We start from the raw sequence: 57,671 nt of genomic DNA, 5'->3' as shown, positions 1-57,671 counted from the left end.
ACGCCCCCATGCGCATTCGTAACCGCTCCTTGTTTTGGCTGCGGGATTCCAGCCTGTCCCATCGCCCCTGCCCCTTGATAGATGGGGTCATGAACGGAACCGATTAACGGGTCGGCTATACCTCTTTCATCAAATCTTGCTGTTGTAGCATCTAATTCAATAAAAACCGATTCACGTTTAAATGGTGATTTATGATTCTTTTTCGCTTCCTCCAAGACAAGGCGGGCTGCGGCTGTTTTACCAATTCCTGGCGGCCCATAAATGATCACATGCTGCGGATTTGGTCCGCATAACGCCGCTTTCAATGATTTTATCCCATCCTCTTGGCCAACAATGTCCTGAAAACTTGTAGGCCGGACCTTTTCGGCTAATGGCTCTGTTAATGAAATGGATCTCATTTTGCGAAGCTGTTCCATTTCCTTTCGGGATTCCCGATCAATACTCACTTTTTGTGTACGCTGATTTCTAAGCAAATTCCAAAAATAGAGCCCAATGATGATTCCGAAAAATAGCTGTATAAATAAGGCAATCCCCGTCCAACTCATACTATTCCCTCCTGCAACTTATTACATAATAGATATTAATAAGTATTTCCTGCAGTGTGATGGAATAAACAAGAAAATAGAAGAAACTGAAACGGGGTGATGGCGAAAATTCAGATTCGCGAGTAAAAGGTGGAAATTCGCGGGTAAAGCCAGGAAATTCGCAAGTAATGTACGATAATTCGCGAGTAAGGCATGGAAATTCGCGAGTAAGATTCAATAATTCGCTCATTGGGCTCGGAAATTCGCCCATTGAACCCGGAAATTCGCTCATTGGCCCGAAGAATTCGCCCATTGGGCCCGGAAATTCGCTCATTGGCCCCAATATTTCGTAGATAGTACATGAAAATTACCTAATTGAGCGAAAAAACCACTGAAGAAAGCTAAAAAACACCAATAGAACATGAAAAGACCCAGCAATTGGCCGGGTCTCTAAAAAATTATGCGGATTTTTCTTCTGCAACAACGGTTCCATCTTCTAAAATTAGTTTTGGAACGCTATTTTCAATCACTGTATCTTTGGTAATCACACACTTTGTAATGTCAGAGCGAGAAGGAAGGTCAAACATGACATCAAGCATGATTCCTTCAATAATCGAACGCAGACCACGGGCACCCGTTTTTCGTTCAATCGCCTTCTTCGCAATTTCCACCAATGCACCTTCTTCAAATTGCAGCTCAACATCGTCGATTTCAAGCATTTTTTGATATTGTTTCACTAGTGCATTTTTTGGCTTAGTTAAAATTTCAATCAATGCTGCTTCATCTAACTGTTCAAGACTTGCGATAACCGGAAGACGGCCGATAAATTCTGGGATTAGTCCAAAGCGGAGCAAGTCCTCAGGCAATACCTTTGAAAGAAGTTCTTTTTGGGCAATGTCTACTTGCTTCACATCTGAACCAAAGCCAATTACTTTTTGGCCTAAACGGCGCTTGATAATTGGTTCAATTCCGTCAAACGCACCACCGCAAATAAATAAAATATTTGTGGTATCGATTTGAATGAATTCCTGATGCGGGTGCTTACGTCCGCCTTGAGGTGGAACACTTGCAACCGTACCTTCAAGAATTTTTAATAATGCCTGCTGAACGCCCTCACCGGAAACATCCCTTGTAATCGAAGGATTTTCAGATTTACGCGCAATCTTATCAATTTCATCGATATATATAATCCCTTTTTCTGCTTTTTCAACATCATAATCGGCAGATTGAATTAATTTTAATAAAATGTTTTCGACGTCTTCCCCAACATAACCAGCCTCGGTAAGAGAAGTTGCATCGGCGATTGCAAACGGTACATTCAAAATACGTGCCAATGTTTGCGCCAATAGTGTTTTACCGCTTCCTGTTGGTCCAATCATACAGATATTACTCTTTGAAAGCTCAACGTCATCAATTTTGCTATTGGAATTGATCCGCTTGTAGTGGTTATATACAGCTACAGATAACGATTTTTTTGCCTGATCCTGGCCGATGACGTACTCATCAAGAATTTCACAAATTTCCTTTGGCTTTGGTACGTCTTTAAATTCTACTTCTTCTTCAGTCCCAAGTTCTTCCTCAACGATTTCCGTGCAAAGCTCGATACATTCATCACATATATAAACTCCCGGCCCGGCCACTAACTTTCGAACTTGATCCTGTGTTTTGCCACAGAAGGAACACTTTAATTGTCCTTTTTCATCATTAAATTTAAACAAATCCTTTCACCCCTCAATACATGTTAATACCCTATTTAAAGCTGCGAATTACACAAATAATATCCGATATTTTTCTAACAATTCAATAGTATGTATTTTGCATTGTAACATAATAAGCTTATGGACTGGAAATAAAAAGCTTTACGCAATTATGTTTTTCATTTTTCTTCTTTTATTTGTGCAATTCATTTTAAAAACTGTATGTACTCATTAATCTTAACCATTATGATAAAAATAAAACTCTAAGCTGTTTGGAAATTATTTATTTTTAATTCGGCGTGACTTTCTGAATTTCCTGCTCATTTTTTGAAAAGGGTTCCCTTTTCTTATTATAATATGTAATTGAAAAAATGTATAAAACAAGGCACGATTTAATCGCGCCTTGTCTTAATTTATGAATTACTTCTTATTTTCAACAAGAAAATCTACTGCTTTTTTAAGTTTAAGGTCTGCTTTAATGCCTTCAAGTCCGCCTAGCGCTTGTTTAATGCTATCAACGGTCATGTTGTACATTCCAGCCATGTTTTCAAGCTCAGCGTTTACTTCTTCTTCAGTAACGTCAAGGTTCTCTGCTTTAGCAATCGCTTCTAATGTTAAGTTAACACGTACACGGTTTACAGCTTCTTCCTTCATTTGTTCACGAAGTGCTTTTTCGTCTTGTCCGGAGAATTGGAAGTAAAGCTCCATGTTCATCCCTTGCATTTGCAGACGTTGTTCAAATTCTTGAAGCATGCGGTTTAATTCATTTTCGATCATAACTTCGGGAATTTCAACCTCAGCATTTTCAGCCGCTTTTTCAACGACAGTATCACGAAGGTGATGCTCTGCTTCATGCTTCTTGCTGTCTTCTAAACGAGTTTTGATTTTTTCTTTTAATGCATCTAATGTTTCAACTTCATCGTCCACATCTTTTGCAAACTCGTCATCTAATTCAGGAAGTTCTTTTCCTTTAATTTCATGAACAGTTACTTTGAATGTTGCTGGCTTACCAGCAAGCTCTGCAGCGTGGTATTCTTCAGGGAAGGTTACTTCCACGTCTTTTGATTCGCCAGCTTTAACACCTACAAGCTGCTCTTCAAAACCAGGGATGAATGATCCAGTACCTAATTCAAGTGAGTGGTTTTCAGCTTGGCCGCCTTCAAAAGCTTCGCCATCAACGAATCCTTCAAAGTCAAGAACAACAGTATCACCGTTTTCAGCAGGGCTTTCTTCTTTAACAACTAGCTCCGCTTGGCGCTCTTGAAGCGTTTTTAATTCGTTAGCAACGTCTTCTTCAGTAACGTTTGTATCCAACGCCTCTACTTCTAAGCCTTTATATTCGCCTAATGTCACTTCAGGCTTAACTGTAACCGTTGCTTTGAAGATAAGCTCTTTACCCTTTTCCATTTGTTCAACGTCGATGTCAGGACGATCAACAGGTTCGATTCCTGTTTCATCAATGGCACTTCCGTATGCTTCAGGAAGAAGAATATCTAATGCATCTTGATAAAGTGATTCTACACCAAAGCGTTTTTCAAACATTCCACGAGGCATTTTACCTTTACGGAAGCCTGGTACGCTTACTTGTTTAACAACCTTTTGGAATGCCGCGTCAAGACCTTCGCTTACTTTTTCCGCACTTACTTCAACTGTAAGAACACCGCGGTTTCCTTCTAACTTTTCCCATTTCGTTGTCATACCTTTTTCCCTCCAACAATCTATTCTCATATCATTCGTAACGAATTTGAGTCGGAATATGTCTTGTCCATCAAGCCATTTTTCCAGTTTTTTAAATGTAAAATGTATTTTTTACACAATGCAACCCCTACATTATAACATAGGTTTGTTTTCTTTCAACAGCGAAGCCTATATATTGGGCGAAGAATTTTTTTCAATTTCCTCTATTTTAACGATTGCCTGTCCAATTTCTTTTTCCGAAATAGAATAGTCCCTTGCAATCTTCCCTATCTCTGGATCTAAGCCATGGTATTCCTCCGCAAGTAGATGAAAGGCTCCCGCCCATGCTGCGGGGCTTTCTGGTTCAAATTCGAACGGATAGCATAGGAAAAAAATCCGGTCAACCATTCCAATCGTATTTTCAAAAAGAACAGGGTTATTATTTTCCAATTGATTCTCTAATAAATTCTTTATCGCTATCATTCTTGGCTGCACTCTGACTTCCGGAAGCTGTGTTGGAATGACTTTTCCTTCCATCGCGAATTTCCTCACTACTAATTCCCGGTCGATTTCCTGCTCTTTTAAAAGAGTTAACAGGATTGTTTTTAAAAAGGGATGACCTTCCTCCGCTTTTAAATAGTCGGCTATTTCTGCTGCATAAGGTCGGATGTTTTTCTCTGCCAAATTGGAAGCTACCTGCATTTGCTCGTTTAGATTTTTAATAGAAAAAAGGTTGAGCCCTTGGGCAGTGGTTTCTTCCTCATGGGCGTTGTCGTTTATGTCCAGTTGAGACTGGCGGTTCTCCGCCATGCGCCGGCTGAATTGAAGGATGGTTAGAAAATGATCATGTTTATCCTCTGGAATCTCTTTTTCTTCAAATAGGGCTTCGATCGTCGCTACGATTTCCTGATATTCATGAAGTTGAATGAGTACCGTTAAATAGAGGTCGACCATTTGAAAATATTCACCGATTCCTTTTAGAAGCATTTCATTCGCTAGCTGTTTTGCTTTTTTAAAAGAACCTGCTTCAAAATAGGCAAGCACTAGGCCGATTAAAATATCATCATTCTCGGAGTCAAGCTCCTTCGCTTCTTCCAAAAGGTTGATGGCTTCATTGAATTTTTTCTTTTCAAGGCTCTCAAGGCCTTTGTTTGTTAATCTTTTTTCAAGCCCGGGAAAAAAGATCACATTATCTATTCTTTTTGCTTGCTCCCGTTTTTTCATAAAATCCGTCCCTTTGGCATGTCGTTGGAAAATAGTGTAGCATAAATAAAAGACAAAAAAAACTCACCAATCGTGGTGAGTTTAAATTTTGGTATGTATTTTAGATGGTACAAGAAAATAACGTCCCAGGAGAGATTCGAACTCCCGACCCACGCCTTAGCTTACCACTATGACTTTCGTCACCAAACAAATGCTGTTTGTGGTCTGGACTATATCTTCACCATTTCAGGTGCGACACGTGTAGTCTCTACGGAACCTCACGATAATCATTAACGATTATTTTTCAAAATCCTTACCACCGACCATGGTCAGTCATTCAGGGTTTCTCTTCCTTGTAAAAGGCGTAAGTTTCCTCGGTATTACCATCAGCATGATCTGTTAAGGCTTCACCGATATAGTGTCGTCCACTTTATAGGTTCTTGTTTCCCTATAAAGGCTCCTATTTTCTTGAAGGGCGTTGCTCTATCCAGCTGAGCTACTGGGACATATTTATTTTTTAAGACAAGATTTATTATATTACCCTAATATCAAAAAGTCAACAGGTAATTAAAAAGTTTTTTTAAAAGAAAAAGGGGCGGGGGCCCCATCATTTTGGCAATACAAACTCACACGCTAAGTCCACCATTTCCCGCCCATTCGCTTCAAACACGGACATCTTAATTTTATCGTCGATTAAATCCAGAATGACATAAGTCTTTTCAGGGCGCTCTCGTGGAAGACGAATGCTGCCTGGATTTAAAAATAAGGTACCTTCAATCACTTCCGCACCTAAGATGTGCGAGTGGCCAAAGCAGACAATATCAGCATTGACTTCCTGTGCCTTATATTTTAAATTCATTAAAGTAGATTTGACAGAATACCGATGCCCGTGAGTAATGAAGAATTTCCGCCCCGAAATTTCAGAAATAGTCTCCAATGGAAACCTGCCCCCGAAATCACAGTTGCCCATTACTGTTAAATAGCCGGACATCGCTTTATCGTCAGGCATCAATTGTGAGTCGCCGCAATGAATCATCAAATCAACCTCTTGCAAATGCCGCTCCCTTAGAACTTCAAGCTCTCTCGTCATTCCATGGCTATCACTCACAATCAAAACCTTGCTCATGACTGCTCTGCTCTTTCTAAAATAGAATCAAGGACCACATCTAGCTTCTTTAATGCATTCGCACGGTGGCTGATTTTATTTTTCTCATCCGCAGATAATTCAGCCATTGCCAGACCCATCGAAGGCACATAAAAAACCGGATCATAGCCGAACCCATTTGTCCCGCGGCGCGCTTCAAGAATGCGACCTTCTACGGTGCCTGACACTGTTAGTGTTTTTTTGCCAGGGATGGCAACAGCTAGGGCGCAGTAAAATCTTGCGGTCCTCTCTTCATCCGAAACGTCCTTTAATTCAGACAAGACTTTATCGGTATTGTTCTGGTCATTTTTTGGTTCTCCAGCATAGCGTGCCGAATAAATTCCCGGCCGTTCTTCAAGAGAGTCCACCATTAAACCGGAATCATCGCCAATCACCATTTTATTGAGTGCCTGGGAAACAGCTTCTGCCTTCAGGATCGCATTTTCTTCAAAGGTCTTACCGGTTTCTTCGACATCAGGAATTTCAGGAAAATCAAGCAATGTTCGAACTTCGATACCTCTTGGCGCAAAAATATGCTCAAATTCTCTCGCCTTACCAGGATTTTTAGTAGCAATAATAACTTCTTTCATATCAATCGCCTCTTATTTTATAAATCTATTTTGAAAATATAATGCTTGCACAAACTTAATTCTTTTTTTGCATGGAAAGGGTTCTTTCCGCAGGTCAAAGTCGCCTATCCGCAAGTTAGAACCGCTTATCTGCCAGTTGGGTGCGTCTATCCGCAAATAAAGCCGCTTATCCGCAAGTTGGAAGCACCCATCCACAAGTAAAAGCCGCTTATCCGCAAGTCAAGCCACTCCACCCGGCAGTTAGTTCAAACCCATTACCAAAAAGGGTCTATTTCTTTCTTCTAGCTTCAATTTTTTTCGTTATTTCTTCACCGAGTGCCTCTTTTTGTTGTTCAAATAGGTTCATAAGCCCTTCTTGGGCAGCACCTAGCAGCCCTTGAAGCTGTTCATAAGAAAAGGTCGATTCCTCACCTGTCCCCTGCAGTTCAACAAATTCGCCATTTCCCGTCATGACCACATTCATATCGACTTGGGCCTTAGAATCTTCGGCGTAGTTTAAATCAAGAACGGTTTGGTTATTTTGTAGAATGCCGACACTGGTTGCCGCTAAATAATCAGTAATCGGAAACTTGGAAAGAGACTTTTTCTCCGCCAAATTATTTAAGGCTATCGTCATGGCAACAAATGCACCTGTAATTGAGGCTGTTCGTGTTCCGCCATCCGCTTGGATAACATCACAATCTATCCAAACCGTTTTTTCGCCAATTGCACTCAGATCGACAATCGCTCGAAGGGCACGGCCAATTAAACGTTGAATTTCCATGGTTCGTCCGGAAACCTTCCCTTTTGACGATTCGCGAATGTTTCTCGTATCTGTGGCACGTGGCAGCATCGAATATTCGGCCGTAATCCAGCCTTTGCCTTCTCCTCTCATAAAGTGAGGAACCCTATCCTCAATACTCGCCGAACAAATCACCTTTGTATTCCCTACTGAAATAAGGACAGAACCTTCCGGATGCATTAAATAATTTGTTTCAATATGTATGGGCCTTAGTTGCAACGGCTCTCTTCCATCAACACGCACTTTTTACTTCCTCCTTCAGAGTAAGGCTAACCCTTACTATTTTTTAATTATAGCAAATAAAGAAGAGGCGGCCATCTTAGCCAACCTCTTTCATTGTCACTATATAGTATAACAAAAAACTTTTTTTAAAAACTACCTGTGTTGACTTTTTCTGGACGAGTAACCGGTTCAGATAATTTTTTCCCTTTATCATTTTTCAATTCTGCTTTCCCATTAACCTGTATTGCGACTTTTTCTACTCCTTGCTGCTCGGTTAAGGAAAGAACGAGCGCATCTAATAAAGACTGAGAAATTTCCTTTTCTTCAAAGCTTCCAAAAATATTCTCATTAAAGTTCAAGGTAACCTTTCCATCCTCATATTTAGGCGCCTCAAGCAGCTTTACATCAGACATAAACTGAGACACAAGGGATTGATCATTAGGTCCCTTGATCAATTCGTTAACGACTGCCGCATAATTATCCTTTTCGCTGTTGTTTACCCTCCTTGTTACCGGCACATAGTAGTAGGCGCCTTCTTCACCGCCAATATAATAAACGGTCATTGGTTTCGTATTGGTAATATCGACTACATCCTTGGTATCAAAATTGATGCCTGAGGCTCTTGAAAGATTTTCGCTAATAGGGGTTCCATTAACAGGCATTTCCGTAAGCGGATGACCATTCATTTTCAGCTTCACTGATTTCACATTATTGAATTGCGTCAGCGTCCAGGTAACCGATTGAAGAATTTTCATCTCATCCTTAGGCTCGTAATTCTTAAATTCTTTTGAAAAATTAACCGTTGCGACGCCTTCTTTAACGTCGACCGTAAGATCTGTATCCTCAGGCAGGACGGCTTTAAAATCATTTGGGAGCATCTCATCAACTGGGCCATTCGCCACTAGATATTCAAGCGCCTGTTTAGCAACCGAAGTGGTTTTTGGAAGCGCCAGTGTTTGCGGGACCACATAGCCGTTTTTATCAACCAGATAAAGTTCTGTCTTAACAGTATTTTCCGCCTGTGCCTTTTCTTTAGCCGTTGTTTCCTTACTTACATCTTTATCAACAACAGTCATACTTTTTGGCGGATCAATTTTCTTCTTTGTTTCTGCCCCAAACAATCCGCAGCCAGAAAGCAGCACTGTTGAACTAAGCACAGTCACACCTAGGATTTTTCCTTTATTTTTAGACATCATAATTCCCCCCTAAGACAGTTTGTACTATCATGTATACGAGCCCCACAGAAAATTAGACCGCCCCAAGGCAGAAAAATAGGACAAAATTTTAAAAAAGGGTGTCACCAAAAAGGTGTCAGGCACCGCCCGTGGACAAATGTCCACGAGTGGTGCCTGACACCTTAGTTTTGGCAAACAAAAAAAGCAAGGAAATTTATTTGCGAGTTTCCTTGCTATAGTTTAATCTTCTTCACATCATTAATCGGAATCCCCAGCCACTGTGAAGCAATTTTTGAAAAGATTCTCCGTGAACCTGTGGTGTAAAATTCATGCTCCGGCTCTTCTTCGCATGTGTCGAGGTGCCCGTTATACTGGAGGATTGCACTTATTTCTCGCGCAGTCTCATCACCGGAACTAATCACACTGACAGACTCACCCATGACTTTTTTTATAAGCGGTTCGAGTAATGGATAATGAGTGCAGCCCAAAATAAGCGTATCTAAATTTTGATTCAGCATCGGTTTTAAGGACTCATCCACAACTCTTTCCGCAACCGTTCCATCATATTCGTTACTCTCGACAAGAGGGACAAACTTGGGACAGGCCTGACTTTTTACAAAAAGCCGGCTATGCAGTGATTTCAAAGCCTTTTCGTAGGCCCCGCTTTTGACTGTTCCATCTGTGCCGATAATTCCAACCCGATAGTTTTTCGTTCGCTTGATCGCAGCACGTGCTCCTGGATTAATAACCCCAAGGACAGGGATGGGCAATTCCTTGCGGATCTCGTCAAGAGCGGCCGCCGTTGCCGTGTTACAGGCAATGACAAGCATTTTTATATTTTTTTCTAATAAAAAAGTGGTCAATTCCCAAGTAAATCGCTTTACTTCCTTCATCGTTCTTGGTCCATATGGGCAACGGGCGGTATCCCCCAAATAGATAATCTTCTCATTCGGCAGCTGCCTCATTATCTCTTTGGCAACCGTTAATCCACCAACACCGGAATCTATAACACCTATTGGTTGTTTCAATCATCTCGCCTCTTCTTTAACGCATTTCCTGATGCAGCTTCATTAAGTTGGTTTGAAGTAATTGAATTTCTTCCGTTGAAAAATTAGTCAACACTTCCTCCAGATATACCTGGCGCTTTTTAATCACTTCATCAATGATTCGCTCACCCTCTTCAAGCAAGTGAATTCTCACCACCCGACGATCATTCGGGTTTTTAACCCGCTCAACAAGTAAATTTTTCTCCATCCGGTCGACAAGATCCGTTGTCGTGCTGCATGCCAAATACATCTTATTGGAAAGCTCGCCGATGGTCATGTCACCATCTTCAAAAAGCCATTGCAATGCCACGAATTGTGGCGGAGTAATCTTATAATTATTGAGCATTTCTCTTCCCTTTTGCTTGATAATCCCAGATATATAGCGTAAATCTTTTTCGATATTAGCAAAAAAGTCCCCAGTTACTTTTTGTGGATTTTCGAGTTCCATCACATACACTCCTAATTAAAAGCTTCTCCTCAAGACTATATCTAAAGTAGGATTGGTTCAAGTTGAATGTCTTAAAGCTTGTATATATTTTCTACCTTTTCCGCAAAAATTTCAAGCCGGAAATTATCGAACCCGAATACTACTGAATTTTGTCCATTCAGCCCTCCCAATCTATTGTAGGAGTTGTCTGCCGAAAAGGAATTTCAAGGTGGGAAAATAAATGATGAGTATCTTAAAGTTGAACGGATAAGCTATTCAAGGTAGTGTAATATATGGTATTAGTTTATTTTTCAAAAATAAATCAAGGGTGAGTAGATAATGGAAATAACAATAAGCACTAAAGCATTAAAGTGGTTTAAAGATGAGGTTGAGCTAAAAAAAGGAGATAGTGTAAAATTTTATCCGCAAATTTATGGAAGCAGTCCCGTGCAAGAGAACTTTTCACTCAGTTTTACTGTCGATAATGAGCCAATTGATATGTCTGTTAAAACCGAAGCAGACGGATTATTCTTTTTTATTGAAGGAACAGATTTATGGTTTTTTAACGGGCATAATTTACATGTCGATTACGATGAAAAAAAGGACGAGTTGGATTTTAGTTATACTAAATCTTAGATATAGTAAACACAAAAACTCGTCAATAGTTCTGAAGTGCCCCCGAAAAGTTAGACAGATTATTTAATTAAGCAGCTATTAGGGTTTGAGTTCGGTATTGCACCGGACTCAAACCTTTTAATTTTGTTTTAATTCGTTTGTTATTGTAATAATCGATATATAATGCTAATTCTTGTTTAAATTGTTCAACACTTTCAAACTCTTGAGTATACAAAAATTCCGACTTTAAGATACCAAAAAAGTTCTCCATTACTGCATTATCGTAACAGTTTCCTTTACGTGACATACTTTGTGTGATCTTATGTTCTTTTAATAAATGTTTATACTGGGGCATTCTGTAGTGCCAACCTTGATCAGAGTGAATAAGAAGCTTGTCTTCATCTGTTAGTCTTTCAAATGCTTGATCCAGCATCGTTCTAACAAGAGAATATCTTGGTCTTGAGTCAATCGTGTAGGTGATAATTTCTCCGTTAAATAAATCTAACATTGGAGACAAATAGAGCTTTTCACCAAATAATTTAAACTCTGTTATATCGGTTACCCACTTCTCATTAGGGGTTTCTGCTTCAAAATTCCGATCCAAAATATTCGGTGCTGTCTTCCCAACTTCCCCTTTATACGAGCGATATTTTTTCATACGAACAATGCATTTTAAGCCTAATTCTTTCATTATTCGCTGCACTTTTTTATGATTTACTTTGTAACCTTGATTCTTTAGTTCAGACTTAATTCGTCGGTATCCATAACGCCCTTTATGTTCATGATAAATAGCCTGAATCAACGATTTTAATTCGGCATCTTTATCTGGACGACCCAATGTTTTTTCCCAATAGTAGTACGTACTACGTGGAATTTCGGCAAGTTTGAGTAACCCTTTAAATGGAAACACACCCCTTAGTTCAAAAACTACTTGAGCTTTGTCTTGCTTTGTAATTTTTCCTTGCTTTGAACTAAGGCATTCAACTTTTTTAAATAGGCAATCTCCATTCGTAAATCCTTTATTTCCTCTTGGAGAGCTTCCATTGATCCTTCTACAGCTGTTGTTTTTTTTATTTCCTTCTTCATATTTGGACGCCCCTTTTGTTTTGATTCAAGGGCGTCTATTCCTTGTGTTTCAAATTGTATTCTCCATTTTCGAATTAAGGCAGGAGAAGAAATTTTGAATATTGCCGCTGTTTCATTCGGAGACGTCCCGTGATTATTCATATAATTAAGTACGTCTAGTTTAAACTGTGCGGAGTAACTTGTATAGGATATTTTAAACGCTTCTTCACCATGATGTTCGTACTGCATTGTCCATGTTCTCACTATATTTTCAGACGTACCTATGGACACCCCAATCGAAGCATAAGTCCCTCTTCCTTCTAAATATTGTTGAACCGCAGCTAATTTATCCTCTAAAGTAAATTTGACCATAGAAAAACTGCACCCCTTATTGTCAGATTGAGTGTCTAACAATTGGGGTGCAGCTCATTCTGACGAGTTTTTGTTGTATTCAAAGGTAAATAATTATTAATAGAAACCTCATCCAAAATTGCTGCCATCACGTCGTTGGCAAAATCATCTCAATAATGGTCCCCTTCTGGTCACTCCAAAAATGAATACTTCCATTATGGTTTTCAATGATTTGTTTGGAAATCATGATTCCCAGGCCAGTTCCGCTTTCTTTCGTTGTAAAAAATGGCTCGCCAATCCGTTTCAAAATATGCTGCGGCATACCGCTTCCTGTGTCTTTTATTAGCATCTTTACCTTACTAATACTATGCTTTTTAACCTCAATCGTAATGAACCCGCCTTTTGGCATTGCTTCAATCGCGTTCTTTAAGAAATTAATTAACACTTGTTTCAGTTGATTTTTATCACATTTTACAATCAAATTTTTATATTCGTTCACAATGTCAATCTGAACATTATTCATACTCGCCTCGGTACCAATTAACGTTTTCACATCTTCGATTAGGGTTTTTAAATCCTCCTTTTCAAATTTGAAATCCTGTGGTTTAGCGAGGACTAATAACTCGCTTAGGATGAGTTCAATTCTATCCATTTCCGCTTGGATAATATCAAAGTATAACTTATTGTCTAATTGTGTCTCCATTAACTGCAGGAACCCTTTAATCACTGTTAATGGATTTCGTACCTCATGGGCAATTCCGGCCGCCAGTTGACCTGCAATATGTAATTTCTCTGCGTTAAGTAAGAGTTCTAGTGTCTTTTCTCTTGTTGTTATGTCTCTAAAAATAATATACCTTGCTGGCATATTTTGATAAATGGTCGGAATGCCTTTCACTTCCGCCGCAAAAATAGTACCATCCAACCGAATCAGTTTGTACTCATAAAAGTCTGTTGCTTCCCCGCTTGTAGCAATGTTCATTCTTTTTTGGGCAGCCTCATAAAAATCAGGATGGACGATATCTAAGATTTTCTTAAATAAAATATCCTCTTTCTTTGTTGCTCCTAATAATCTTACACCTGTTTCATTAATAAATAGAATTTCCTTTCCTCTGGCGATGATTACCGCATCAGGTGAGTATTCAACTAAATTCCGATAGGTTTCTTCCCGTTTTTTTGCCTCTTCTTCCATTCTTCTTACTTCTTCATGTCTTCTTTTTAAATGAGTAATATCTTTAACAACTGCAGAAACCCCCACGATTTGATTATTTACGCTGATGGGGATAAACATGACATCTAGATCGAGAATTCGACCCGTTTTGTTCGTCATTTTACAATCAAAATTTTGAAATTGACCTAATAAGGCTTTTTGAAAAAAATGAAAAGCTTTAGCTGATTTTTCATTAGGAAAGAGCATTTGGAGGTTCAGTTGTCTAGACTCCTCTGCAATATACTCCGATAAATCCTCGAAGGCTGGATTTACTTCAACCAAACAACCGTCTAAATCCAATACAAAAATAGCATCTTGGTTGCCAGTAAACAATGTGGGATTCCCGTATATGCTTTCATCTAAATACCTTTTAAGTAGGATCCTCTTTTCAATTTTCATTGCATCTGCAGGACTGTTCATCTCTCTCTATCAGTTCCTTTCCCTTAATAATAGATAAATAAATAGCCAAGATGAGGAATGAGCTCATCTTGGCTTATGTCTAGCTCAATAATTATTGTCCAGTTCACTTCCGCCGCTATGCTATTGTTGATAAGATAAGTACGATGACACTTTTATCTCGAGTAAAATTCCAATCCACAAAAATGTCATTAATCTTCGTTTGTAGAATGGCTTCAAAATTCCCGTTGTTATGTAATAACCGCTTCTCAAGATTTCGTTTCGCTAGCCTTAATGATTCAGAGTTCCCTAAACGGATTAATTCTTTTTCAATTGGAACAAGAATCCCATTTCGGATAACAACCAATGTTCTTCCATTTAATAGGTAGGAAAGGATTTCTTCAGGCTCCTTTTCTGCCTGAAAACTAATTGTATTAATTTCTTGGTGAAGGGATTCTTGTCCATGATAAATATACTGTTTATCATTTTTTTCTTCGCCTTTAGACGGTGTCGACCCTTGGCAAACAAATATCCCACTTTTATTATCTAATCCCCAGTCATAATAAAATTCATGAACTTCCATGCCGGTCAAAATCTTTATATATGCTTTAAACTCAGGGATTAATGTCTGCATTAACAAATCCCTCGTTGTTACAACAATTTCTTCCTGCTGCTGCCCTAATAACACACTTTCAGACGGCGAAATAAAATTTCGTAAATAAACAGTCATGATTGAATGATTATAGGAAACGTAGACTGATTCGGGACCTTTTCCAAAGTTGTCACGAAGAGTTCTCCCAATATAACCCGCCAGTTCTATTTGCACTTGTTTGTTTTCCAAGAAAAGCATCCTTTTTAAGATAAAAGCATTATTTCTTTTATCCTAATTTTATTTTAAATGTCCCTACCTAAATTATCAATCTATTTCCACCTTTTTATGCACGATTGGCTTCAAAACATGAACCATACGGCTTGAATCTGATTAGAGAAGAAGACCGACATCAATTGGACCTTCTACGAGACTACCTTTTCTATTTATTCCACTTTAACCTTTATATTATCAAAAGCGTTGTAACCATAACCCTTTCTGTTCCACAATGGTTCTAACGGTTGAACATTCCCTTCGGAATCAGTTGCTTTTGATGTTATGATGTATTCACCTTTTTTTAGTGCCTCCCATTTATACTTCCAAGGAGTCCATGCATATTTTTCGATTGTAGAAGTTAGTTGACACGTATCCCAAGTGTGACCACCATCTAGGCTAATTTCTACTTTTGTGATAGATCCTTTTCCTGTCCATGAAATCCCATTAATTTCATAAATCCCTGTATGCAGTAATTGCATATTTAATGGATATTGAATAGTTGAGTTAACATTGATAGTCGTGACTGGAAACTTTCCATTATCGTTTTCTTTGTTTGGATAATAAACATAATCAACAGCTTGATAGGGTCCTTTAAAGGCATGGTCGATCACAGTCATCTTTTTAATCCATTTTACTGAAGCCATTGCATACCAACTAGGAACAATTAATCTTAACGGAAAACCATGTTTGAATGGAATGGGATGATTATTATACTCATAAGCTATCATTGTATCTGGGTCAAGGGCTTTTTCAATGGATAAACTTCTTGAAAAATTAAAGAGTTGGTCAGAATCAGGTCTTTTTCCATAATCATACCCTTCAAAAACAATTTCCTTAGCCGTTTCAATTAATCCAGTGTACTGCAAAAGGGTCCTTAAAGAAACGCCTTTCCAAATTCCCTGACTGATTGCTCCTTTTCCCCATTGCTCTCCATATACTTTTGGTTTAAATAACTTACGCTTATCACCAGAACATTCCAAGACGACTTTTATCGTTTTTGATGGTAATGAGTAAATTTCCTGTAGAGAAAAGGTTTTAGGGGTAGGCACTAACCCTTCAATTGGGAGAAAATAAAAGGATGAAGCAAAGTTTGGATAAGAAAAATGATTTCTTCTATAAAATAATTTTCCACTGGCAATATCACCGTGTAAAAAATGTATAGGCGATTCTTGATTTTCAGGGACTAATGTCTTTGTAATTAGGTAGGGTTTCACTTCAGGTTGATGAGAATTATTCACTTAAATACCTCCATAAAAAATTGTGGAGCTATTCAATGCATATGTTATTATTGGGTTTAACATTCAAAATTCTAGTTCTATTTTTAAAAAGTTGTTGTGGGGACAAAACAGAGGGATCAGCACCTATTGAAATGCACTGATGGTTGAAAATTGCTTTTTACTTTTCCTATAAAACATGAACCGGCCTCCCAGGAGGGAAACCGGCCATACTTAAAGTTCTAGCTCTCCCATTCGAAGGAGCTCTACAACTGCTTGTGAACGCCCTTTTACACCAAGCTTTTGCATGGCATTTGAAATGTGATTGCGAACCGTTTTTTCGCTTATAAATAATTCACCAGCGATTTCTTTCGTTGTTTTATCTTGTACGAGTAACTCGAATACTTCTCTTTCTCGTTTGGTGAGTAACGGCTTGTGATTATAATCATTCTCCTTCAAGTATTGTAACCCTCCTTGCCTTCGCCAGTTATGAACACGGGTGGGTATATATTTAGTCAACATATCTTATGTGAATAATACAAATGTAGTGACTATATTTACTTGAAGGAGATTGATTTTATTAAAATTTTGGCTGTGTAAAACTTACCTATTGATTAGAGCTCCAGTTTCTTCGTTTTCCGCTCCAATCAACACAGATACAAAATCAACACTGCCTATTCCCATAGGTAAAATTCTTAAGCTTTTCTTTTTCTGAATAGAAGGATACTTGCTCCAATCAATAGTAAAAGTCCTCCACCCAATAGATAGTTATACATAATTGTTGCTGTGGAAGGAAGATTGTTTCCTGAATGGCTCCCATTATTATCTCCTGGCTTGTTTCCAGAGTTATTTCCAGGGTTTTCATTATGATTGTCACCTGGTTTATCACCCGGTTTTCCGCCATTGTCATCTCCTGGATTGTCTCCCGGCTTCTCGCCATTGTCATCTCCTGGATTGTCTCCCGGATTACCGCCAGTATCATCTCCTGGATTGTCCCCTGGTTTTCCGCCATTATCATCTCCCGGATTGTCTCCCGGATTACCGCCAGTATCATCCTTATCGCCAAGTGTTAAAACAATAGTACTGAGTGCTGGAACCATCATTTTATCACCATTTATGACTTCAAGAGCATTCGTCCCAGCTTTAACTCCGTTGACGATTACCTTCCATTTACCGTTTTCAGGCAAGGTTATTCCAACGGGAGTTCGATTAGCATTGTAAGCAACCGCAATTTTTTCAGCAGAATCGCCATTAGCATTTTTATCCATATAGTAAGCAACAGCATTTGCTGGAGCATCGATGAATTTAAGATGTTCCTTGATATCTGCTGCCGTTGTCATCCGGAATGCTGAGTGAGTTTTGCGAACCTGCACTAATCCCTTAAAGTATTCCACTTCCGCATCAAATTGGCTTCTCCGGGTCCAATCTAATTGATTGACCGTATCTGGAGCATTGTAGCTGTTTTCATTCCCGCCTTTTGTTCTCATAAATTCTTGTCCGGCGTGGATAAAAGAAATGCCTTGTGAAGTCAAAACAATCGATGATGCTAGTTTGTGCATTTGTTTTAACACATCATCACTGTCATCTGGATTTGTCTTCTTCAATTTATCCCATAATGTTAAATTATCATGTGCTTCAACATATGTGATCGTTTTATTCGGTTCATCAGCGAATGTTTTGATGGTGTCGCTATAGTCGATTCCGCCGACAATACCTTTTTTAATCCGCTCCTCCATCCCTGTTTTTCCATTAACAAAGCCTTTATCCTGTTCATCGAATACACTGCCCTTTAAGCCGTCACGAATGTCATCGTTAAAATGAGCGATTCCATCCATTTTTGTGGCATTCTTTTGGTTTGCCTTTAGTGCAGGGTCAAGCGGCGTATTAAGATCCCATCCCTCTCCAAGAACAATGATGGATGGATCAATTTTGTTTAACTCTTCACGAACTTGTTTCATCGTTTCAATATCGTGGATTCCCATTAGATCGAAACGGAAGCCATCAATATGATATTCTTTCGCCCAATACTTGACAGAATCAACAATGAATTTGCGCATCATTTTATGCTCAGATGCAGTATCATTTCCAACACCCGTACCATTCGCTAGTGATCCATCTTCGTTATAGCGGAAGTAATAGCCTGGCACAAGCTTTTGGAAATTGGACTCGGTTGCATTAAACATATGATTATACACAACGTCCATAATTACCCGAAGGTCATTGTTGTGCAACGCTTGGACCATTGTCTTCATTTCATTGATTCGAACTGTTGGTGCATATGGATCTGTTGAATAAGATCCATCAGGAGCATTATAGTTCTTCGGATCATATCCCCAGTTAAACTGCGGCGAATCCAGCTTTGTCTCATCGACCGTATTATAATCATACATTGGTAAAATCTGAACATGCGTAACACCTAAGTCTTTCATATGACTTAACCCGGTATTGACATCTTTAGGCCCTTTTGTACCCGTTTGTGCAACACCAAGGAATTTACCCTTATACTGATTACTTACACCACTGTCTGGCGAAATGGTTAGATCACGGATATGAGTTTCATAAATGATCGCATCCTCTGGATTTTTCAAGGCTGGCTTCGAATTCGTCCAATTTTGCGGATTGGTCTCTGTTAAATCTACGACTGCACCTTTATCCCCGTTAACGGAAACTGCATGTGCATATGGATCGACCGCCTCATTCCAGGAATCGCCAACTTTCACTTTATACGTATAAAGTAAACCTTTTTGGTCATCTGTTAGTTCAGCCGTCCAGGTTCCTTTTTCGGATCGTTTCATCGGAATTTCTGTACCTGTTGCTGAATCCCATTTTTCGTAGACTACTAGTTTTGCGTCGCTGGCAGTTGGGGCCCATAAACGGAAGCTCGTTTTTTCTTTAGAATAGCTATTACCGAGGTCATTACTCTCATAATAAAATTGTTCTTCAAAGGACTTGCTTCCAATGACTTTGCCCATTTGGACGGTTGCTTCACCAAATCCGTCTTTGCTAATTTTATATACCTTGGTTAAATCCAAGTCTTCCTTTGTCGTGATCTTTACTTTGTTCGTTAAGCCGTTTGTTACTGTTCCAATTGGCTCAATTTTAGCAATCTCGGCCCCTGTTAAGGTGATACCGGCATTTTCGGAATCACTAAGTGCAAATGGAAAGTTCGTTTCAAAGGTGATTTGGTTTAGTTCATCAATCGCCGCTTTCACAATCTTGGGATTGCGGTCAACTTTTGCCGGGTTATCAAAAATACGAGCTTGTCCCTGCGCAAGCCATACCTCTGCCTTCCCATCCTTAGTGAATTTGGTAATAAATCGATTTTCATCGATATCCTTGGCGGACCAATCTTTTTTACGCACAAGGAAACCGACTTTCGTTGCTCCATTTAAATTAGTTAATTTAATTGTTCCTTTTTTTCCATACGATGTATCAGTGGATAATGGCAAGGCCTGACCTTCTGACTTATCCGTCCAAACCCAGATATCCCAATCATCATAGTTCAAATCGTAACGATAATAGTTAAACGTAACCTCCAAATCATCGTATGTTGGTAAATCAACCGCTTCCCCATCTGGCGGGCTGGTATAGACTTTTTCATCCCCAGCTTTAATCCAAACTTCATCCGTTCCATTCCAAATATTATCAATGAGACGGTCGCCGCCATCCTTCTCCCAGCTGTCTGTTCTAACAATAAAACCAATGCGGTTAAAATCGCCATCAAGTTCTACCTCAGCCACTTTTCCGAACTTGTCTTCTCCAGTAAATGGATAAACTTTACCTTCTTTGCCTTCTCCCCAAACCCAAAGGTTCCAATCCTTCATGTCACCAGTCTTTGGTTGGTAATGGATTTTTACCTTAGTCGTTACTTTTTGCTGTGCCACACGGACGTCAATCTTTCTTTCGTCAAGTGCGTGGAAAACAAAGATATATTTATCCGTGTTATCTGGTATAAATGATAAATTTGGATCTGCCATCCATTGTCCATCTTTTACATATTTAAAATCGACTTTTACCCCTTTTGTTAAGGTAATCGGATCGCTTTTCCACACCTTTTCAGCTGCATCATATGTCAGCTTCTGGTCTGCCCCATCCCATGCAAGCGGTTCAGACCCTCTAATGACAACATCATTGTATAGTTTATTGCGGTCAAGCGGGCTATCGCTATATTTCAGTGAACCCTCAACCTTGAATACCCTGAATGACTTTCCATTACTTGTAAACTTTAAATCTCCATTACTATCATTTTTTAAATTGTCTGTACCTAGCTGATCGTTTAAGGTTACATCGTTAATTTCTAGTTGATTATATAGTTGATTAACATCAACTTCTTGATCATTTTCCCCTTTGTTTACTACAACAAGATACTGACCTTTTTCATCTGCTCTTTCATAAACAAACACATTTTGATTGGCAAGTAATGACTTAAATGACCCAGTCCGGAACGCTGAAACATCATTACGCAGTTTAATCATATTCTTATAATGGTTTGTCAGCGCTGTATTTTGATCAGCTGCAGCCCATGGCATCATTTCCCGATAATAGCGATCCTTCCAATCAGTAACCGAATTCGGGTCTTTGCTCATTGACAGTCCAACTTCATCACCGTAGTAGATGATTGGCGATCCAGGAAGAGTGAATTGTGTTGCAACCGCCAGTTCCATTTTCTTGACATCGCCGCCTGCTTCGTAAATAAAGCGTGGTTTATCATGGCTATCAAGGAACGATGAAACAACGTATTCTGAAGGATATGTTGCAGCATTTGCCTTCACAGTATTGCTTAAATCAACCATTGATTGATCTTTGGCAAAGCTATTTACAAGAGCATCGTTCATGCCAAAATCCAATGCCCCGTCAAGGTCGCCGGCGTAAGAATTGATCTTTTCGCGGCTATCCCAAATCTCGCCAAAAATATAGGCATTCGGTTTCAGTTCTTTTACCTTATGACGGAAATCCACCCAATAACTATAGCTTGGACCTTTTGCATAATCCAAACGGAAGCCATCAAAATCAAGATCCTTTAACCAAAAAGGAACAACATCATTAATAACATAGTTTCTTACTTCCGGGTTATCGTTATTTAACTCCGGTAGTTCGGAAATACCTGAAAACGAATGATATTTATCGGGCCATTCTGTAAAGGTATACCAATTATAATAAGGACTTCCTTCACCCTTTGCCTTAGCATCTTCGAAAAATGGATGCGTTGATGAAGTGTGATTTGCGACAAAATCATAGACGACCTTCATTCCCTTGGAATGTGCCTTGTCAACCAATTTCTTCATTGTCTCTTTATTGCCGAATCGTTGATCAATTTCTTTAAAATCGGCGGGATGATACCCGTGTGAATATGGCCCCTTGAAAACAGGAGAAATCCAAATGGTATTCACACCCAGACCCTTAATATAATCCAATTTATTGATAACACCCTGGAGATCCCCGCCCATCCAGCCTTTTAATTTTTCATCATAAGGCAGGTTTGCAGATGCGGGGTCATCATTAGAGGTATCTCCGTTGCTGAAACGATCAACAAATACTTGATAAATGACGGCGTCTTTCGCCCACTCCGGTGATTTAAATTGATCAACATAATAGCCGAAGGGAGTGGCTTCTTCAGGTTGTAAGCTGTTTGAATCTGCATATTGGGAGCCAATTCCCTTGGAATCCCATACATCTGCAATATAATGGACAGCTGTTCCGTTTGATTGCTTGGGAATAGCGCCGTTAAAAACAGTTGTAGTCAGTCCATTTTCTTGTTTCTCCGAGGCAACGTCCAACTTTACTACTGTGCCAACTGTTGCAGTTCCTCGACTTCCACTCGGAAATAATCCATCTTTTGTATAATAGATGGCACCTGCATCCACAGACCCGTAATGTTTTACGGTAACAGTAACTGTGACATCATCACTGCTAGTTGGCTTTGACGGGGAATACGCGTAATTATTATTAACATCCTTTGCGACAGGCACTTCATTCCAACCAGAAACCACGTCTTCATAGACTTTTCCATCCTTGGTAAGAGACGCCTCTCGCTTTGTGGAAATTTTCTCTGTAAGCTTTTTGTCGCCTAATGAATATAGATACTGGATCTTATCGCCTTCGTTTCCGGCAAGTGTAACAGACCAAGTCCCATCTGAATTCTTTGTTAATGGGGTAATAGAATAATTAAACCCATTTAACGTCGACCCAACCGTAGGTGTTGCCCAAGAGGGGGTAGCAGCAGGCAATGTAACCTTAAGTGTTAATTTCCCAGTAAACTTGGATAAATCTAATTGAACATCGACTGTCCTTTCTTGATTAGGATGGAAAACGAAGATATAGTCCCCGTTTTGCGATGGTGTAATGGTAAGATTTTCTCCCTCCATCCATTGATCATTCATCACAAATTTATATTCTACTTTTTTACCGCCCTGCAGTGGAATCGGTTTACTTTTCCACACCCCGGCAGCAGCATCGTACGTTAGCGGATGATTATCTGAGCTCCAATCAAGTGATTCAGCATCACCGCGCAGCACGACTTTGTCGTAGGTCTTGTCCGCTGCTTTTACCCCGCGCGCAAACGGTACCATGACAGTACTTAGAAGAAGTACAATCGCTAGCAACATTGTTGAAATGCGTTTCATATAAAAACCTCCCTCTACAAAATAATTCGTGAAAACGTTTGCACAAACCTATAAAAAAATGAAAACAGTGCAACCGCTTTCACTATTGACAATATTAGACTATCATTTCTATATATAATTTTCAATTCATTCTTTCGAATTATTCATTCTATTTATATTCCCTATAAATATAGTTAGGATTTAGAATTCTATCTTTTCATTGCTAACAAGAAGATTTCTCATCTCCTTTGCCCAGGGAACACCCCTGCCAGTCCGTTTTGAAATTTGCACCATTGTCCCTCTGCCAACAAATCCGGAGGACCCGTCTTCTTTTTTTGCCATATAATGAATGTCTACCGAGGAATTCCCAACTGACTCGGCCTTAACGTAAAGTTTAAGCTGTTCATCAAAATAGATTTGCTGCAAAAAGTCACATTGGAGATCGGCAACAACAGGAATGGTTTCACTTTCCGGAAGAAGCCATTCTTGCATAAAACCAATTGATTTAAAATATTCAATTCTTGCTTCTTCAAAATAAATAAACGGAACCGTGTTATTTAGGTGGCCGAACATATCCGTCTCTGAAAACCGGACCCTGACCGGAAGAAAAAATTCAAATTCCTTTTCCCATTTATGAAAATCATCGATGTAATTCGCTTTTCCCATTTAGACAATCCCCTTTGTAAAAATGAATCACTATTCATTTTGGTTATATCCTTATTATAGGTTCTTTTTTCAAAAATAGAAATCAAAAAGTTCCTAGTGAATTAGGAACTTTTAGGCTTTGCATAAATGATATATCGTTTTGGTGCATTCCCAACAAAACGAAACGGGTAGCAAGTGGTTAGGATTAGTTCTTCCTTCTCATGCTGCAAGGTAATAATGCTCGTATCATCAGACTTGACGATTTTTGTATTCGTTATTTCATACGTAAAGTTTCCAAAAGGCATTTGCATCTTTAGTAAATCGCCTATCTTCAGCTCACCTAATCTGCGAAAGACCGTGTCACGATGACCGGATAAAACAATTTGCGCTTGATCGTTTGGAAAATAAGACCCCTTATAATGACCAACACCCTTTTCAAGATCATCCGGGTCTGTACCTTCGACAATCGCTAATTCTGCCTTAATTTTCGGAATGGCTAACAAACCGACTATATCTCCCATTTTAGGTGAAGGGCTGTTTTCGCCCTTTTTTGGAGGAGCATCAACCGGCTGGTGTGCAATGATTTCCTTTGCTTTTTCAAGCGATGCGTTCGTTTGAAATTTCACATTTACATATTGCCAGACGCCTACCCCCAATAGAATTAGGCCTGCAAAAATTATTAACAGCGGAAACTTTGATTTCACTTTTGCGTACCTTCCTTTTTCAGCAAACCTATTATTAAATCCAATTATAGCAAACAGTTGGATTGAGAAGTATTTTTTTACTATAAAAAAAACCTTCTTTCCTTTGTAGAAAAGAAGGTTTTGTAAAGTGATTAATCGTTGTCACTGCCAAAGAAGTTTCTGAACGATTGTAATGTGGCATCACGGTTAATAGCTGCAATTGATGTAGTAATCGGAATCCCTTTCGGACATGATTGCACACAGTTTTGGGAATTACCACAACCTGATAGGCCGCCATCCTCCATAAATGCATTTAAGCGTTCTGATTTATTCATCTCACCAGTTGGATGGGCATTAAATAAACGAACTTGGTTAAATACCGCAGGGCCCATAAAGTTGGATTTGCTGTTTACATTCGGACAAGCCTCAAGACAGACACCGCAAGTCATACATTTTGAAAGCTCATATGCCCATTGACGTTTTTTCTCAGGCATCCGCGGCCCTGGACCTAAATCATACGTACCGTCAATTGGAATCCATGCTTTTACTTTTTTCAACGAATCAAACATTCTGCTTCGGTCAACCTGGAGGTCACGAACAACAGGGAATGTTTTCATTGGTGCTAAACGAATCGGCTGCTCAAGCTGGTCAACAAGGGCCGAACAAGATTGACGCGGTTTGCCGTTGATTACCATTGAACAGGCACCACAAACTTCTTCAAGACAGTTCATTTCCCAAGTAATCGGGGTTGTCCCTTTTCCCTTTGCATCAACAGGGTTTCTCCGGATTTCCATTAAAGCAGAAATAACGTTCATGTTCGGACGGTACGGAAGCTCAAATTCCTCCTCATAAGGAGCGGAGTCTGGGGTATCCTGACGAGTAATAATAAATTTTACCATTTTATTTTCAGACATTCTTACCTACTCCCCTTTAACTTTTTGCATAATTGCGTTCTCTTGGCTTAAGCAATGATGTATCAACATCTGCATAATGGAAAGCCGGAGCAGATTTAGAATCAACAAATTGCGCCATCGTGGTTTTTAAGAATTCCTCATCATTACGTTTAGGGAATTCTGGTTTATAATGAGCTCCGCGGCTCTCGTTACGATTGTAAGCACCGATCGTAATTACACGAGCCAATTGAAGCATGTTCTGTAATTGTCTTGTAAACGTTGCTCCTTGGTTGCTCCACTTTGATGTATCATTTATGTTGATGTTTTGGTACCGTTCTAATAATTCCTGAATCTTCGCATCTGTTTTTAATAGCCTGTCATTGTGTCGAACAACTGTTACATTATCCGTCATCCATTCCCCAAGCTCTTTATGAAGAACATAGGCATTTTCAGTACCATTCATAGACATGATTGAATTCCATTTATCTTCCTGCTCTTTTACATGACGATCGAAAACAGAAGAAGATACTGAATCAGAACTCTTTTCAAGTCCATTAATGTATTTAACAACGTTCGGTCCAACGACCATTCCGCCGTAAATAGCCGAAAGCAAGGAATTAGCACCCAAACGGTTCGCGCCATGCTGCGAATAATCACATTCTCCAGCAGCGAACAATCCTGGGATACTTGTCATTTGGTCAAAGTCAACCCATAGTCCACCCATTGAATAATGAACAGCAGGGAAGATTTTCATTGGAAGTTTACGTGGATCGTCTCCAGTGAATTTCTCATAGATTTCGATAATTCCGCCCAATTTTACATCCAATTCATGTGGATCCTTATGTGAAAGATCAAGGTAGACCATGTTTTCGCCATTGATGCCAAGTTTTTGATTGACACAAACATCGAAAATTTCACGTGTAGCAATATCACGTGGGACAAGGTTTCCATAGGCAGGATATTTTTCTTCAAGGAAGTACCATGGTTTTCCATCTTTATATGTCCAAATACGGCCGCCTTCACCACGTGCTGATTCGCTCATTAAACGAAGCTTATCATCACCAGGGATGGCTGTTGGATGGATTTGAATCATTTCACCGTTCGCATAGGTAGCACCTTGTTGATAAACAATCGATGCAGCAGAACCTGTATTAATAACAGAGTTCGTTGTTTTTCCAAAAATAATCCCTGGGCCGCCTGTTGCCATAATGACAGCATCGGCAGTGAACGACTTAATTTCCATTGATTTTAAGTTTTGAGCTACAATCCCTCGGCAGACACCATCATCGTCAACAACGGAGCCTAAGAATTCCCAACCTTCATATTTCGTTACTAAACCTGCTACTTCTTCACGACGAACTTGTTCATCTAATGCATAAAGCAGCTGCTGGCCTGTTGTTGCACCTGCAAAAGCAGTCCGGTGAAACTGAGTACCTCCGAAACGGCGGAAATCCAAAAGTCCTTCAGGAGTACGACTAAACATAACGCCCATCCGGTCCATTAAGTGAATAATACCCGGTGCGGCATCACACATCGCCTTGACTGGCGGCTGGTTTGCTAAGAAGTCGCCGCCGTAAACGGTGTCGTCAAAGTGAATCCATGTGGAATCGCCTTCACCTTTTGTATTTACCGCTCCATTGATACCGCCTTGGGCACAAACAGAGTGAGAACGTTTAACCGGAACTAACGAAAATAACTCAACCGGTGTTCCTGTTTCCGCGACCTTAATGGTAGCCATTAAGCCGGCTAAGCCGCCGCCGACTATAATTACTTTACCTTTACTCATTCGTGACACACTCCTTCAATCCAAAATCCAATATTTTTCCGAACAATAAGTTACTTTTTTTAAACAAAAGCTAGTAATGTCGATACTCCAACATAGGAAAGAGCCAAGAAAATCACGAGTGTCACGTATGTAGAAATAACTTGTGAACGTGGCGATACAGTGATGCCCCAAGTTACTAAGAATGACCACAATCCATTTGCAAAGTGGAAGATAGCTGAAATAATACCCACTGTATAGAACGCAAACATGAATGGTGAAGAGAGAATATCATGCATCATTTGAAAATTAACTTCCGTTCCAAGCGCTGCGGCAACACGTGTTTCCCAAACATGCCAAGTAATGAAAATGAGCGTAAGGACGCCTGTAATACGTTGAAGTAAAAACATCCAGTTTCTAAAAAACCCAAATCTGCTCGCATTGTTTTTAGCTGTAAACGCAATATACAGCCCATAAATGGCATGAAATAAAATTGGTAAAAAGATAATTACAGTTTCTAAGACATACCGAAAAGGAAGATTCCCCATGAAATTTGCAGCCTTGTTAAAGGACTCCACGCCTACTGTTGCATAGTGGTTAACGATCAGGTGTTGTATTACAAATATCCCGATTGGAATCACACCAAGCAACGAATGAATTCTCCGATAAACAAACTCTCGATTACCCGCCATTGATTTACCCCCCATGAAATTTTAAAAATGATGTTAAGTTGCTTCCCCTTATATTACGCATTAAAGATAATGAACCTAGCATCACTGTGACAATAATGTGACATGTCCATTTTACTCCCAACATCATAGAGCGTCAAGAAACCGGATACATAAATCTCTGATAAAAGTAAAATTTTTTAAATATATTGATATTATAAAAGATTGGTAATTACAGCCTAAACAGAACTAGATTTACTTATAAAGCAACCTAAACCCTAACAATTTTTTACCAAGATATAACGGTTGTAATTTTTTCCACACTGGGAAAAATATATTATAATTAAAAATAAGTTACGATATTGCAAAATAGCAAAATTCCCTCGATAAGTTCAATTGACTTTTTCCCACAGAAAACTGTACTGAAACTTAACAACAATTGTATAATATAGAATGATAGAAAGAGGGGAAGCTTGTGAAAGAAAGTACAGTCATTTCTGATGACATAAATGCCGTTGAACCAAGAACCATATCCATATTCGGGTACGAGTTAATTAGGGAAATCCTTTTGCCGGAAATTTTAGGAAAAGATACTCCGGAAATTCTCTATTGGGCAGGAAAACGCCTTGCTCGAAAATTCCCATTAGCTGATTATGAACAATTAACCGAGTTTTTTGCTAACGCTTCTTGGGGACAGCTTGAAATAAAAAAAGAAAATAAAAGTGAAATAGAATTTGAACTAACGAGTCCACTCATTATTTCGCGAGTGAAATCAAAAGCTGAATACTTTTTTCAGTTGGAAGCAGGCTTCCTTGCCCAACAAATCGAGCTGCAAAAGAATGCCATTACCGAAACCTTTGAACACCCCGTAAAAAAATCAAACAAAGTCATGTTCACCGTCAAATGGGATTCAAAAGATCTAATTGGATGAAAATGGTGTCAGGAACCTTTGGTGCCTGACACCATTTTTTTAGTTGTTTGCCAGTTCGAATGCTTCGTGTAGGGCTTCTACTGCTTTTAACATATTTTTTTCTTCGACCACGGCGGATACTTTGATTTCAGACGTGCTGACCATTTTGATTTGGATTTGGTTTTCTGCGAGCACAGCAAACATTTTTGCTGCTACTCCGGGATTGGAAATCATGCCTGAGCCAACAATCGATACCTTTGCTAATTTGTTTTCTGCATCGATCTGGTCGTAACCAAGCTCTGTTTTATTGTCTTCCAACACCTTTAATGTCTCTAACAATTCAAGGGTTTGAATGGAAAAGGACAGATTGGCCGTTCCACCCTCTGTTGTACTTTGAATAATAATATCAACGTTGATTTGATTTTGTGCGAGCGTTGTAAAAATGGTTGCTAAACTTGTCAATGAATTCGCAAGTCCTAATACGGTTACTTTTGTAATTTCATCTTCAAACGCGACACCGCGGACAACTAGATTTTGTTCCATTGCTGCTTCCTCCTCAATAACTGTACCTTCTATTTTCTCTATGCTTGACCGAACCTCAACCCGGACCTGATAGTTTTTGGCAAATTCTACTGCTCTAGGATGGAGGACACCCGCACCTAAATTGGCTAGTTCGAGCATCTCATCATACGAGACAGATAATAATTTACGGGCGCTTTTCACATATCTTGGGTCCGTTGTAAATACCCCGGTTACATCAGTATAAATATCACATTTATCCGCATCTAGTGCCGCAGCCAAGGCTACGGCTGTCGTATCGGAGCCACCGCGTCCGAGTGTGGTAATTTCGCCGTCTTCCGTTACTCCCTGGAAGCCCGCAACAATGACAACCTTTCCAGCTGTGAGCTGACGCTCGATTGCAGTCGTATTAATATTTGAAATGCGTGCATTTCCATGGATAGGTTCTGTCGTGATTCCCGCCTGCCAGCCTGTAAAGGATACAGCCTCAAGCCCTTGTTGATTAATCGCCATTGACAACAGCGCAATGGTTACCTGCTCTCCCGTCGTAAGCAGCATATCCATTTCCCGCTTATTTGGCTGTGCGGAAATTTCTTTTGCTAGATTTACAAGTGTATCAGTTGATTTCCCCATCGCAGAAACAACAACGACCACATTATTTCCGCGCTCCGTTTCCTCTTTGACACAGACTGCCACATTTCTTATTTTTTCTACGCTGCCGACAGAGGTACCACCAAATTTTTGTACAATAAGTCCCATGATTGTCTTCCCTTCTTTCGAACGAATGCCCATATTTTCCCCAAAATACAAAAAAAGCAATGAGAAGGGCATCTCATTGCTTTTAGAACACGAAGAAATAAATTCCTGTACAAACAATGTAAGATAGCTCTCCAAGACATGTAGTCTTGACAATCCAGCATTTTTTCAATACAGGACCAGCAAAGAAAGAAATGAGACTTTCTTTACTTCGGCGAACGTTCCCTTTCATGATTCTTCATTGAAGCCCATCCTTCTCTGAACCACTACTTTTGAAGCTCGCACCTCTACCTTCACTTTAGTACTCTAAAGTGATAGTATTTATAATTTTCACTAATTATAGCATAGTCGTTTTTTTCTAACAACAACTACGAACGAAGTTTTTTTATTAATTCTTCGGCGACATTTGCAGGAATGCCAAGAACGGTGAATTCTTCTATCCTTGCTTCTTTCATTTTTTTAACCGAGCCGAACTGTTTTAACAATAATTTCTTCCGTTTCTCGCCAATGCCGGGAATATCATCGAGCATCGATTGAAAGGCACTTTTCCCGCGCAGTTGGCGATGAAATGTAATCGCAAAGCGGTGGACCTCATCCTGAATTCTTTGCAGTAAATAAAACTCTTGGCTGTTTCGTGCGAGCGGAACAATTTCCAACGGATTGCCGTAAAGAAGCTGGGATGTCCGGTGTTTTTCATCCTTCACAAGTCCAGACAGTGGTATATCCAGTCCAAGTTCATTTTCCAACACATCTCTAACTGCTTCTACATGCCCTTTTCCACCGTCAATGATAATCAAATCCGGAAGTGGAAGGTCTTCCTTCAATGCTCTTCCGTATCTTCTTCTTGTCACTTCCCGCATCGATTCATAATCGTCTGGGCCTTTTACCGTTTTTATTTTATATTTGCGATATTCCCGATTGTTTGCCTTCCCGTCTATAAAAACAACCATCGCCGAGACCGGGTCGGTTCCTTGAATGTTGGAGTTATCGAAGGATTCAATCCGATGCGGTGTATAGATCCCTAGTAATTCACCAAGGTTCTCTACGGCCTTAATCGTTCTTTCCTCATCCTTTTCAATCAAAGCAAACTTTTCATTCAAGGCTATTTTTGCATTTTTTATTGCCATTTTAACAATATCCTTTTTTTGCCCCCGCTGCGGTTGGAGCACTTTTACTTCAAGAAGCTGTTCGGCCATCGTCAGATCCACTTCATCTTGAATGAGAATTTCCTTTGGCTTAAAGTGATTGGCTTTGGAATAGAATTGTCCGAGAAATGTTAAGATTTCCTCCTCCGGCTCATTGTAGATTGGAAAGGTAGAAACATCTCTCTCAATCAACTTTCCTTGGCGTACAAAAAAGACCTGAACACACATCCAGCCTTTATCAACTGCATAACCAAACACATCCCTGTCGGTAAAATCGGTCATTGTAATTTTTTGTTTTTCCATGATTGTTTCCATATGGAAGATTTTATCGCGGAATTCTTTCGCTCTTTCAAAATCTAATTCTTCAGCTGCGGCTGTCATTTTTTCCGTCAGCTCTTTTTTTATTTCCTTATGCCCACCGTTTAAAAAGCGAGAAATATCATCGGTTACTTTTTTATATTCCTCTTCACTAACTTCTTTCACGCAAGGACCGATGCATTGTCCCAAATGATAATAAAAACAGGGCCGTCCGGGGGAAAAATTTTTGCATTTTCTTAACGGAAACATTCGGTCAAGTAATTTCTTGGTTTCTTTCGCGGAACCAACATTTGGGTATGGTCCAAAATACTTCCCTTTATCCTTCTTTACTTTTCTTGTAATAATCAGCTGGGGATGTCTCTCCGCCGTAATTTTTATAAACGGGTAGCTTTTGTCATCCTTAAGCATAATATTGTATTTGGGATCGTATTTTTTAATTAGGTTTAATTCCAGCAGGAGTGCTTCAATATTTGACGAGGTAACAATATATTCAAAGTCCTCTATCTCATTAACTAGTCTTAAGGTCTTGCCATCATGTGATCCGGTAAAATAAGAACGAACTCGGTTCTTTAAGACCTTCGCTTTCCCCACATAAATAATCGTTCCCTGACGGTCTTTCATTAAGTAGCAGCCAGGCTGATCCGGCAGCAATGTCAGTTTTTGCTTGATATTTTCATTCATTCCTGCCACCCCACTCCGTTTTTTACTATTTGTCTTTTTAGATTTTAAATCAAACTGTCGCTAAAAGATAGTAATGATTGATGGAAGACTATAAATAAAAAACCTTAGCCAGAGTGCTCAGGCTAAGGTCTTTTCGCTCTTATCAGCTTATACGTGCTTTTCTAGTACACTTGCTAATGCTTCTTTTGGTTGGAAGCCGACAACTTTATCAACGACTTCGCCATTTTTCATTACCAACAATGTCGGAATACTCATGACTCCAAATTTAGCAGCCGTTTCTTGGTTATCGTCGACATCAAGTTTGGTAATTTTTACTTTATCGCCCATTTCTGAATCAAGTTCTTCAAGAACTGGAGCTATCATTTTACAAGGTCCGCACCATGGTGCCCAAAAATCGACGAGTACAAGGCCTGAACCTGTTTCAGCCGCAAAGTTTTGATCTGTTACGTGTGATATAGCCATTTTAAATTGCCCTCCTAATAAATACTAAATCCTACCGAAAGTATAACATCGTTTATCATATCATGCTAATAATATGTCTCGACTGTAATTTTCCCTTTTTCATTTTTAGTATTCTTTAATTAGCAATAAAAAGCGAGCAGATTTCGTCCGCCCGCTTTTGCTTTCCTTACTATGAGTGTACTTTCAGCTTTTTAAACTCTTCTGTTAATAATGGTACAACTTCGAACAAGTCGCCAACGATTCCGTAATCGGCTACCTTGAAGATATTTGCTTCGGGATCTTTGTTAATGGCTACGATAACTTTCGAGTTGGACATACCAGCTAAATGCTGAATCGCTCCTGAAATACCGCAGGCAATGTAAAGGTCAGGTGTAACGACCTTTCCTGTTTGGCCAATTTGTAAGGAGTAATCGCAATAGTCGGCATCACAGGCTCCACGTGACGCTCCAACCGCTCCGCCTAGCACTTGTGCTAATTCTTTTAATGGTGCAAAACCTTCTTCACTCTTCACACCGCGACCGCCTGAGATAACCACTTTTGCTTCACTAAGGTCAACACCTTCGGTAGCTTTTCTTACTACCTCTTTAATGACAGCGCGGAGGTCTTTGATTTCAACAGATAGAGAAGAAACCTCGCCAGTTTTACTCTCTTCCTTCGCCAATGGAGTAATATTATTTGGCCTAACCGTTGCAAAAATCAATCCGTCGGTAACAATTTTCTTTTCAAATGCTTTACCTGAATAAATTGGTCTTGTAAAGACAATATTTCCGCCAGCGACTTCGACTGCGGTAGCATCAGAAATAAGTCCTGATGAAAGCCTTCCCGCAATTCTTGGCGAAAGATCTTTTCCAAGTGAAGTATGTCCTAAAACCAATCCCGCTGGTTTTTCTTGGTCAATCACCGCTAAAAGTGCTTGAGCAAAACCATCAGATGTATATTGAGTTAATTTTTCATCTTCAACCACAACCACACGGTCTGCACCGTAATGTACCAATTCCGCCCCTAAAGCGCTTACAGCTTTGCCAACTAAAACACCAACGACTTCGCCGCCCTCAGCAATTGTTTTCGCTGCAGCAATCGCCTCGAAAGAAACATTACGCAATGATCCGTCCCGTGCTTCTCCTAATACCAATACTTTTCTTGACATTCCGTATACCCCCTGCAAACAATTTTTATGAGTTTTGATTAAATTACTTTTGCTTCCGTGTGAAGAAGGTGAACAAGTTCCTTAACCTGATCGTTTAAATCACCGGTTAAAACTCTTCCCGCTTCTTTTTTAGGCGGTAAATAAATTTCAATTGTTTTTGTTTTTGCTTCGACGTCGTCTTCTTCAAGATCAAGGTCATCTAATTCCAATTCATCTAGCGGCTTCTTCTTCGCTTTCATAATTCCCGGTAAAGATGGATAGCGCGGCTCATTTAGCCCTTGCTGTGCCGTAACTAACAGCGGCAAGCTTGTTGCAATTACTTCAGAATCCCCTTCAACGTCACGGGTAACGGTTACATTTGTTCCGTCAATTTCCAGCTTTGTAATCGTTGTTACGTAAGGAATGTTCAGAAGTTCCGCGACACGCGGTCCAACTTGTCCTGTCGCACCGTCAATCGCGACATTACCGCCTAGGATTAAATCAGCCTCTTTATTCTTTAAATATTCGGCAAGGATTTTTGCAGTTGTAAATTGGTCGCCGTTTTCAACATCGTCTTCAGTATTAATAAGGACGGCTTTATCAGCTCCCATTGCCAGTGCTGTACGCAATTGCTTTTCCGTTTCTTCGTTACCAACAGAAATAACGGTTACCTCACCGCCATTGGCATCGCGGACTTGAAGCGCTTCTTCGATCGCATATTCGTCATAAGGGTTGATGATAAATTCGGCACCATCCTCATTGATTTTTCCGCCATTAAGCACAATTTTTTCTTCTGTATCAAAGGTTCTTTTCATTAATACATAAATGTTCATGGTCAGGGTTCCCTCCTAGGAATTCAAACATTTGTTTAGTTCGAAAGATTGAGAAAATTTTTTTGGAAAAATTTTTATAAAACTTCTTTGGCAGAAATCCTGCCATTAAAAGTTATTCACCTTTAAAATGTGGTTCTCTTTTTTCTAAAAAAGCTTGGATGCCTTCTTTGCCATCGCTGGAAACAAATACTTCTCCAAATAACTTGGATTCTCTTTTGGAGCCTTCATAGAACTCTTCAGTTTTGGCATAGTTTAATAATTCAACCGCAGCTTTAAGCGAGCCAGGGCTTTTCTTGGCAATTTTCCCGGCAAGTTTATATGCCTGCCCCAAAACATCAGCTTCTGGATAGGCATGATTTGCCAAGCCATATTGGACGGCATCTAACCCTGTAATTGGCTCAGAAGTGAACAACATCTCAGCGGCACGTGCTGGGCCCACATATTTGGGCAGACGCTGCGTGCCCGCGAATCCCGGAATCAAACCAAGCTGCAGCTCAGGAAGGCCAAGTTTCGCTGTTTCACTGACAAGACGGATGTGACAAGCCATCGCGAGTTCAAGACCACCGCCAAGTGCGGCACCATGAATCGAAGCAATAATCGGTTTTGGAAACTTTTCCATCCGATCAAATAAATCTTGTCCAAACTTACCAAGGTTTACAAAATCTTCCGAGGAAGTAACCGTTGTGAATTCTTTAATGTCCGCACCTGCCGAGAAAAAACGCCCTTCACCATGAATGACAATGACTCTAATCTCACGGTTTGGTTCGATTTCATCAAGAACTGTCGATAATTCCCTTAAAAGTGCTGATGAAAGGGCATTTGCCGGAGGGCGCCCAATTGTAATTGTAGCAATATTTTCCTCATAAGACCATTTTAAATATTCCAAGTTTTATTCCCCCTTAAACCTCTACCGGCTTCCGCAGCCATTGATTAAAAGACGATGGACTGGGGTAGCTAGTGCAAGCAGATCATACTTTTCCTCGTTCATTACCCATGATGTCGCGGTTTCATCAATCGTACCGAAAATCATTTGCCGGGTCAGGCGAACATCGAGCTCGCTTGAAAATTCTCCTGTTTCTTTGCCTTCAATAAGAACCTTATCAATCACCTGCAGATACCCTTTTAGAACATCATTAATTCTCAATCGCAGTTCTTTATTCGATTGGCGCAATTCCAGCTGTGTCACGATTGCAAGGTGATGATCCTCGTTCAGCATACTAAAATGGGCTTCAATCATCATTAATAACTTCTCCGCCGCCGTGCCTTTTCCTGCTATCATTTTATCTATTTTTTCAACGAAACTCCCCATTTTTTCTTCAAAGAGAGAGATGAGTATGTCTTCTTTGTTTTTAAAATAAAGATAGATGGTGCCATCAGCCACTCCTGCCTGCTTGGCAATTTTTGAAACCTGTGCCTGGTGGTAGCCATTTTCAGCGATAGCAATCACTGCGGCATCAATAATTTGCATATATTTTGGCTTACTTTTATTCAAGTCAATCCCCCCTTTGAAGGAAAACGCTCCTTCTATTTGAAGGATGATAACCTTTTATCGAAATGAATGAATAATCATTCATGTTTTAATGATAATGAACATCAGACTTTCTGTCAAGAAATACTGTAGGGGTTTTTTCATATTTCCAACATAAGGACAGGCATAATCTTTCAAAAAAAAAACGATAGTTGGATTCTCTCTCTTAGGCGTGTTTTTTACTTTCTTCTTCTATTTTTCTCTTTTCTTCTTCCACAAGCTTTCTTCTTAATATTTTTCCAACAGCTGTTTTCGGTAATTCTTCTTTAAATTCATAGATTCTTGGCACTTTATAGGCGGCAAGATATTTCCTGGCAAATTGATTCATTTCTTCTATTGTCACGGTTGAACCTTTTTTAAGGACCATGTATGCCTTTACGGTTTCCCCGCGATAGGGATCAGGAATCCCCGCAGCTACCGCTTCCAAGACATCGGGATGTTCATATAATACTTCCTCTATCTCTCTTGGATAAATATTGTAGCCTCCGGCAATAATCATATCTTTTTTGCGGTCGACTACATAAAAATAGCCCTGCTCATCCATATAGCCAAGATCACCAGTACACAGCCAGCCGTCATCCAAGGCTTCCTTCGTATCCTCTGGACGATTCCAGTAGCCTTTCATGATTTGCGGTCCCTTAATAAGGATTTCACCAATTTCCTTTACAGGCACTGGTTCTCCCGTCTCCATGGAAACGACCTTTACCTCGGTATCGGGATATGGAACGCCAATACTTCCCTTTACCCTTTCTACATCCCACAGGAAGTTCGAATGGGTGACCGGGGATGCTTCAGACAATCCATAGCCTTCAACAAGCTTTCCACCTGTAACTTCCTCAAAATCTTCCTGTACTTCAAGTGGAAGTGGAGCCGATCCGCTAATACAGGCCTCAATGGAGGAGAGATCGTATTTTTTCAAATCAGGGTGGTTCAAGATGCCAATATAAATGGTTGGTGCGCCCGGAAATAAAGTCGGGCGTTGTTTTTGGATCGTCTTAAGGGTGGTCAATGCATCGAATTTTGGCAATAAAATCATTTTACAAGCCATTTTTATCGATAAAATCATACATACCGTCATCCCATAGACATGGAAAAATGGCACAATCCCCAAAATCGATTCTTTCCCGGGTTTACATTTATAAAGCCATTTCTCGCACATTGTGGTGTTGGAAATTAAATTTGTATGGGTTAACATGACGCCCTTCGGCGATCCTGTCGTCCCGCCAGTATATTGAAGCAAGGCAATGTCTTCCTTCGAATCGAAATTGTACGTTATTAATTTCTGGAGACTTTTCTTTATCGTTTCAGAAAATAAATGCGAGCTTCCCTCATGCTTTACTTTGACGACAATTCCATATTGCTTTTTCTGCATGAATGGATAGACTAAATTTTTGGGAAATGGTAAGTAGTCCTTGATAGCGGTTACAATTACATGTTGTAAATTTGTTTGAGGCATCACTTTAGAAACACGTGGATAAAGAATGTCAAGCGTGATAATGGCCTTTGCGCCGGAATCCTTCATTTGGTACTCAAGCTCTCGTTCGGTATACAATGGATTGGTTTGAACGACAATTCCGCCGGCCATCAGTATGCCAAAATAACTAATTACCGCCTGAGGAGTATTTGGAAGCATTATGGCTACCCGGTCATCTTTTTCAATGCCAAGGGTTCCCTGCAAATAGCAAGCAAAATTGAAGGCTTCTTCGTAAAGTTTTTTATAGGTGATTTCTTTCCCCAAAAAATGAATGGCAATCTTGTTTGGAAACTTTTTTGCTGAATCCACTAAGTAAGTCTGTACAGGCTCTGAGGAGTATACTAGTGTGGCAGGAATTTCATTTGGATAAAGTTCGAGCCACGGTTTTGCATCATACATAAAATCCCCCTTTTCTTTTGTGGATAATTTCAAAGATTCTAACTTCCCTTCCTATTATAGTACAGTATTTCATAATAAACAATTGATGAAACGGCAAAAAAGCACCGCTGAAGTAATTACAGCGATGCTCTTCTGTTTATGCAATAAACAACATATAGATCAAACCGATTAGCAAAAACAAACCGCATAATCCGAGAAGTATCTTAGCTAAAGTCTCCACTGTTTATTCTCCCCTTACTAAATTCCTGCACCAATCACGTAGGATAATCCAATCGAAATCACCATTGAAATCAAACCAACAGCACGGTTATCATTTTGGATTTCATCGTCAATTTTGAATTTAGGCGTTAAAAATTCAAATATAAAATAGCCAATTAATAACAGCATAAAACCATATATCCCCCAGCCAACCATTGTAAGCACAGAATCATGCTGTTTAATCGTATGACGGAAGATATTGGCGACCCCAAATATTTTTCCGCCAGTAGCCATCGCCACTGCTAAATTTCCTTTTTTAATTTCTTCCCAATTTTTATATTTTGTCACCATTTCAAAAATGGCTAAAAAGACAACCATACATAAAATCACTACACTATAATTAGCCGCAATTTGAATATATTCGTTCTCCCAAAACTGGTCCATTGCCTATTCTCCCCGGACATTATTTAAATTCAACGATAGTAACGCCTGATCCGCCCTCCCCGGCTTCACCAAAGCGAATTTTCTTAACGGAACGATGGTTTCTTAGATATTCCTGCACACCTTGCCTTAAGGCACCAGTACCCTTCCCATGGATAATTGACACACGTGGATAACTGGATAGAAGGGCATCATCAATATACTTCTCTACTTTTAAAAGTGCCGCATCATACCTTTCCCCGCGCAGATCCAGCTCCAGTTTAACGATTGAATCCCGTCCTGTTACAATCGACATCGGCTTCGTTTCTGTCTGTTTCGGAGTACTCATATATTCCAAATCCTTTTCTTTCACTTTCATCTTCATAATGCCAATTTGAACCTGCCACTCATTGGAAGAAACCTTTTCGACGAGCGTCCCTTTTTGGTCGAAGGTAAGGACCTTGACCTCATCACCAGGCATAAAGGTTGGTTTTTTATTTTTCTTATTCACTAGGTTTACTGATTTTTGAATTTCTGGTGCCGCTTCTTCTAAGCGCCGCTTTGCATCAATTAATTCATGCTCTTTTATTTCGGCATGCTTTTCGGTTCTCATTTTGCGGAGGTCACGAATGACCTGCTCAGCCTCTAGTTTCGCGTCTTCAATGATGTCGGCAGCCTTGGCCGCTGCTTTTTCGAGCATTGAGTCTTTGTTCTCATAAAAATCAATCATTTGTTTTTGCAGGTCTTGATGAAGCTTCTCAGCCTGTCTTAAATAATCACGGGCTTCCTGATGCTCCATTTCAGCCTGCCGTTTACTTGTTTCAAGGGAAGTAATCATTTTATCAATTTGGTTCGTGTCTTCACTAACATGCGAGCGTGCAGCCTCGATGACCCGATCATTTAAGCCTAATCGTTTCGAGATTTCAAAGGCGTTACTCCGGCCTGGCACTCCTAACAACAGTTTATATGTAGGGCTTAATGTCTCAACATCAAACTCGACACTAGCGTTCAACACACCCTCACGATTATAACCATATGCTTTTAATTCTGGATAGTGTGTCGTGGCAATCACTCGTGCCCCCCGCTTGTGCACTTCATCTAAAATTGAAATGGCTAATGCCGCGCCCTCCTGGGGATCGGTTCCCGCTCCAAGCTCGTCAAACAAAACAAGGCTTTTAAAATCAACTCTTTTTAAAATCTCAACAATATTGACCATATGGGAAGAAAACGTACTTAAGCTTTGTTCAATCGACTGTTCATCGCCAATATCGGCATAAACAGCATCAAAGACGGCCAGCTCTGAGCCGTCATAGGCCGGAATCTGCAATCCCGCCTGAGCCATTAAGGTGCATAATCCCAGCGTTTTTAAGGTGACCGTTTTTCCACCCGTGTTTGGTCCCGTAATCACAATCGTCGTAAATTCGGCACCAAGCATAATATCGTTGGCAACGACCTCATCGATTGGTATTAACGGGTGCCTTGCTTTATATAAAGCAATTCTCCCGTCATTATTCATAATTGGCATCGATGCCTTCATTCGTTTCCCGTATCTTGCTTTTGAAAAAATAAAGTCCAAATTAGCTAAAACAGCAACAATGACCTGGAGCTCATTCTCATGCTCGGCCGTATGGGCAGAAAGTTCCGCGAGGATTCTTTCTATTTCCAGCTGTTCTTTCACACGAATATCCTGCAATTGATTGTTTAATTGGACAATCACCTGCGGTTCGATAAATAATGTTTGCCCCGATGCGCTTTGGTCGTGAATAATCCCGCCGTAGTGACCGCGGTATTCCTGTTTAACAGGAATAACAAAGCGGTCATTTCGTATCGTGACAATCGCATCGGACAGCATTTTACTGGCATTCGATCCGCGAATCATACTCTCTAATTTTTCACGGACCCTTGCTTCATTGGAGCGGAGCTGATGCCTTAATGTCCGCAAAAGTTCGCTGGCACTATCTAATACCTCGCCGCTTTCGTCAATGGCAAGTTTAATTGCCTGCTCTAGATTAACAAGGGGAATAATACGCTCTGCCTGCTCTAATAAAATCGGAATTTCAATTCTGTCATCAGCAAAATCTTCGATAAACCGTTTCATTTGCCTGCTTGCATGGATGGTACTGGCGATTTGCACAAGTTCATGCGGGCTTAAAACGCCGCCAATGACCGAGCGCTTAATATGGGCACGGATATCATGAACACCCGAGAGAGGGACCGTTCCTTTTACGCGAAAGACCGTTGCCGCTTCGTCTGTTTCCTCCTGAAGTCTGACCACTTCTTCAAAATCAGTTGACGGTACTAGGTTCTTTATCTTTTCTTTCCCAAGTGACGAGGCGGCATGTTCTAACAGCTGCTCTCTCACTTTAGTAAATTCTAATACCTTTAAAGCTCTTTCTTGCATGGAGTTAAACCCCCTTAGTTTCGATTATGCAAAAACTCCAGTAAGTCATTCTTGTCGAGTGCGTTTATTACGGATGATTTTTTAATCCAACCTTTCTTGGCGGTGGATACACCAATTTCCATATGCTTTAAGGTATCCATTTTATGGGCATCCGTATTGATGAGGATTTTCACACCAGCATCCTGTGCCTTTCGTAAATGTTCAGAGGCAAGGTCAAGCCGATTGGGATTGGCATTCAATTCTAAAGCCGTATTGGTTTCTTTTGCCAGTTCAATCAGTAAATCGATGTCGATATCGTATCCTTGGCGGCGGCCGATTTTTCTGCCGGTAGGATGGGCAATTAAATCAACATGGGCATTCGTTAACGCTGTTTTTAGCCGCTCCATAATCTTTTCCTTTGATTGGGAAAAAGCAGAATGAATCGAGGCAATAACGAAATCCATGTCAGCAAGAAACTCATCCTCAAAGTCCAATGTCCCGTCCGGCAGGATGTCCATTTCCACCCCGGATAGGATTAGAAAATCCTCGTATTTTTCATTTAATTTTTTAATTTCTTCTCTTTGTTTCAGCAGTCTTTCTTTTGTTAGTCCGTTAGCAACCTTTAAATACTGCGAATGGTCGGTAATGGCCATATATTGATAACCCCTGGCGCGGCATGCTTCTGCCATTTGTGTAATGGAATGGGCACCGTCACTCCAGGTTGAATGCATATGAAGATCACCCTTGATATCTTCTAGCTCGATTAACTCCTCAGCGGGGGAGAATGTCTCGACCTCTTTCCCATCTTCCCTAATCTCAGGTGGAATAAACGGGAGGTCAAAATGCTGGAAAAATTCTTCTTCCGATGCAAAGGTACGAAATTCTCCTGTCTCGACGTTTTCCACACCGTATTCACTGATTTTCTCACCGCGCTCTTTCGCCAGCTGCCTCATCCGGACATTATGTTCCTTCGATCCAGTAAAATGGTGTAAGGTAGTGATAAATTCCTCTGGTTTGACCAGGCGAAAATCGACGGAAACATCATAGTCGCGTTCGATAACTATGGAAACCTTTGTATCGCCGGCACCAATAACCTCTTTTATATTCGGCAATTCTAGCAGATGCTGACGGACGCTTGTGGGTTGATTCGTTGCGATAATAAAATCAAGATCTTTAATTGTTTCTCTCATTCTTCTTAGACTGCCGGCCCTTGAAAAACGATTGATATCCGGTAGTTCCGTAAGCCATGCTTCAATTTGCTGAGCAATTGGAAGCATATATGCCAGCGGCAGGCGTTCTGGTCTTGTGCCGACATTGGCAATCGCGCTTAAGATTTTTTCTTCTGTCTTTTTACCAAAACCTGCTAGTGCTTGGACTTGCTCTGCTTCACAGGCTTTCTTTAAACTAGAGACATCTGTAATCCCTAACTCCTTGTAGAGTTTGGCGATTTTCTTGCCGCCAAGGCCAGGGAGCTGCAGTAACGGGATCAAGCCTGTGGGAACTTCCTCCTTCAGCTCTTTTAATACTGATGAGGATCCCTCTTTTATGTATTCATCAATGACAGCTGCAGTACCTTTACCGATTCCCGCTATCGTTGTATAGTCCTCAATTTCCGATAAGTCTCGTTCATCTGCTTCGAGCGCCCCGGCTGCCTTTCGGAAGGCTGAAACCTTAAATGGGTTCTCCCCTTTTAATTCCATATAAATAGCAATCGTTTCTAATAAACGAAGTAATTCCTTTTTATTCATTTCCATGTTATCCACCTGCCTTGTATATTGCCTCTTCATTTTAGCTTATTTATGGGAGAAAAGAAAAACTTCTCTGCTACAGAGAAGTTATAAGCAGCTAAAATATTCAATTCACAGGTTCTTTATTTGCTGTGAAAGGATAGGCGTGTGATTTACAATTGCCTTCGCTAGAACGGAATGGTCCAAGGGAGTTTGGAGAAGTTCCATTGGAATTAACGCAGCAATATATAATAAAATAAAAATAACTAAATAGACTTCGAGGAATCCAAAGATGCCTCCCGCCCATACATTTAACTGCTTAAGTACGGGCAGATGGGCGACAAAATCAAGCATGGAGCCAATAATTTGCATGATCACCTTTGCCGCAAAAAAGATGATAACAAAGGCAATGGCACGATAGAAGGCGGTTTCCATATCACTGCTATCCGTTAATATTTTTAACGCAGCCAAATTTCCAAAGTTCGGATAGGGAATCCACAGCGTTAACTTTGGTGCCAGCTCGGCGTAGTATGAATATGCGGCTATGTATGCAATAATAAAACCTATGAAATGAACAAGCTGCAGAATTAAGCCTCTTTTAAGGCCTATGAAAAATCCCATAATTAAAAGTATGATAATTGCTAAATCCACCATGATTATTTAGTCCTTTTCTTTTAGTAGTTCTGATTGGAGCCGTTCCAGTTGGTCTTTCATTTTCAGATAATCATTGACTGCATTTACGGCTGTTAAAACGGCGAGTTTACCCGAGTCTAGAGTTGGATTCCTAAAACTGATTTCGCGCATTTTATCGTCAACTAATGATGCCACATTCCGAATATGACTTGGACTTTCGGTACCCATAATGACGTATTGCTGTCCGTATATATCAACGGTTGTTCTGTTTTTTTGTGTATTTGACAACGTAAATGCCTCCATTCAGCGAATCCTACTCTATATCATAACACGAATTAATAGAAGTCGAAAAGTCAAACAATTTAAGAGGTATTTTATATTTACTAGAAATGTGGTGTTTTACAATGGGTAATGTTGTTATTAATCTGGAAATGAATAAGATTATTGAAATGAAAAGTTATTATGGAAAGAATCTTTTAGATAAAAACATACCAGGAAGTGTGTTTGCTGCGAAAACTCCCGCCTGTATGATCACAGCATATAAATCCGGAAAAGTGCTGTTCCAGGGGAATGATTGTGAAAAAGAAGCAAGTAAATGGGGAGGCAGTGCTAGTGCACCAGCTAAAAAGACGGTTGCTTCCAAAGGGAAATCTGCGGCAGCAGCGAAGGGCGACCTGCCTCTTGGGATCGGCGGGATGTCCGTAATTGGCTCAGATGAAGTTGGTACCGGTGACTTTTTCGGCCCGATTACTGTTGTTGCTGCTTATGTTAGAAAAGAAGATATCCCGTTATTAAAGGAATTAGGTGTGCGCGATTCAAAGGATTTAAATGATGAAAAAATTATTGCGATTGCCAAGGTCATCAAGGATATTGTTCCCTTTAGCTTAATGACTCTTAAAAACGAAAAATATAATCAGGTTCAACAAGCGGGGTGGTCGCAAGGAAAAATGAAGGCCATCCTTCATAATCAGGCAATTTTAAATGTGCTGGGGAAAATTTCACCGGTAAAGCCTGAGGCGATCCTTATCGATCAATTTGTTCAGGCGAGTACCTATTTTCAACACTTGAAGGGGCAAAAAGCGATTGCTAGAGAAGATGTTTGTTTTAGCACGAAAGCGGAAGGCATCCATTTGGCGGTTGCGGCTGCAAGCATTCTCGCCCGCTATGCCTTTGTCCAATATATTGATAAACTTAGCGAGGCGGCCGGCTTTAAAATTCCGAAAGGTGCCGGGGCCCAGGTTGATGTTGCCGCTGCAAAACTGATTGTCAATAAAGGGCGAGACATCCTGCCATCTTTCGTTAAGCTCCATTTCGCTAATACTGATAAAGCGCTGGCGATTGTAAATAAAAAGAGGAACTAGGTTGTTTTTTCGGGATGCTATCGAATAAATATAAAGAAACGGTGTTTGGAGGGGTATTAGTGGCGAATCGACTAAGTGAAGCGGAAGTTACTTCAACGGTTGCTGAATTAACAGGATGGAAATTAGACGGTAAATTTATTGTAAAAAAATATCGTTTTCGGGAATTTTTAAAGGGTGTGGCGTTCGTAAATGAAATTGCTGCGCTTTCGGAGGAAAAAAATCATCACCCGTTTATTGCGATTGATTATAAATTAGTGACGTTAAGGCTAACCTCATGGAATGCGGGGGGATTGACCGATTTAGATGTTGCCTTGGCGAAAAACTATGATGTTATTTATGGAAAAATTTAATTTTAAAGAGGTTGCCCCATGGGTTAGGTGGTGGGCAGCCTCTTTTGCTATCTTAACAGGAAAATTTATTGTAAATCGGTTGATTTTGTGTGAATTCTACCTGTTTATTGGCGAATCAACGAATTTTTAACTAATAACTTTTAATTTGATAGTAATTTTTCAAAAAAGTAATAGATTCGTCGAGCAAAATAGTCATTTTGGCCTATTTTAGTAAAGGACAATTACCTCTTAAATATTTTATTTGCGAAAATATACGGTTTATTTGCGAATCTGGGTATTTTATTTGCGAATTCGAGCCTTTTATTTGCGAATTACCCTGTTTTATTTGCGAATCGATTTTTTGACGCAATCATCCCACGGGAATTTAACTGGGGAGTACGTGCGCATCCTTTTTGTTCCGGATTGAATTAGATTTGCAGAACGCAGCAATCTCCCAGCGGTATCGATAGAATCTAAATGAGCAAACTCACGAAACTGCTGATTTGTTATTTTCGTATCAATAAGTAAAAAGTAATCCGTCAGCGCTTGTATATGAGCATCGTTTGAATATTCACCACACTTGATGCAGTACCATTTCTGTTTCTTACGAATAAGGGGAAAATGATTGCAAGCTGGGCCAAAAACACCGGTTATTAAATCTGTCTTATTAATTTCATATTTATTTAAAATATAATTTGTCGGGATTGTATTCATTTTTACGAGAAGTCGGCTCAGTTTCCGAAGATCTTTCGTACTGAGGACTGGCTCAGAATATAGTTTCTCAAAATACTTAATTTTACTATTGAAAACATCTGCCTTACATACCCGTGGCTTCACTTTATGAGCGTTTTTTCCGGTGATGACATATGAGGAATAGTTATTGCTGATGACCACTAGGTAATCAATTGGGACTTGGGGAAATTTATGCTCAGCCATCAATTTCCTTAAGTACTCTTGATGCCTTTCTGCCTGGGCAACCGGATACTGATAACCTTTTTCCTTTTCATTGTTTATCTGGAGAAATTGTTCATTTTCGGTATCAAAAATTAATTTGCCGGCCATATTTTTCACTTCAATTATTAAGGCGAATTCTGGTGTCAGGAGAAGAGTATCAATTTGGCAATTATAATCACCATCTGGAAGATTTAAATCGTGGAGAATTAAGTATTTATCAATTGGAAGGCGACGTAAATAATAATCTAGAGCTACTTCTCCTTTGTAACCCGCTTGCCTCCTTCCGAGTTCCTCTAAAATTTGCTGATATTTAGGGTAATTCAGTGGCAGACGGCGGCATAATGCCTGCAAAATTAGAATTACTAAGGGAATTGTCCTTTCTTTTATAACCAATATGATCACTCCTTTCATTTTATATAAAAATTTCGTAAAATCCATCAAGATTCCTGCCGAATTTTAGCGAAATTCGTTAACGTTTTATGTCTATTAAATTTTATCAGTGCTTTTGAGTAATTTATCAGTGAATTTATCATATTTATCAGCGAATCTGCACCATATATCAGCGAATTTTACATTTTATCAGCGAATCGGATATTCCCACTAAAAAAAAGAAAAGGCCAGCCCGAAATCTAACATTTCGAGCCAGCCTCTATTGATTAACCTCTTAAAACCGCGCCTGCTTTTTCTTTTAAAGCATCAAGCACTCGCTCATGAACCTTGGTAACTTCTTCATCCGTCAGTGTACGCTCCGGAGCAAGATATTTTAATGAAAAAGCAATTGATTTTTTGCCTTCCTCCATCTTGTCACCCTCATATAAATCAAACACATGAACCTCTTTCAGAAGCGGAGCACCTGCTGTTAAAATGATCTCTCTTAAGGTGCCTGACACCGTTTCTCTGTTTACCACAAGGGCAATGTCTCTTGTGATTGATGGGAAGCGTGGGATGGCTTCGTATTGTAACACTGGTGCGTTTGCTTCGAGCACTGCTTTCAATGAAAGTTCGAATACATACGTATCTTTCAAATCAAGTTCTTTTTGAACATTTGGGTGTACTTGGCCGACAAAGCCGATTTTCTCGCTGCCTAGAAGGATTTCCGCTGTACGGCCAGGATGCATTCCCTCCACCTGTGCTTGAACGTATTGGACACGCTCTGTAAGGCCAAGCTTCGCAAACATTCCTTCTAAAATTCCTTTGACAACGTAGAAGTCAACTGCCTTCTTTTCACCCTGCCATGAATTATTCAGCATTAGTCCCGTAATGGCCCCTGCTAAATGTTCTTTTTCAACCGGAAGTGAGTCTACCCCATTGGCCAAGAATACGGCGCCGGTTTCATACACTGCTAGGCTGTCATTTTGACGGGCACTGTTATATTTCAATACTTCTAATAGCTGCGGCATGATGCTTAAGCGAAGCACGCTGCGCTCTTCACTCATTGGCATTGCTAAACGAATGGTATCGCGTTGTTCAAGAGCAAATTGGGTGGCTTTATCTTCACTTGTTAAAGAATAAGTAACAGCCTGGTACAAGCCTGCCCCTTCAAGATATTGACGAACTTCACGGCGCTTCTTCTGATAGTCCGATAAATTCCCTGGAGTGGATGAACCAATTGGGAGGGTCATCGGAATATTGTCATAACCATACAAACGTGCAACCTCTTCCACTAAATCTTCTTCAATTCTGATATCGCCGCGGCGCGTTGGAGCCGTTACCGTAATCAAATCTCCTTCAATACTCACCGGAAATTGAAGACGGTTGAAGATATCTTTTACATCTGCCATTACAAGTTCCGTACCAAGGACACGATTAATTTTTTCTAAAGTAATTGAAACAACTGCTGGCTCAATGGTAAGTGTATCAGCTTCGGCTGCTCCTTCTAAAACTTCACCGCCGGCGTACATCGCCATTAAGTAAGCCGCACGTTCACCTGCTGCTCGAACGCGCTTCGGATCCACACCTTTTTCAAAACGAGCGCTTGCTTCACTTCTTAAGCCGTGGTCTTTCGATGCTTTTCTAACGGTTCCACCACTAAAATAAGCTGATTCTAATAAAACAGTAGTTGTGTCTGATGATACCTCTGAATTCGCTCCGCCCATCACACCAGCAAGGGCAACAGGCTCTACACCATTGGTAATCACAAGATGTTCAGATGTTAATGTCCGTTCTGTATCATCAAGCGTTATAAACTTTTCACCATCTACTGCACGGCGGACAAGGATTTCCTTGGATCCTAAACGTTCATAATCAAACGCATGTAACGGCTGACCGTATTCTAATAAAATATAGTTCGTAATATCAACGACATTATTATGTGGACGAATGCCCGCTGACATTAGTCGCGTCTGCATCCATAGTGGTGACGGACCGATTTTTACATTTTTAATCAGTTTTGCCACATATAACGGGTTATCTTCTTTTGCCTCAACAACTATTTTTACATAATCAGAAGCTTTTTCAGCAGCCGGCTCGAGGTTCGTTTCCGGAAGCTTTACCTCTCTGCCAAGAATGGCTGCTACTTCATAGGCAACCCCGAGCATGCTCAAGCAATCAGCACGGTTCGGTGTTAAACTAAGCTCTAGGACTTCATCGTCTCTATTTAACAAAGCAAGAGCATCTACTCCAACTTCAGCATCGGCTGGAAAAACAAAGATCCCCTCGGAATATTCTTTCGGAACAACCTTGCCTTCCATCCCAAGCTCAGTTAGGGAACAAATCATTCCGTTCGATTCTTCACCGCGAAGCTTCGCCCGCTTAATTTTAAAATTACCCGGTAAAACAGCACCAGCCTTAGCCACGGCAACCTTTTGTCCTTGTGCCACATTCGGTGCACCGCAAATAATTTGTACAGGCTGGTCTTCGCCAACATCAACAAGACATTTGCTTAATTTATCGGCATTTGGGTGCTGCACGCGTTCAAGTACGTGACCGACTACAACCCCTTTAATGCCTTCGTTAAGAATTTCAACGCCTTCCACTTCAATCCCGCTTTTAGTGATTTTTTCCGCCAATTCAGCTGCGGTTACTCCAGTTAAATCGATATAATCTTCGAGCCATTTATATGAAACGAACATGTCGTCATCCTCCTTGTTATCCAGCTTCAGCACCAAGGCGCTACAGCATTTATTCCTACTCGTGTTTAGAAAACTGTTTTAAAAATCTAACGTCATTTGTATAAAAATGTCTGATGTCATCGACACCGTATTTCAACATCGCAATCCGCTCTGGTCCCATACCGAAGGCGAATCCCGTGTATTTTTTAGAATCATAACCAGCCATCTCAAGGACGTTTGGATGTACCATCCCGGCACCAAGAATTTCAATCCAGCCTGTTTGCTTACAAACGCTGCAGCCTTTGCCGCCGCAAATTTTACAAGAGATATCCATTTCAACAGATGGCTCTGTGAACGGGAAGAAGCTTGGTCTTAGACGGATTTCGCGGTCTTCTCCGAACATCTTTTTTGCAAATATCTCCAATGTCCCTTTCAGGTCGCTCATGCGGATATTCTCGCCAACCACAAGGCCCTCGATTTGCATGAACTGGTGGGAGTGTGTCGCGTCGTCATTATCACGGCGGTACACTTTACCCGGGCAAATAATTTTGATTGGTCCCTTGCCTTGATGCTTTTCCATCGTCCGCGCTTGAACCGGCGAGGTGTGAGTTCGCATTAAAATCTCGTCTGTGATATAAAAAGAGTCCTGCATGTCGCGTGCCGGGTGACCCTTCGGTAAATTTAGGGCTTCAAAGTTATAATAGTCTTGTTCTACCTCTGGTCCTTCAGCGACCTGATAGCCCATTCCAATAAATAAGTCTTCAATTTCCTCAATGATTCTTGTGAGTGGATGGTGGTTTCCAACCTTTACTGGACGTCCTGGCAGGGTCACATCTATGCTTTCAGATGCTAATTTTTCAAGGACAGCAGCTTCTTCCAATCCCTTTTGTTTTGTCTCAAGTTTAACGGCAATTGCTTCACGAACCTCGTTAGCGAGTGCTCCCATGACTGGGCGTTCTTCAGCAGACAGCTTGCCCATGCCGCGCAGTACCTCTGTGATTGGGCCTTTTTTGCCTAAATAAGCAACGCGGATATCATTTAATTCTTTTAAGCTTGCAGACTGTTCAATCCTTTGAATAGCCTCTTCCTGCAATTCCTTTAAACGTTCTTGCATGTCTATTCCTCCTTCAATTTTCGACAATTTTCGGGTGGTGACAGGCACCGAGAAAAAACAAAAAAACCCCATCCCTGGTAAGGGACGAGGTTTATAGTTCGCGGTACCACCCTTGTAAACACGATATGTAAAAAACACAAGTGTTCGCTTCATTCGGATAACGGCATGTGCCGGTGCACCTTTACATTCTTCTAAGAAAAATGGTCCCGATGCCAACTCGGGAGGTGAACTTCTCAAGCTCAGAACCATAAAAGTGCTTTCAGTCGCGGCACTTTCTCCCTAAATGGTCTTTGACAAGATACTTTTCTCCGTCATCGTTTTTATTCTTATTAATATTGTTCATTATTATATAATATTTACTTACAAGAGGTCAAACTTGTTTACGTCTATTTTTTCAAATAATAAAGCAGGATTCCGGTTGCAACGGCCACATTGAGTGATTCGCTTTTTCCATAAATCGGGATATAGAGGTTGGCCGTGGTGCTTGCAAGGATATCCTTGCCGACACCGTTACCTTCGTTCCCAACAATCAGGGCAAATGAATCACCCCTTGAAATTTCAGTATATTCAGATGCCCCTTCTAATGCTGTACCGTAAACCGGGATATTCTCTCCTTGAAGTTTGTCCACCCATTGATGTAGGTCGCCCCTGATAATCGGAAGGTGAAAGTGGCTTCCCTGCGCCGATCTTAGCACCTTTGAGTTAAAAATATCAACACTGCCATGCCCAACGACAACAGCATCGATTCCGGCCGCATCGGCTGTGCGGATCATCGTTCCAAGATTTCCCGGATCCTGAACGGCATCGACAAAAAGGAAAGTTTTCGCCTGTTGAGCTTCCATATTTGCTTGGCGGCAGACGGCATAAATCCCTTGCGGCGCTTCGGTATCCGAAAGTGAATTTGAAATTTCCTCCGTAACGATGATAACAGGCGTACTAGCAGTATCCCAGCGCGGCAGGTCCACTTTTTCAGAAATAATGATTTCCATCATTTGTTCGCCTTGTTTAAGAGCTTCCTCAACTAAATGAAAGCCTTCAACTAAAAATGTTCCTGACTTGTCCCGCTCTTTTTTGGTCAAAAGTTTTTTCCATTGTTTTACTTTAGGATTACTTAAAGATTCAATATGTTTCAAAACCTGCTCCCCTTTAAAATTACTCATATGATTTTATCATTATAGCCTAACAAAAATACATAATAAAACAAAAATTAGAAAACCTATTAAAGAAATACAGATTAAATAGGAGTGTGTAGTCATGAACCTAAATTTGCGCAATGCCATTGTTCACAATGTTTCTGGCAATACTCAAGAACAATTAGAAGATACAATTGTTGATGCGATTCAAAATGGGGAAGAAAAAATGCTTCCTGGCTTAGGTGTTTTATTTGAAATCATATGGCAACATTCATCGGAAGAAGACAAGAAGGAAATGCTTGCAACCCTTGAAAGTGGGTTAAAATAAGGTCTTAAGCTGCCAATCGTTAAGATTGGCAGCTTTTTTCAGCCATAAGTGAGTTTTTCAGCTAAAATAGATGCATTATTAGCGGAAAATACAGGTATAGCGGTGAATTCTCAAGGTCTATTCCTAAACTTTTGCGTTCTAATAGCAGATTTTCAGGTTCTATTTGCGAATCCGGGCTGTTTATTTGCGAATCAGAGCTGTTTATTTGCGTTTCTGGGCGCTTTATTTGCGAATCCTAAAAAAACCTTCTAAAAGAAAAGATCCCCAGCCAGAAACTGCACTGAGAATCTCCGAAACTATTTATTCAAACGTAATCTTATCAACTGTCTCACGGTCCAGGCGCTTAATGACTTCGACAATCAACTTCACTGCGTTTTCGAAATCGTCACGATGGAGCATCGCGGCATGTGAATGAATATAACGGGTTGCAATCGTAATCGCAAGCGCAGGAACCCCATTATGCGTCAAATGAATAGACCCAGCGTCCGTACCACCGCCAGGAATAGACTCGAATTGATAAGGGATGTTCAATTCATCAGCTGTGTCAGTAACTAAGTCACGCAAGCCTTTATGGGCGACAAGGGATGCATCATATATGACCACTTGTGGTCCTTTCCCCATTTTGCTCATTGCCTCTTTTTCTGAAATCCCAGGAGTATCGCCAGCGATACCAACATCGACCGCAAAACCAATATCAGGCTGAATTTTGTACGTTGCCGTCTTGGCACCGCGCAATCCCACCTCTTCTTGAACTGCCCCAACGCCATAAACAACGTTTGGATGCTCAACACCCTGTAATTGCTTCAATACATCAATGGCAATCGCGCAGCCAATCCGGTTATCCCAAGCCTTAGCCAAAAGCATCTTCTCATTGTTCATCACCGTGAATTCGAAATATGGCACGACCATATCGCCGGGACGAACGCCCCATTCCTGAACTTCTTCACGGCTTGAAGCACCGATATCAATAAACATATCTTTAATTTCAACTGGCTTCTTGCGGGCTTCAGCTGTTAATATATGTGGCGGTTTGGAACCGATAATCCCGGTAACATCACCTTTTTTGGTGACAATCGTGACGCGCTGAGCGAGCATAACCTGGCCCCACCAGCCGCCAACGGGTTGAAAACGAAGGAAACCCTTTTCATCGATTTGGGTAATCATGAAACCGACTTCATCTAAGTGACCAGCTACCATAATTTTCGGACCGCCGTCCTTACCAACCTTTTTAGCAATTAAACTGCCAAGTCCATCCGTTGAAATTTCATCTGCAAATGGTTCTATGTATTTCTTCATCACTTCCCGTACTTCACGCTCATTGCCGGGAATTCCTTTGGCATCGGTTAATTCTTTTAACATCGTTAATGTTTCATCCAGTTTTGCCATCTATTTGCCCCCTCATATGTATTTACGACATTTATTATACAGAAAATAGCGACTACTTAACAAACTTTCTGCTAATAGTTATTCTGCTGTCTCAGATAATTTACTTCGTTTTTTCGGAAATATGCCTGTTCCATTTCCTCATTTTTAAATCCAAGCGATAAAGCCAACTGTAAATAAGCGGCAAATAACTTTGAATAATCTTCAAACCCCTTACTCTTTTGAAAAATATTAATCAATTCATAGACGGCAATAAACTGCTCAGTCACATCCAAGGTTGTTTCGTTCTCATTCAAATCAAATTGACGCTTTTCAAACCCAAGCTCAATTCCTAGTGACAAAATGAAGTGAATCCCGTCGACAAATTCCTCAAGAATCACTTCCTTAGCAGAAGATGGCTTAACACTCCAAAACTTAAAACTGCGTGTTTCATTAGCTAATTCACCTATTTCCACAAGCAAGGCAAGCACTTTCTTATCAAATAAATCTTTATCCTGAAGCTGATGCTTTTCTTCAATATGTCTGTCCAAGCCTTTTTGCATTTGAAACAGTTTTTCAAGCTCCATACTAATCACCACTCCTTGTTAAAAATTATATCAAAATGAAAAATGAATGAAACCTTTTTCCTTCTGCTTCGTATTACAAGAAAAATGGATGTAGGAGGCTTAGCCATGGTTTGGTTGGTGCGCTTCGTATTGTTGTTCTTTATATTTTTCTTTTTTTATTTTGCGTTAAAATTCCTTTTTACATCAAAACGAAAACTTGAGGCTGCCCGTAAACAGAAACGCTTTTTGCTGCTCGATAATGAAGATGTCAGAAAGAACTTCCTGCTCACCTATCAAGGTGTTGTTTTTGCAGGGGAAAAATACATGGGTACGGCGGATAACACCTTTGATGTTGTCTCCATTTCTATTTGGCCAGAGAATTCCATTTCACTTAAAGGGCTGATAAAGGATGACTTTATATATATGGATAAAAAGATCCTTGAGCGGTATCCCCATGCAAAAATCAATTGGAAAAGTCCTGTGAAGGAATTTTTATAGCAATAAGAAAAGCTGAAGCGCCCTAGGCGCTGAAGCTAGATAATAGCCGCCTTCACCGCGGCTTTTTACATTAGCGCTTTTATGAAAAGAACAAGTTCAATAACTGCAAGGAAAGGAAAGCCAAATTTAAATGAAAGATGCTTCGTTTTGTGACGATAAAGCTGCATACCAGCCGTCGTTCCGACAGCCCCTCCAAAAAGCGCCACAAGCCAGAGTGTCCTCTCACTAATTCTGTATTGATGCTTTTTTGCTCGCTTTTTATCCTCTCCCATAATCAAAAGCCCTGAAATATTCATGACAAGAAAGGCCACTAACAATATAGTCAAATGCTGCATCCCCTTATTAGAAAAAGCCATCCTCATCTCAGAGAATGGCTTTTATCAAAAATTACTTGTTGTATTGTTGTTTTGCTGCGTTTGCTAATTCAGCAAATGCATTTATATCGCTAACTGCTAATTCAGCAAGCATCTTGCGGTTTACTTCGATACCAGCAAGCTTTAAGCCATGCATTAAACGGCTGTAAGAAAGACCGTTCATACGAGCTGCTGCGTTGATACGAGTAATCCAAAGTTTGCGGAAGTCGCGCTTCTTCTGGCGACGATCGCGGTAAGCATACATAAATGATTTCATAACCTGTTGGTTAGCAACCTTATATAATGTATGTTTAGAACCGTAATAACCTTTTGCTAATTTTAAAACTTTTTTACGACGCTTGCGCGTAACTGTACCGCCTTTTACACGTGGCATGTAATTTCCCTCCAATATATAAATCGATCACTTTTAGATTACTTCACGTAAGTTAACATTTGACGAATGCGTTTGAAATCACCTTTAGAAACAAGGGATGATTTGCGAAGTTTACGTTTTGCTTTTGTAGATTTGTTTGCAAATAAGTGGCTTGTATATGCGTGGTCACGTTTTAACTGACCAGAACCAGTTTTCTTGATACGCTTTGCACCGCCACGGTGAGTTTTCATTTTTGGCATTGGGATATCCTCCTTATAACTTGTCGATTTTAGGTGCTAGAACTAGGAACATACTCCGTCCATCCATTTTAGGATGTGACTCGATGGTCGCAACTTCCTTGCACGCCTCGGAAAAACGGTCTAACACTCGTTGACCAATTTCTTTATGGGTAATCGCCCGGCCCTTGAAACGGATTGAAGCTTTTACCTTATCGCCTTTTTCCAAAAACTTAATGGCATTACGCAGCTTTGTATTAAAGTCATGCTCATCAATTGTTGGGCTGAGACGAACTTCTTTAGTAATGATGATCTTTTGATTCTTACGAGCTTCTTTGTCTTTCTTTTGCTGCTCGAATTTATATTTGCCATAGTCCATAATTCGGCCTACCGGAGGCTTTGCATTTGGTGCTACAAGTACCAAATCAAGATTCACTCGTCCGGCGATCTCTAACGCTTCAAACTTGGTTTTAATCCCCAACTGCTCGCCGTTTTGATCAATCAGACGAATTTCACGAGCGCGTATACCCTCATTTAACAACATGTCTTTGCTAATAATTAGCCACCTCCAAGGATTTATCACGAATACTTTCTTCCGGGTCAAGAAATCAAGACTATCCTTTTCAACCCTTCATGAATAATGCCATTGCTGAATCGACAGGTATAAAAAACTTTTTAGCAGTGCGATTGCTTAAGTACACAAACAAAAAAAGTGTGGATGAATGCACCCACACTTTACAGAACATAAGTAATGAAACCAAAAAGTTCACGTAAAACCTGCCAACTGCCAATTGCGTCAATCAGGTGAGAAGCGGGTGCTTCTTCTTTTCCCAAAACAAGTATTCTATTTTCACCTTAGTAACTATAACATATACAAAGACGTAATGTCAAACGAACTATTTTTCTTTGACAACGAAATTTAGTTTAACAAGAAATTAAAAATTATTCAACATATTTTTTTCCCTTTTCAAAAAAGAAAGAGAGGCTTAAAGCCTCCCTGGTATTAAAATTATCCTTTTTGCACTTCTGCCTTAATCGAAGCGAGAAACTCAGCAAAAGGCTTGGTTTCGGAGTTTTGTTCGCCATATTTACGGATGTTTACGGCCTGATCTTCGACCTCTTTATCACCAACAACAAGCATATATGGTATTTTTTGCATTTGAGCTTCGCGGATTTTATAGCCGACTTTTTCATCACGGCCATCCAGTTCGACACGGAAGCCTTCATTTTGAAGCTGTTCTTGAACTTGTTTCGCATAATCATAATGCGCACCCGGCGATACTGGAATGACTTGAACCTGTACAGGAGCTAGCCATGTTGGGAATGCTCCCTTGTATTCTTCGATTAAGAAAGCTACAAATCGTTCCATTGTTGATACGACACCGCGGTGGATAACAACAGGACGGTGCTGTTTACCATCTTCACCGACATAACTTAAATCAAAACGCTCCGGCAGTAAGAAGTCTAATTGAACAGTGGATAATGTTTCATCCTTACCTAACGCTGTTCTCACTTGAACATCAAGCTTAGGGCCGTAGAAGGCTGCTTCTCCTTCTGCCTCATAATAATCAAGTCCAAGGTCATCCATGGCTTCCTTCAGCATTCCCTGCGCTTTCTCCCACATTGCATCGTCATCAAAATACTTTTCAGTATCCTGAGGGTCACGGTAGGAAAGACGGAAGGAATAATCATTAAGATTAAAGTCTTTATAGACGGCTAAAATAAGGTTCACAACCCGCTTGAATTCGTCCTTAATTTGATCTGGACGAACAAATATGTGGGCATCATTTAAAGTCATTCCCCGAACACGCTGTAATCCTGATAGTGCTCCGGACATTTCATAACGATGCATTGTTCCTAGCTCGGCGATCCGAATCGGAAGCTCACGATAACTGTGAATCGCATTTTTGTATACCATCATGTGGTGCGGGCAATTCATTGGGCGAAGGACTAATTGCTCGTTATCCATATCCATTACCGGGAACATGTCTTCTTGATAATGGTCCCAGTGACCGGAAGTTTTATAAAGATCAACACTGCCCATTACAGGTGTATAAACATGGTCGTAACCAAGGCGTACCTCCTTGTCGACAATATAGCGCTCGACGATACGGCGGATTGTTGCACCTTTAGGGAGCCATAACGGTAATCCCTGTCCAACTAATTGGGAATTAGTGAAAAGGCTCAATTCTTTCCCTATTTTACGATGGTCACGCTCTTTCGCCTCTTCAAGCAGGCGAAGATGTTCTGCTAAGTCTTCCTTTTTGAAAAAAGCAGTTCCATAAATGCGCTGGAGCATTTTATTGTCACTATTGCCTCTCCAATACGCACCAGCAATACTCAATAATTTAAATTCTTTTATTTTTCCAGTTGATGGGACGTGAACACCGCGGCAAAGGTCGAAAAATTCACCCTGCTCGTAGATTGTCACTGTTTCCTCATCAGGAATAGCTTCAATTAGTTCAAGCTTATATGGGTCGCCAGCTTCTTTAAATAGCTGGACAGCGTCCGCACGGCTTATTTCCTTGCGAACAATTTCAAGGTTTTCATTAACGATTTTCGCCATCTCTTTCTCAATCTTCGGCAGGTCTTCAGGTGTTAATGATTCCTCAAGGTCCATATCGTAATAAAATCCACCTTCGATAACGGGTCCAACACCAAGATTTACTTCCGGATACAGCCTTCTTACCGCTTGTGCCATTAGGTGTGCTGTACTGTGGCGCAATACCTCTAGCGCATCACTAGAACCAGGTGCAACGATTTCTATGGAACCGGCTTCTAGAATCGGACGGCGAAGATCAACCATTTGTCCATTCCATTTCCCGGCAATCGCCTTTTTCTTCAGGCCCGGGCTGATGGAAGCGGCAATATCTTCCGTTGTTGTCGCGCGAGGGAACTCCTTTACTGCCCCATCCGGAAACGAAATCTTAACAACGTCTGACATAATAATTCCTCCTTTAATTTGAAAGTCAGTTTCGACTTAGTTTAGTGTCCAGCTCCAGCGCCCAGCGGCTAGTGGACTTCGCTCTTCTCCCTACAATAAGTCAAGCACG

General features: G+C 40.3%; 51 protein-coding genes, 2 pseudogenes, 1 riboswitch and 2 other annotated features (1 of these 56 running past the window's edge). Of the genes and pseudogenes, 6 read left to right on the top strand and 47 right to left on the bottom strand.

The window, feature by feature from the left end; all coding sequences use genetic code 11:
- The 10 genes from lonB to BSO02S_RS05570 form a co-directional block, all read right to left on the bottom strand.
- Positions 1-545, bottom strand: the 5' end (the start) of a protein-coding gene (gene lonB, locus BSO02S_RS05615; RefSeq protein WP_066063723.1) for an ATP-dependent protease LonB. 1,126 nt of this gene lie to the left of the window's left edge; 545 of the gene's 1,671 nt are visible here — the first part of the coding sequence; its start codon is at positions 543-545; its stop codon lies off the left edge, out of view.
- A 437-nt stretch (positions 546-982) separates the two neighbouring features.
- Positions 983-2,242 carry an ATP-dependent protease ATP-binding subunit ClpX gene (clpX, locus tag BSO02S_RS05610; RefSeq protein ID WP_066063719.1) on the bottom strand — a complete coding sequence of 420 codons (1,260 nt, stop codon included), beginning with the start codon at positions 2,240-2,242 and terminating at the stop codon, positions 983-985.
- Between the two features lie 399 nt (positions 2,243-2,641).
- Entirely contained in the window at positions 2,642-3,919 is a 1,278-nt protein-coding gene (tig, locus tag BSO02S_RS05605; RefSeq protein WP_066063716.1) for a trigger factor, read from the bottom strand.
- Between the two features lie 168 nt (positions 3,920-4,087).
- Positions 4,088-5,122: a tetratricopeptide repeat protein gene (locus BSO02S_RS05600; protein ID WP_066063713.1), complete on the bottom strand. Its 1,035-nt coding sequence runs from the start codon at positions 5,120-5,122 to the stop codon at positions 4,088-4,090.
- 586 nt (positions 5,123-5,708) lie between these two features.
- Positions 5,709-6,227: a metallophosphoesterase family protein gene (locus BSO02S_RS05595; RefSeq protein ID WP_066063711.1), complete on the bottom strand. Its 519-nt coding sequence runs from the start codon at positions 6,225-6,227 to the stop codon at positions 5,709-5,711.
- Entirely contained in the window at positions 6,224-6,835 is a 612-nt protein-coding gene (locus tag BSO02S_RS05590) for an XTP/dITP diphosphatase (RefSeq protein ID WP_066063709.1), read from the bottom strand. Before BSO02S_RS05590 ends, BSO02S_RS05595 begins: the two co-directional genes overlap by 4 nt.
- 268 nt (positions 6,836-7,103) lie before the next feature.
- The gene (gene rph / locus BSO02S_RS05585) at positions 7,104-7,859 is read right to left on the bottom strand and encodes a ribonuclease PH (protein WP_066063707.1); all 756 of its coding nucleotides are present in this window, start codon (positions 7,857-7,859) and stop codon (positions 7,104-7,106) included.
- Between the two features lie 125 nt (positions 7,860-7,984).
- Positions 7,985-9,031 (bottom strand): GerMN domain-containing protein, encoded by a 1,047-nt coding sequence (locus BSO02S_RS05580; RefSeq protein WP_066063705.1) that lies wholly within the window; start codon positions 9,029-9,031, stop codon positions 7,985-7,987.
- A gap of 215 nt (positions 9,032-9,246) precedes the next feature.
- On the bottom strand, positions 9,247-10,041 hold the full coding sequence (gene racE / locus BSO02S_RS05575; RefSeq protein WP_066063703.1) for a glutamate racemase: 795 nt from the start codon (positions 10,039-10,041) through the stop codon (positions 9,247-9,249).
- A 16-nt stretch (positions 10,042-10,057) separates the two neighbouring features.
- The gene (locus BSO02S_RS05570; protein WP_066063701.1) at positions 10,058-10,507 is read right to left on the bottom strand and encodes a MarR family winged helix-turn-helix transcriptional regulator; all 450 of its coding nucleotides are present in this window, start codon (positions 10,505-10,507) and stop codon (positions 10,058-10,060) included.
- 318 nt (positions 10,508-10,825) lie between these two features.
- On the opposite strand from BSO02S_RS05570, the gene BSO02S_RS05565 reads away from it, so the two are divergent.
- Positions 10,826-11,122 carry a HesB/YadR/YfhF family protein gene (locus tag BSO02S_RS05565; protein WP_066063696.1) on the top strand — a complete coding sequence of 99 codons (297 nt, stop codon included), beginning with the start codon at positions 10,826-10,828 and terminating at the stop codon, positions 11,120-11,122.
- A 67-nt stretch (positions 11,123-11,189) separates the two neighbouring features.
- On the opposite strand, the gene BSO02S_RS26160 is transcribed toward BSO02S_RS05565, so the two are convergent.
- The 13 genes and pseudogenes from BSO02S_RS26160 to BSO02S_RS05505 form a co-directional block, all read right to left on the bottom strand.
- Positions 11,190-12,538 (bottom strand): IS3 family transposase gene (locus BSO02S_RS26160; RefSeq protein ID WP_096190839.1). Its coding sequence is split into 2 segments (ribosomal slippage): positions 11,190-12,094 and positions 12,094-12,538, totalling 1,350 coding nucleotides; the frame shifts between segments, so codons are not numbered across the junction.
- Positions 12,539-12,665: 127 nt separating this feature from the next.
- Positions 12,666-14,144, bottom strand: coding sequence for a PAS domain-containing sensor histidine kinase (locus BSO02S_RS05550; RefSeq protein WP_066063685.1), 1,479 nt, complete (start codon positions 14,142-14,144; stop codon positions 12,666-12,668).
- A gap of 115 nt (positions 14,145-14,259) precedes the next feature.
- On the bottom strand, positions 14,260-14,961 hold the full coding sequence (locus BSO02S_RS05545; RefSeq protein WP_425320376.1) for a Na-translocating system protein MpsC family protein: 702 nt from the start codon (positions 14,959-14,961) through the stop codon (positions 14,260-14,262).
- A 194-nt stretch (positions 14,962-15,155) separates the two neighbouring features.
- Positions 15,156-16,223, bottom strand: a complete 1,068-nt coding sequence (locus tag BSO02S_RS05540) for a sulfite oxidase (protein ID WP_066063681.1) — start codon at positions 16,221-16,223, stop codon at positions 15,156-15,158.
- A gap of 210 nt (positions 16,224-16,433) precedes the next feature.
- On the bottom strand, positions 16,434-16,658 hold the full coding sequence (gerE, locus tag BSO02S_RS05535; protein ID WP_007087335.1) for a spore germination transcription factor GerE: 225 nt from the start codon (positions 16,656-16,658) through the stop codon (positions 16,434-16,436).
- A 236-nt stretch (positions 16,659-16,894) separates the two neighbouring features.
- A complete protein-coding gene (locus tag BSO02S_RS28230) occupies positions 16,895-17,299 on the bottom strand; it encodes an LPxTATN C-terminal sorting signal domain (protein WP_439951373.1) in 405 nt (134 codons plus the stop codon).
- Positions 17,300-17,302: 3 nt separating this feature from the next.
- Positions 17,303-19,735 (bottom strand): annotated as a pseudogene (gene pulA / locus BSO02S_RS27855) (type I pullulanase); the annotation flags it as partial.
- A gap of 60 nt (positions 19,736-19,795) precedes the next feature.
- Positions 19,796-22,564, bottom strand: a pseudogene (locus BSO02S_RS28610) (alpha-amylase family glycosyl hydrolase); the annotation flags it as partial.
- A 438-nt stretch (positions 22,565-23,002) separates the two neighbouring features.
- On the bottom strand, positions 23,003-23,467 hold the full coding sequence (locus tag BSO02S_RS05525) for an acyl-CoA thioesterase (RefSeq protein ID WP_066063677.1): 465 nt from the start codon (positions 23,465-23,467) through the stop codon (positions 23,003-23,005).
- Between the two features lie 101 nt (positions 23,468-23,568).
- Positions 23,569-24,150 carry a class D sortase, LPxTATN-specific gene (srtD, locus tag BSO02S_RS05520; protein ID WP_066063672.1) on the bottom strand — a complete coding sequence of 194 codons (582 nt, stop codon included), beginning with the start codon at positions 24,148-24,150 and terminating at the stop codon, positions 23,569-23,571.
- 131 nt (positions 24,151-24,281) lie between these two features.
- Positions 24,282-25,043: a succinate dehydrogenase iron-sulfur subunit gene (gene sdhB, locus BSO02S_RS05515; RefSeq protein WP_066063669.1), complete on the bottom strand. Its 762-nt coding sequence runs from the start codon at positions 25,041-25,043 to the stop codon at positions 24,282-24,284.
- A gap of 16 nt (positions 25,044-25,059) precedes the next feature.
- On the bottom strand, positions 25,060-26,808 hold the full coding sequence (sdhA, locus tag BSO02S_RS05510) for a succinate dehydrogenase flavoprotein subunit (RefSeq protein ID WP_066063667.1): 1,749 nt from the start codon (positions 26,806-26,808) through the stop codon (positions 25,060-25,062).
- Between the two features lie 59 nt (positions 26,809-26,867).
- Positions 26,868-27,476, bottom strand: a complete 609-nt coding sequence (locus BSO02S_RS05505) for a succinate dehydrogenase cytochrome b558 subunit (RefSeq protein ID WP_066063664.1) — start codon at positions 27,474-27,476, stop codon at positions 26,868-26,870.
- 451 nt (positions 27,477-27,927) lie between these two features.
- Here BSO02S_RS05505 and BSO02S_RS05500 point away from each other — a divergent pair, with 451 nt between their 5' ends.
- Positions 27,928-28,383 carry a YslB family protein gene (locus BSO02S_RS05500; RefSeq protein ID WP_084374905.1) on the top strand — a complete coding sequence of 152 codons (456 nt, stop codon included), beginning with the start codon at positions 27,928-27,930 and terminating at the stop codon, positions 28,381-28,383.
- A gap of 39 nt (positions 28,384-28,422) precedes the next feature.
- Here BSO02S_RS05500 and BSO02S_RS05495 read toward each other — a convergent pair whose 3' ends face one another.
- The 13 genes from BSO02S_RS05495 to zapA form a co-directional block, all read right to left on the bottom strand.
- Positions 28,423-29,640: an aspartate kinase gene (locus tag BSO02S_RS05495; protein WP_066063761.1), complete on the bottom strand. Its 1,218-nt coding sequence runs from the start codon at positions 29,638-29,640 to the stop codon at positions 28,423-28,425.
- A gap of 116 nt (positions 29,641-29,756) precedes the next feature.
- A riboswitch (Lysine riboswitch) is annotated at positions 29,757-29,935 on the bottom strand.
- A 70-nt stretch (positions 29,936-30,005) separates the two neighbouring features.
- Entirely contained in the window at positions 30,006-31,781 is a 1,776-nt protein-coding gene (uvrC, locus tag BSO02S_RS05490) for an excinuclease ABC subunit UvrC (protein WP_066063660.1), read from the bottom strand.
- Positions 31,782-31,928: 147 nt separating this feature from the next.
- Positions 31,929-32,243 (bottom strand): thioredoxin, encoded by a 315-nt coding sequence (trxA, locus tag BSO02S_RS05485; RefSeq protein ID WP_066063659.1) that lies wholly within the window; start codon positions 32,241-32,243, stop codon positions 31,929-31,931.
- A 169-nt stretch (positions 32,244-32,412) separates the two neighbouring features.
- Positions 32,413-33,390 (bottom strand): electron transfer flavoprotein subunit alpha/FixB family protein, encoded by a 978-nt coding sequence (locus BSO02S_RS05480; RefSeq protein WP_066063658.1) that lies wholly within the window; start codon positions 33,388-33,390, stop codon positions 32,413-32,415.
- Positions 33,391-33,428: 38 nt separating this feature from the next.
- Positions 33,429-34,202 carry an electron transfer flavoprotein subunit beta/FixA family protein gene (locus BSO02S_RS05475; protein WP_066063655.1) on the bottom strand — a complete coding sequence of 258 codons (774 nt, stop codon included), beginning with the start codon at positions 34,200-34,202 and terminating at the stop codon, positions 33,429-33,431.
- Between the two features lie 112 nt (positions 34,203-34,314).
- On the bottom strand, positions 34,315-35,088 hold the full coding sequence (locus BSO02S_RS05470) for an enoyl-CoA hydratase (protein WP_066063653.1): 774 nt from the start codon (positions 35,086-35,088) through the stop codon (positions 34,315-34,317).
- Between the two features lie 21 nt (positions 35,089-35,109).
- Positions 35,110-35,694 (bottom strand): fatty acid metabolism transcriptional regulator FadR, encoded by a 585-nt coding sequence (gene fadR, locus BSO02S_RS05465; RefSeq protein WP_066063650.1) that lies wholly within the window; start codon positions 35,692-35,694, stop codon positions 35,110-35,112.
- Between the two features lie 202 nt (positions 35,695-35,896).
- Positions 35,897-37,603: an AMP-binding protein gene (locus BSO02S_RS05460; RefSeq protein WP_066063648.1), complete on the bottom strand. Its 1,707-nt coding sequence runs from the start codon at positions 37,601-37,603 to the stop codon at positions 35,897-35,899.
- Between the two features lie 237 nt (positions 37,604-37,840).
- Positions 37,841-38,245 (bottom strand): DUF350 domain-containing protein, encoded by a 405-nt coding sequence (locus tag BSO02S_RS05455; protein WP_066063646.1) that lies wholly within the window; start codon positions 38,243-38,245, stop codon positions 37,841-37,843.
- 19 nt (positions 38,246-38,264) lie between these two features.
- Positions 38,265-40,622 (bottom strand): endonuclease MutS2, encoded by a 2,358-nt coding sequence (locus BSO02S_RS05450; protein WP_066063644.1) that lies wholly within the window; start codon positions 40,620-40,622, stop codon positions 38,265-38,267.
- Between the two features lie 14 nt (positions 40,623-40,636).
- Positions 40,637-42,355 carry a DNA polymerase/3'-5' exonuclease PolX gene (gene polX / locus BSO02S_RS05445; protein ID WP_066063643.1) on the bottom strand — a complete coding sequence of 573 codons (1,719 nt, stop codon included), beginning with the start codon at positions 42,353-42,355 and terminating at the stop codon, positions 40,637-40,639.
- A gap of 105 nt (positions 42,356-42,460) precedes the next feature.
- Positions 42,461-42,982 (bottom strand): CvpA family protein, encoded by a 522-nt coding sequence (locus tag BSO02S_RS05440; protein WP_066063640.1) that lies wholly within the window; start codon positions 42,980-42,982, stop codon positions 42,461-42,463.
- Positions 42,983-42,988: 6 nt separating this feature from the next.
- A complete protein-coding gene (gene zapA, locus BSO02S_RS05435; protein WP_066063637.1) occupies positions 42,989-43,249 on the bottom strand; it encodes a cell division protein ZapA in 261 nt (86 codons plus the stop codon).
- Between the two features lie 116 nt (positions 43,250-43,365).
- Here zapA and rnhC point away from each other — a divergent pair, with 116 nt between their 5' ends.
- Together rnhC and BSO02S_RS05425 are read left to right on the top strand one after the other, a co-directional pair.
- The gene (gene rnhC / locus BSO02S_RS05430; RefSeq protein ID WP_066063634.1) at positions 43,366-44,322 is read left to right on the top strand and encodes a ribonuclease HIII; all 957 of its coding nucleotides are present in this window, start codon (positions 43,366-43,368) and stop codon (positions 44,320-44,322) included.
- A 59-nt stretch (positions 44,323-44,381) separates the two neighbouring features.
- Entirely contained in the window at positions 44,382-44,672 is a 291-nt protein-coding gene (locus BSO02S_RS05425) for a 4a-hydroxytetrahydrobiopterin dehydratase (protein WP_096190941.1), read from the top strand.
- Between the two features lie 321 nt (positions 44,673-44,993).
- Here BSO02S_RS05425 and BSO02S_RS05420 read toward each other — a convergent pair whose 3' ends face one another.
- The 4 genes from BSO02S_RS05420 to BSO02S_RS05405 all read right to left on the bottom strand — a co-directional run bounded on the left by BSO02S_RS05420 (position 44,994) and on the right by BSO02S_RS05405 (position 50,902).
- Positions 44,994-45,998, bottom strand: coding sequence for a nuclease-related domain-containing protein (locus tag BSO02S_RS05420; RefSeq protein WP_169802720.1), 1,005 nt, complete (start codon positions 45,996-45,998; stop codon positions 44,994-44,996).
- Between the two features lie 263 nt (positions 45,999-46,261).
- A complete protein-coding gene (gene pheT, locus BSO02S_RS05415; protein ID WP_066063628.1) occupies positions 46,262-48,676 on the bottom strand; it encodes a phenylalanine--tRNA ligase subunit beta in 2,415 nt (804 codons plus the stop codon).
- Between the two features lie 55 nt (positions 48,677-48,731).
- Entirely contained in the window at positions 48,732-49,769 is a 1,038-nt protein-coding gene (gene pheS / locus BSO02S_RS05410) for a phenylalanine--tRNA ligase subunit alpha (protein WP_066063625.1), read from the bottom strand.
- 77 nt (positions 49,770-49,846) lie between these two features.
- Positions 49,847-50,093 (bottom strand) — a binding site (T-box leader).
- A 62-nt stretch (positions 50,094-50,155) separates the two neighbouring features.
- Positions 50,156-50,902 carry a TrmH family RNA methyltransferase gene (locus BSO02S_RS05405; protein WP_066063623.1) on the bottom strand — a complete coding sequence of 249 codons (747 nt, stop codon included), beginning with the start codon at positions 50,900-50,902 and terminating at the stop codon, positions 50,156-50,158.
- 121 nt (positions 50,903-51,023) lie between these two features.
- Here BSO02S_RS05405 and sspI point away from each other — a divergent pair, with 121 nt between their 5' ends.
- Positions 51,024-51,230: a small acid-soluble spore protein SspI gene (sspI, locus tag BSO02S_RS05400; protein WP_066063622.1), complete on the top strand. Its 207-nt coding sequence runs from the start codon at positions 51,024-51,026 to the stop codon at positions 51,228-51,230.
- Between the two features lie 300 nt (positions 51,231-51,530).
- Here the strand turns inward: sspI and BSO02S_RS05395 are convergent, their stop codons facing one another.
- Complete coding sequence (locus tag BSO02S_RS05395) at positions 51,531-52,616, bottom strand: M42 family metallopeptidase (protein WP_066063620.1); 1,086 nt, start codon at positions 52,614-52,616, stop codon at positions 51,531-51,533.
- Between the two features lie 71 nt (positions 52,617-52,687).
- Complete coding sequence (locus BSO02S_RS05390; protein WP_066063618.1) at positions 52,688-53,179, bottom strand: dUTP diphosphatase; 492 nt, start codon at positions 53,177-53,179, stop codon at positions 52,688-52,690.
- 105 nt (positions 53,180-53,284) lie between these two features.
- Here BSO02S_RS05390 and BSO02S_RS05385 point away from each other — a divergent pair, with 105 nt between their 5' ends.
- Entirely contained in the window at positions 53,285-53,656 is a 372-nt protein-coding gene (locus BSO02S_RS05385) for a sigma-w pathway protein ysdB (RefSeq protein WP_066063616.1), read from the top strand.
- 65 nt (positions 53,657-53,721) lie between these two features.
- Here the strand turns inward: BSO02S_RS05385 and BSO02S_RS05380 are convergent, their stop codons facing one another.
- The 5 genes from BSO02S_RS05380 to thrS form a co-directional block, all read right to left on the bottom strand.
- Positions 53,722-53,991, bottom strand: coding sequence for a DUF1294 domain-containing protein (locus BSO02S_RS05380; RefSeq protein ID WP_066063759.1), 270 nt, complete (start codon positions 53,989-53,991; stop codon positions 53,722-53,724).
- A gap of 52 nt (positions 53,992-54,043) precedes the next feature.
- On the bottom strand, positions 54,044-54,403 hold the full coding sequence (gene rplT, locus BSO02S_RS05375; protein ID WP_066063614.1) for a 50S ribosomal protein L20: 360 nt from the start codon (positions 54,401-54,403) through the stop codon (positions 54,044-54,046).
- 38 nt (positions 54,404-54,441) lie between these two features.
- A complete protein-coding gene (gene rpmI / locus BSO02S_RS05370; protein ID WP_066063611.1) occupies positions 54,442-54,642 on the bottom strand; it encodes a 50S ribosomal protein L35 in 201 nt (66 codons plus the stop codon).
- A 13-nt stretch (positions 54,643-54,655) separates the two neighbouring features.
- Complete coding sequence (infC, locus tag BSO02S_RS05365; RefSeq protein WP_066063609.1) at positions 54,656-55,162, bottom strand: translation initiation factor IF-3; 507 nt, start codon at positions 55,160-55,162, stop codon at positions 54,656-54,658.
- A gap of 156 nt (positions 55,163-55,318) precedes the next feature.
- Positions 55,319-55,451, bottom strand: a sequence feature (ribosomal protein L20 leader region).
- Positions 55,452-55,627: 176 nt separating this feature from the next.
- Complete coding sequence (gene thrS, locus BSO02S_RS05360) at positions 55,628-57,562, bottom strand: threonine--tRNA ligase (protein WP_066063607.1); 1,935 nt, start codon at positions 57,560-57,562, stop codon at positions 55,628-55,630.
- Between the last annotated feature and the right edge of the window lie 109 nt (positions 57,563-57,671).

Origin of the sequence: Neobacillus soli NBRC 102451, assembly GCF_001591665.1 — a bacterium.
In the GTDB taxonomy this organism is placed as follows: domain Bacteria; phylum Bacillota; class Bacilli; order Bacillales; family Cytobacillaceae; genus Neobacillus; species Neobacillus soli.
Note: the sequence above shows the minus strand (reverse complement) of the source record. Positions and strands in the feature narration are given on the sequence as shown.

Bases quoted from the DNA above. Each gene is read 5' to 3' on its own strand.
- BSO02S_RS05380 (WP_066063759.1), bottom strand. From the start codon at position 53,991: ATGCAGCATTTGACTATATTGTTAGTGGCCTTTCTTGTCATGAATATT.
- BSO02S_RS05600 (WP_066063713.1), bottom strand. From the start codon at position 5,122: ATGAAAAAACGGGAGCAAGCAAAAAGAATAGATAATGTGATCTTTTTT.
- BSO02S_RS28230 (WP_439951373.1), bottom strand. From the start codon at position 17,299: ATGGTTCCAGCACTCAGTACTATTGTTTTAACACTTGGCGATAAGGAT.
- BSO02S_RS05450 (WP_066063644.1), bottom strand. From the start codon at position 40,622: ATGCAAGAAAGAGCTTTAAAGGTATTAGAATTTACTAAAGTGAGAGAG.
- BSO02S_RS05590 (WP_066063709.1), bottom strand. From the start codon at position 6,835: ATGAAAGAAGTTATTATTGCTACTAAAAATCCTGGTAAGGCGAGAGAA.
- uvrC (WP_066063660.1), bottom strand. From the start codon at position 31,781: ATGAATGAAAATATCAAGCAAAAACTGACATTGCTGCCGGATCAGCCT.
- pheS (WP_066063625.1), bottom strand. From the start codon at position 49,769: ATGCAAGAACGTTTAAAGGAATTGCAGGAAGAGGCTATTCAAAGGATT.
- infC (WP_066063609.1), bottom strand. From the start codon at position 55,162: ATGTTGTTAAATGAGGGTATACGCGCTCGTGAAATTCGTCTGATTGAT.
- trxA (WP_066063659.1), bottom strand. From the start codon at position 32,243: ATGGCTATATCACACGTAACAGATCAAAACTTTGCGGCTGAAACAGGT.
- polX (WP_066063643.1), bottom strand. From the start codon at position 42,355: ATGGAAATGAATAAAAAGGAATTACTTCGTTTATTAGAAACGATTGCT.
- BSO02S_RS05570 (WP_066063701.1), bottom strand. From the start codon at position 10,507: ATGGAACTCGAAAATCCACAAAAAGTAACTGGGGACTTTTTTGCTAAT.
- BSO02S_RS05525 (WP_066063677.1), bottom strand. From the start codon at position 23,467: ATGGGAAAAGCGAATTACATCGATGATTTTCATAAATGGGAAAAGGAA.
- rnhC (WP_066063634.1), top strand. From the start codon at position 43,366: ATGGGTAATGTTGTTATTAATCTGGAAATGAATAAGATTATTGAAATG.
- pheT (WP_066063628.1), bottom strand. From the start codon at position 48,676: ATGTTCGTTTCATATAAATGGCTCGAAGATTATATCGATTTAACTGGA.
- BSO02S_RS05460 (WP_066063648.1), bottom strand. From the start codon at position 37,603: ATGTATGATGCAAAACCGTGGCTCGAACTTTATCCAAATGAAATTCCT.
- BSO02S_RS05595 (WP_066063711.1), bottom strand. From the start codon at position 6,227: ATGAGCAAGGTTTTGATTGTGAGTGATAGCCATGGAATGACGAGAGAG.
- BSO02S_RS05385 (WP_066063616.1), top strand. From the start codon at position 53,285: ATGGTTTGGTTGGTGCGCTTCGTATTGTTGTTCTTTATATTTTTCTTT.
- BSO02S_RS05480 (WP_066063658.1), bottom strand. From the start codon at position 33,390: ATGTCAAGAAAAGTATTGGTATTAGGAGAAGCACGGGACGGATCATTG.
- sspI (WP_066063622.1), top strand. From the start codon at position 51,024: ATGAACCTAAATTTGCGCAATGCCATTGTTCACAATGTTTCTGGCAAT.
- BSO02S_RS05455 (WP_066063646.1), bottom strand. From the start codon at position 38,245: ATGGACCAGTTTTGGGAGAACGAATATATTCAAATTGCGGCTAATTAT.
- rplT (WP_066063614.1), bottom strand. From the start codon at position 54,403: ATGCCACGTGTAAAAGGCGGTACAGTTACGCGCAAGCGTCGTAAAAAA.
- BSO02S_RS05550 (WP_066063685.1), bottom strand. From the start codon at position 14,144: ATGAACAGTCCTGCAGATGCAATGAAAATTGAAAAGAGGATCCTACTT.
- BSO02S_RS05495 (WP_066063761.1), bottom strand. From the start codon at position 29,640: ATGGGACTTATTGTACAAAAATTTGGTGGTACCTCTGTCGGCAGCGTA.
- tig (WP_066063716.1), bottom strand. From the start codon at position 3,919: ATGACAACGAAATGGGAAAAGTTAGAAGGAAACCGCGGTGTTCTTACA.
- BSO02S_RS05475 (WP_066063655.1), bottom strand. From the start codon at position 34,202: ATGAACATTTATGTATTAATGAAAAGAACCTTTGATACAGAAGAAAAA.
- rpmI (WP_066063611.1), bottom strand. From the start codon at position 54,642: ATGCCAAAAATGAAAACTCACCGTGGCGGTGCAAAGCGTATCAAGAAA.
- thrS (WP_066063607.1), bottom strand. From the start codon at position 57,562: ATGTCAGACGTTGTTAAGATTTCGTTTCCGGATGGGGCAGTAAAGGAG.
- sdhB (WP_066063669.1), bottom strand. From the start codon at position 25,043: ATGTCTGAAAATAAAATGGTAAAATTTATTATTACTCGTCAGGATACC.
- BSO02S_RS05580 (WP_066063705.1), bottom strand. From the start codon at position 9,031: ATGTCTAAAAATAAAGGAAAAATCCTAGGTGTGACTGTGCTTAGTTCA.
- BSO02S_RS05565 (WP_066063696.1), top strand. From the start codon at position 10,826: ATGGAAATAACAATAAGCACTAAAGCATTAAAGTGGTTTAAAGATGAG.
- BSO02S_RS05440 (WP_066063640.1), bottom strand. From the start codon at position 42,982: ATGGTGGATTTAGCAATTATCATACTTTTAATTATGGGATTTTTCATA.
- BSO02S_RS05390 (WP_066063618.1), bottom strand. From the start codon at position 53,179: ATGGAGCTTGAAAAACTGTTTCAAATGCAAAAAGGCTTGGACAGACAT.
- sdhA (WP_066063667.1), bottom strand. From the start codon at position 26,808: ATGAGTAAAGGTAAAGTAATTATAGTCGGCGGCGGCTTAGCCGGCTTA.
- BSO02S_RS05505 (WP_066063664.1), bottom strand. From the start codon at position 27,476: ATGGCGGGTAATCGAGAGTTTGTTTATCGGAGAATTCATTCGTTGCTT.
- BSO02S_RS05395 (WP_066063620.1), bottom strand. From the start codon at position 52,616: ATGGCAAAACTGGATGAAACATTAACGATGTTAAAAGAATTAACCGAT.